A 46682-nucleotide genomic window follows, 5' to 3' on the forward strand; every position below is an offset into this window, starting at 1 on the left:
GTTCAGACGGCTGCTGCGGCCACCACCACACCGACGCCGGCCAGCACACCCACCATGCCCGGTCCGGCGACCGCCGGTCTCACGGCGCCCGCGTCGACCGTGCCGGTTTCCGGTGGGTCGGGGTCGACGGTGTCGGTTTCCGGTGGGTCGGGGTCGACGGTGTCGGTTCCCGGTGGGTCGGGGTCGACCGTGCCGGTGTCCGGGGGGTCCGCGTCGAGCGTGCCGGTTCCCGCCGCGTCCGCGTCCGTGGTGCCTGGTTCGGCTGCGGGTGCTTTGGCGTCCGCGTCCGCGGTGCCCGGTTCGGCGGCGCCGGGTCCTGTGGCGCCCGCGTCCGCGGCTTCCGGTCCCGCGCCGGTCGGCACCACGACCTCCGCGTCCACCACACCTGGATCCACGGCAACCGGCGCCGTCACCTCAGGGTCGGCCTCCGCAGCTTCGACAGCGGCAGGCGCCACACCCGGTGGGCCCACCAGACCCACCCCCGCCCCTGTCAGCGCGGTCGATGGCAGCGGCGCTCCATCCGTTCCCGGGTCGCGCGGCCCGAGTACGGCGGACGCTGCGAACGTTACGGGGGTCACTGCCGGTTCTCCCGCCGCCACTTTGTCGACTGTCCCGCCGATGTCGCCGTCGGTGGTGCAGGCGACTGGTGTCCGTGCCGACGTCGAAGGCGCGCCGGCCACCGGTACGAGGGCGTCGGCTGACCGGGCCGTGCCTACCGGCACGGCCGTGACGGGGACCGCGACCGCGGGGCCGTCGGATCCGGTGAGTGGCGACACGGCGTCAACGGCTCCCGAGCCTGCCACTGTGGACGTCGTTCCAGGGGCATCGGTGCCGGTCGTCGAGAACCCGGTCGTGGTCGCGGACGGTCCGGTTCGGGCCGCGATGAACCTGGACGGGGTCGTTGCGGGGGTAGGGGCCGCCAGAGCACCCCGCAACCGCCGTGCCGTCGTCGACTCCGAGGGCCAGGCGGGCGATGGACGTACGGAGGGGGCGACCGCCGGGCCGGAGGCGGCGCACGATGCCGCACCATCGCGGGAAACCCTCAGCGGGGCGCAGGCGCAAGCCCGGAGCTTCCCGCCCCTGCCGGGCCCTGATTCGGCGGGCAGCTTGCAGTCGAGAGGCGTCGAGTCCGAGGGGCGGATCGGTCTTCCTGAGGCGGGGCCGGCTCGGTCGGCGCACCAGCAGGAGACCGAGGTGGCGGTGGAGTCTCCGTCCGCGCTCACCGAGGCTGAACTCGCAGACAGCGTCCAGGTGCTGCGGGCCGGTGGGTCGCTCGGTCCGGGTGGTCCGCCAGCGTGGGCCGAGCTGACCGGCGAGTTGTATCGCGTGTTGGGTTTCGGCGTCGGCGTCGGCGTCGGCCGGCGCTCGCGCGGCGTCGGGTCGGGCCGACCCGTGCCGCTGGTGGCATGGGAGCACGCCGCGTCCCGGCTGGCGGTGGAGTCCGCTGTCCGCCTGGCCGGGCCCGGCAGCGCCGCCTTCGTGCGATTCGGGGCGGTGTCGGATGTCGGCGCGCTGGCTGTCGCGTACCACGGTTCGGACGGGGTGCTGCGGTGGATCGAATTCGATTCGGACGGAGGGCCGCGGCTGCGGGAGTCGGGCGAGCGGTCCCCGCTGGACGATCGATGGCCGGTGGGGCAGCGGCCTGGCGGTCCATCGGTGGTCGAGGTCGCGGGAGTTCTGGTCGATGCTCACGGTCGGGCGGTGCCCTCGGCGTTGAGCGGGGACGGGACACCCGCCTTTACGGCACCGGACCGGCAGGCCGGGAACATCGGGGACGTCAGCGACGCCCCGGTACTGCGGCTGCGTGGTGGCGCTGGCCAGTCCTCGGCCCCCGGGGAGGGGCAGAGCGCGCGACTGGCGGGTGTGCTCCGCCGTACGGCCCAGGCCCTGCTCCGGAATCACCTGCACGGCGGTCGGGCGAACCCCGAGCTGGGTGCGGTCGCCGAGGCGGCGGCCGCGTTGGGGTCGGGCGGGGCCGCGATGGTCGCGTACGCCGCCTCCACGCCCGGCGGGTCCACCACGCCCGTCCCCAACCCCGCCAGCGTGCCCAACCCGGCCGATCCTGTTCCGTCCTCCGGCGAACAGCTGACCCAGGCCGAAGCGGCCTCGTCGTCGACGGTGGGGGTCGCTGCCACCGGAAGCACGGCCCAGGCGGGAATGTGGCAACCCGACCTTCGGAGTCTGCCCAACGGCGTGCGGCTGCTCCCGCTGCCGGCAGCCGACCGACGGGCGGCGCGGTTCGCCCGGGCCGCTGGGGAACTACGGCCTCCGAGGGACACCGTCGTGTTTGCGGCCACCCTGTCGCGCGATCCGGGGTGGCGGCAACTGCTGTCGCGACCGACGTGGCGGAACGAGCTGTGGCTGGTCTCGGCGGATGAGGGACGTGTGCCGCTCGTCGACCTGGTCGAGCAGTTCGCCGGGGTGTCGGACCCGGCGCCGACCCTGGTGCTGTATCTCCACGACGCGCCCCGCGAGCTGACCCGCCTGTTCGGCTACCGCGCTCAGGAGATCATCGACCACCTGCAGTCGCGGGGTGCGGCGGCGCCGCGCGGAGTCGTCGTCTCGGCGTCGTCCAGGCGGCGGGTGTGGCACGGTCTCCTGCACCGCCAGTCGGTCGACTGGTTCTCCGTCCGGCCGGGCGATCGGGAAATGACGCAGCATGCCGACCTTCGCGACGCGGTGATGCAGTCGCAGGCTGCGGCGCTTCCCCCGCTCGACCTGGCGCGGGAGGTCCGGACTCGACTCGAGGGCGGGACCGGGCGTTACGCCGAATCGGACCTGGCTGCTCGCATTGTCCAGGACATCTTTCACCAGAACGTGGCCGCGATTGGGAACCGCGAGCTGGATATCGCGGCACCGCCGCCATACCAGGAGCAGGAGGCCGTACCGTACCCCGAAGGGCCACTCGGCGACGTTGTCACCGTGCCCGTCGGCGGGTCCAGCACGCCGGCCGGCCAGCTGTCCTCGGTGCGGACCTGGCTGCGGACGGGTACCGTTCGTCGCGTCCCCAACGCCGGCGAGCCGACCGTTGAGGTGTTGCTGCCGGCTGGAGTGACCGGTGGAGTTCTCCGTCTTCCCGCCAGCGACGACGCCCCGTCGGTGGACGTCCTCGCCCTGCCCAGGGCGGCACCGAAGGGCGTCGAGGTGCAGCTGTGGGTCAACCGCTACCGCGACGGTCTCGCCGCCGTGTGGATGGAGAGCCCTCTGCATTCCCAGCTGATGGGCGCCATTCCGCAGGACGCGCTCGACTGGGTGCAGGTCGAAGGGGGCGACCTCAACCCGACCAGCATCGCCGGCTACCCGGCGTCCGCGCTGCTCCGCTCGCCGATCGGCGGCACGTGGTTGACTCCCGAGGAATACGTCGACCAGTTCCTGTCGAGCTCCGACGTCGGGGTGCCGATCGTGCTCCTCCTGTCCGGCGGGCGGGACCTCGGCGAGTCCGGCTTCTACCGGGGGCTGGCTGACCGTGTGGTGGTCGTGACCCAGGTCATGGCGGAGACCAGGCGTGGCGACAGTCTGCGGTGGAGGCGGTACTGGCGTGCGATCCACAAGGTCCGTGCCGACGGCCCGCCGGAGATGTACGCGGAGGACTCGAACCTCGGCGCGTTGTTGTACCGGCTCACCGGCGGTGAGCCCCCCGGCCGACGCCCTGGTGGCTGGAGGTATGTGCCGAGGAGCGGGCCGCCACTGCGGTCCCTGCCCAACGGTGTGCGGATGCTTCCGCTGCCCGCGTCCGATCCGCGCGCGGCGCGGTTTGCCCAGGTCGCGCAGGAACTTCGGCCTCCGGCGAACACCGTCGTGGTTGCGGCCACCCCCGTTGCGTCGAGTTCGACGGTTGGGAACGACGACCTCTGGTTAATCTCGGCGGACGATCCGGACCGTGGCGCTGTGCTGCTCCGCGACGTGGTCGAGCAATTCGTCGACGTACCCAGGTCGGCGCCGACGCTCGTGCTGCTGCTCAACGACGCGACCGACGAGCAGGTCCTCCGGCATGGACGCGATGCCCAGCGGTTCATCGACGACCTGTGGCGGCGGGGGGGCACACCGCCCCTGGGAGTCGTCGTCTCGACAACGGCCCAGCCGCGCGGGCCGGGCTCCGCGCCGCGCCCGACCAGATGGTTCTCGGCACGCCCGAACCAGGCCGGATTGACGGCGCATGATGACCTGGGTGCGGCCGTGGCCACGGCGCGCGTGCTGGCGCTTCCCCGACTCGATGCGGGTGACATCGGCGGGGCGTCTGTCGCTGACCTCGCCCAGGAGGTCCGGATCCGGCTGGCCGACGACGTTGGTGGGGTCACCGACCCCAGGTTGGCCGCTCGGGTGCTGGCGGAAGTTCCGGAGGTGCAGCTCTACGATCCGTCGCGATCGGCGGAGTTGGCTGCCGGCCGCGTCGGTAGGTGGCTCGACGTCCCCGTCGGGGAAGCCAACTCGGCCGCCGAGACGCTCCGCCAGGCGCGAAGCTGGCTGCGTCTGGGCGCCCTGCGCCGGATGCCCGCGGCCGGTGAGCCGACGGTCCGGGTGGGGCTGCCGTACTGGCTGACCGACGTGGAGAATACGGCGAACCGCCCGGTTCCGGGTGTCCTGCGCCTGCCAGCCACCGAGGAAGCTCCAGCGGTGGACGTGCTCGCTCTGCCCGAGGTGAATGAGAATGGCAGGCGGCAGCAGCTGTGGGTCAACCGCTACGGCGACGGCACCCTCTCCGCCTTCGGCATCGACGGCGCTCTGCATGCCCAGCTGACCGACGCCATCCCGCAGGACGCGCTCGAACGGGTGCAGGTCGAACAGGTCGACGTCTACCCGGGGGAGCGCGAAGGCCATCCGCCGTACTCGCTGTTCCGTACGCGGCTTCGCAACCGGTGGATGACCTCGGATGAGTACGTCGACGAGTTCCTGCCGAGCCCCGGAGCACAGCTGCCGATCGTGGTCCTGCTACCGAGCGGCACGACACCAATCACCGAGACGGTGCTCTATCAGCGGCTGGCTCGGCGCGTCGTGGTCGTCACTCCGGCGACCGTCGAGAGCGCGAACGGCGCCGTCGATCCGGTTCGCGTCCCGTGGCAGGCGGCCCATCGGCCGCAGACCGATCCTGGCCGTCCGGCGGTGACCGGGCCGCTGGCCACGTTGTTGTCCGACCTCACCGGAGAACGCCCCGGCGGCGGAATTCGGTCGGATGGGGAGCCCGGCTCTGGTGAGGTGACCCACGGCAGGGCCCGACGGTCGCCCGCTCTGAGCGAGGACCAGTTGCGGGTGAGGCTCGATGGGTTGGCCGGCCGGCGCCACGATGCCGACAGCTCGGCAGGCAGGTTGTCCCTGTTCGGGGAGTTGTATCGAGGGCTGCTGACGGGCGAGGCGGGCAGCGGCGATGTCGACGCTGTCCGCCCGACCGGCGGCGCGTTCAACCTGTTGATGCTGCTGGCGACGTGGGAGCATGCCGCGTCGCGGTCGGCGGTCGAGTCGGCGGTGCTCGCGGCGGAGCCGGGTAGTGCTGCCCTCGTTCGGTTCGGTCGGGCGTCGCAACTGATCGGGTTGGGAGTCGCCTACCACACGGCCGAGGGTGTGGTGCGGTGGATCGAGCTGGAGCCGGGTGGTGGGTTGCGGCTGCGGGCGGTGGGCGAGTGGTCCCGCCTGGATGATCACTGGGCGGTGCGGAACCCGTCCGGCCGCCCGGTGGTCGATGCTCGGGCGATCGTGGTGGGACCCGATGGTTGGGCCGTGCCCGACGCGACGACCTCCGGTGGGACATCCGCCCCCGAACGTCGCGTCTCCCAGCCACCCCCGTTCAAGGACCTGGCGGCGACGGGGCTCGTCCTGCACACGGTCGACTTCGACGAGGCCAGCTCCACGCTCTGGGCCGCGCAGCGCAACGACCTCGACGCGCTGGCGAAGAAGATCGCGGCTGACGCGGTGCGCCGTTGGCGGGCTGGTATGCCGCAGGTGCGGTACCACCTCGAGGGCGGCGGCAACGGCAATCGCGTCAGCCGGCTCCTGGGCGGGAGCACGCTTGGCCACCAGGCCGGCATGCGCCGCGCCGAGGCGGTCCGGGCCGAGCTGGTGAAGTCGCTCGGCAGACACCTGCACGAGCTGGTCGGTGGCCAGCCGACGCTGGACGTCAGCGGCATCTTGGCGCCACCGTCCTCACGCGGGCGCGGCCCCTCCTCGGCGCCGTTGGGAGTGCTGGGAGCGCCAGACGACGCAACGCGACGACGGGCCCTGATCTGGGGCGTCGTGGACAGCACGGCGGACCTGGGGCTCGGCCCCGTTACCTCGGTCGGTGACGTGTCCGCCAGGGTGGACAGCGGTGCGGCAGCGCCGATCGACCAGCCAGCCGACCCGGACCCCGGGCCGGCCTCGCAGGCAGAACCCGCCCCGGTCAGCCCGGTGGCAGAGGTGGACCGTGCCGATGAGCAGGCATGGCCCCAGCCGGATCCCGACGCGGCTGAGGCGGGCCCCGAGCTCGTTGAGTCCGCCGCGGAGGCCGTCGAGGCGGGCCCCGAGCTCGTTGAGTCCGCCACGGAGGCCGTCGAGGCTGGCCCCGACGCCGCCCGGGTGCTGGGCAAGCTTCCCGAGGACCGGGCCGCCGAGCTGGTTCGCACCGCCGAGGGGCTCGTGGATGCCGCGGGCCATGAGGCCCCGCGCACCGTCGAGCAGCTCCACCAGGTCCGTACGCTGGTCGAGCGGGTGGCGGTGGCGTTGCACCGGCAGGGGTGGGACGCGGCCCGAGCCCTGGCCCAGCAGCGGCCGGACGCCGAGCGGGCCGGCACCGAGGTGCCGCGGGCAACCGTCGTCCCCGGCGATGCCGCCCGCTGGCCCAGCGAGATGCCCGAGCATGGCTGGCGGATCAGCCTGGAGGGTGTCTGGCACGACCGTGACGGCGTGTTGCTGACCCGCGACAACGAACTCGTCGAGCTGCTTCCGGACATGCCGCGGCCGGAGGATGGACCGGAGGTGTTGCTGGTCCGGGAGGACCTGTTCAACTGGTACTTCCAGCTCGACGACGAACCCATCGTGCGGGTCCCCAGGCCGTCGTCGTTGGATCCGAGGACGGCCGCGGCAGTCGAGGTTGTCGCCTCCGCGGAGGCCGTCGAGGCGGGCCCCGAGCTCGTTGAGTCCGCCACGGAGGCCGTCGAGGCTGGCCCCGACGCCGCCCGGGTGCTGGGCAAGCTTCCCGAGGACCGGGCCGCCGAGCTGGTTCGCACCGCCGAGGGGCTCGTGGATGCCGCGGGCCATGAGGCCCCGCGCACCGTCGAGCAGCTCCACCAGGTCCGTACGCTGGTCGAGCGGGTGGCGGTGGCGTTGCACCGGCAGGGGTGGGACGCGGCCCGAGCCCTGGCCCAGCAGCGGCCGGACGCCGAGCGGGCCGGCACCGAGGTGCCGCGGGCAACCGTCGTCCCCGGCGATGCCGCCCGCTGGCCCAGCGAGATGCCCGAGCATGGCTGGCGGATCAGCCTGGAGGGTGTCTGGCACGACCGTGACGGCGTGTTGCTGACCCGCGACAACGAACTCGTCGAGCTGCTTCCGGACATGCCGCGGCCGGAGGATGGACCGGAGGTGTTGCTGGTCCGGGAGGACCTGTTCAACTGGTACTTCCAGCTCGACGACGAACCCATCGTGCGGGTCCCCAGGCCGTCGTCGTTGGATCCGAGGACGGCCGCGGCAGTCGAGGTTGTCGCCTCCGTGGCCGTACCGGAGGGAGTTGTCCTCCGGCCGAGCCCGGCCGGCTACCGTCTGCACCGCACGGACCGGCCGTTCGGGGAGGACCCGAACGCGTCCCTGGCGCGGTCCGGCGGACGGCCTGTGCTCGCGGTCGACCCGCGTACCGTCGGGCCGGACGTCATCCGGCAGGTTCTGGATGCGATGCCCCTCGATGGTGCCGAGCGACTCGTCGTCCGGGTCACCACCGAGACACCGCTCACCGTCGATGAACTGGGTGAGCTGGCCGCGCAGATCCAACGCGACGGTAGGCCCGCCCGTCCCCTCGTCGTGGCGGCAGGGTCGCTGGCGTCGATGCCCACCGAGCCGCCGCCCGGGTTGGTGCCGATCGACGCCGAAGGTGAGGTCACCTTCCCCGAGCTCGCCGAGGACTACGAGGTGCACCCGCCCGGCCGGGACACCGCGGCGGCCCGGATACCGTACGGGCTGGCGGAGGGCCCTCGGCCCGGTGCGTACCGCTTGCCGGACGGCTGGTTGGCCGAGCAGAACCCCGACGGCCTCTGGTTCCGCCCGGAGTCGCTGCCGACCCGCACCTCCGCTGCCGGTGCCGGCCGCGCCCGGCCGGATGACCGACCCCGCATCACCGTGGGGGTACGAGGTGCGGAGCCACCGCCCGTGGTGGTCAATCGCATCGCCGACATCCTGGCGACGCTGCCCGAGGGGCGTCGGCCCCACCTTGTGGCGCAGGGCGTACCGGAGTGGCGGCTGTGGCTCACGGATCCGTTGCCGCAGCCGGTCGCCGGCGGCCGGCTGGTGAGCATTCCGGCGGGTCTCATCCTGACCGCGGACGGGCACCTGCCCCAGAATCTTCCGGCAGCCGCCGCTGCGGCGCCGGCCGCACAGCGGACGCTGCGGCTGATGCCCGACGTTGGTTTCGCCGATCCACAGCAGCTTGCCACGGTTCTCGACGCGCTCTCCCCGCAGCTGCGCGACCGGCTGGTACTCGATCTCGGACTGGCTCGTCCCAGGCTGTCCCTGTCGGAGGCCACCGAACTCGCCCGCGGCCTCCAGGTGGCGGTCCGGCTGCCCGCGACAACGCAACTCGGCACCGGAGCCGACGGTGTCCTGGTGTCGCCGGTGGATGCGGACGGCCGGCTGACCCGTGCGGAGTCTGCCGAGGCGCTCCACCTGCTGCCGCAGCCCGACCCGGGGCAGATGCCGTTCATCCCCGCCGACCTGCCCGCCTCCGACGGCGTGGACACGGTCCCGCTGCCCGACGGGTGGCAGCTGCAGATCCTCCCGGCCGGCCTGTGGGCCCGCCCGGCGGACGTGTCCGATTCGCTCGTCAGAGAGATGCTCGGCCGGTCGCCAACGACGAACGAACCGCGACTGTTCGTCGGAGTGCCCGGGGTGGCCGTGCCGCCGGCTGTCCTCGCCGCGCTCCCGGACGTTCTTGCCGACAGCCTGCCGGGGGAGCTTCAGGCACAGCTCACGGTGGAGACACTCGACCCGGGCCGGCCGTCGGAGCCGATCGCGACCATCCTGACGACGTCGACGCCCACCAGCGACGGCGAGCTCGTGGTCGCGCGGCGGCTCGGGCCCGAGCGGGTGCCTGCGGGGTCCCGTCCGATGCCGGGTTCCCAGCGAATCCGTCCCAACCGGCAGGTGCTTCGGCTCGGGCCCGAGCGGGTGCCTGCGGGGTCCCGTCCGATGCCGGGTTCCCAGCGAATCCGTCCCATCCGGCAGGTGCTCCGGCTCGACCCCGCCACCGGCGCCGTCTCCCTCGTCACGCTTGCCGAGCGGTACAACCCGCCAGCGAACGCCGAGCCCCAGGGGCCGGCAGTCCGGACCGCGGTGCCGGCGGCCTTCTTCACCATCGATCCGCAGAGCAACTCCATGGTGCCCGCCACCGTGGAACCCGACGAGGTGGTGCTCGACCTCCAGCCTGCCGTCTCCGTGGCAGACGCCGCGTCGGACTGGGAGCGCGTGCTCGACTACGACTGGACCAGCCGGCGTTGGAGCGTCGTTGAGGTGCCGCGGCAGGAGGCAGCGGACCCGCCCGTCGACCGGCCGTACCAGGTGGTGCGCCGCGACCAGGACGGGAACCTGGACCTGCTGACCTATCCGGCGCCGCCGGTCGGCCCCGCCCGGCCGCCGCAGGACGGGACCATGCTCTATCGGCTCGACGACCAGGGCGGCCGGTGGGAGCCCGGTGAGCTGCCCGGGGAGCCCGAGGTACGCCGGCTCGCCACCGTCCCCGCCGGTGTGGACGTGGACGGTGGCGAGGGCGCGACGATCCGGTTGGCCCGGGACCCGGCCACCGGCCGGTGGAACCTTCTCGCGGAGCCGCCGGAGCCCAACGAGCCGTCGTCGATCCGGCACGCCCCGTCCGGGGACGGGTCCGGCCTCGTGGCCCGCGTGTCGGCGCCCCGCAGCGGCCACTCGTACTTCCGGTTGGGCCCGGACCAGCAACTGGTCGCGCTGCCGGTGCGCGACGAGGGGACCGACGTCGTGGAGATCGACGCCGGTCGGTGGCCGGCCGACGTGCGGCGACGCCAGCTCGCGGAGGAGGCACAGGTCAGTCCGGGCGCCCGGATGACGCCCGCGCAGCGCCAGGACAGGGTCAACGAGGCGCTCGCCCAGTCGCCGCCCGACGCCGTGGTGACCACCTGGCCCGGCGTGGACGAGTGGCAGCGGCTGGATGTTGCGGTGCGCCGCCTGCGGACGGCCCTGCGCCAGCCGTCGGCCTGGGGTCAGCGGCAGGAGTCCGTCAACGTGCTGCTCGAGGGACGCGGACTGGCCCGGGTCCGGTTGACCGATGAGCAGCACTGGGCGGCCGACGACGAGATTCGCGCCGAGCTGGCCCGATTGGTGTCGCTGGCCGAGGAGCTGGCCACGGGCCGCGATCACCCGCTCGACGCCGCGGAGCAGCAGGCGGTAGCGGCGAGCTGGCGGAATCTCGCGCTGCCCCGACAGCTCGTCCTGACCGACGAGCAGCACGCCGAGGCGGCGGCGGCGGAGGTTGCCGCCCGGGACGACCTGCTCGGCGAACTGTCCCGGGAAATCACCGACCTGTCCGAGCCCGACACCGACGCGCTGCCACCCGAATCCGTACTGCAACAGGTCCGCGACGCCGTGAACACGTTCCACGGCTTCCTGCTGGCCGAGCGTGGGGTGCCGGTGGACGCACTGCTGCAGGTCAGCGGCGTCCTCGACCGACTTCGGGGCGATCTGACCGGCGCCCGGCGCTCGGCGGCCGCGTCGCTCCGCCCCGCCGGGACGTCGTCGATCCCGGCCGGCGCGGTGCCTGCCGGTTCGACGGTGCCGCCGCAACTGCGGGCTGTGCCGCCCCAGTTCGTCTGGCGCCCCGAGCAGGACGGGGAGCCACTGTCCGGGGCAGTGCAGGACGCGCTGCGCCGGCACGGGCTCTACGCCGTCGCCGATCCGCTAGGTCCGATCATGGCCATCGTCGGCGCCGGGATCCACCACGGGATGACCGGTCTGATCCGCCCGGCGCTGATGTCAGGTCGCGACTGGGTCGCGGCGGTCGCCGGCATGATCTTGGCTGACCGGGCGCAGAGCCGCACCGACTGGCCCCTGCTCGGGCTGGAGCGACCGACACCGGAGACGGTGCGTCGGGTGATGCGATGGCTCGACACGGGCCTGGCGCCCGAGCAGATGCCGGCCGAGGTGCTCGGTGACGGGCGCAGCGTCACGGCGGAGCTGGTGCGGCTGGTCGCGGTCCTCCTCGGCCGTCCGGTACGGCTGATCGGGCCGGACGGCTCCGAGCTGGTCGTCGGTCCGCAGGCCGACGGGCCGACGGTGACCGTCGTCGACCACGGCGGGGGCCTTCTGCTCGCGACGGTGCCCCGTACCGCGGTCCCGGCCGCGCTCCGCCCGCTCGACGCGGACACCCTGCTCAGGGTCAGCATCCGCACCCCGGACGAGTCCGATGGCGTGCCGCCGGACGCGATCGCCCTCGCCGACCTGAACACCTTCCTGACCGAGGTGGTCGGCGTCCCGGTCGTGGGTCTGCCCACCGCCGAGGAGCTGACGACACCCACCTCGGCAGGCCGGGCACCGCACGAGCCGCCGCCGTCCGCCGCCCGGACGACCAGCACGCCGCCCGCCCCGGGTGTGGCTGCTCTGTTGCGGAGCGCACGGGCGGGCGGGGTCGTCCGGGACCCGGTCGCGACGAGCGTCGATCGGCCCATCGAGACGCTCGTGCCCGGCGACGCCGAGCTGTTGACCGACCATCAGCGGCAGGCGCTGGAGGCGGCGGGGCTCGACGCGGTACACGTGCCTGGCGCGTCCGACACCTTCTTCACCGCATTGCGGATCGCCGGCGACCATCACGCCCGTCTCCGCCCGGTAGCCGGGTGGCGGACCAGTGAGCTGCGAACCATCTTCGCCACGCTGCTGCTGGCCGACCGGGCCCAGGCGGTCACCGCCTGGCCGATGCTCGGCATCGACACCGACGCCCTCGCCGCGCGCGGTCCGGAACTCGCCCGCTGGCTGGCGCAGCTGGCCGCCAACGGTCTGCCGGCTCCGGACGGAGTCCCGCAGCGGCTGGCGCCCGCGGTGGCGGAGGTCTTCGGCGTTGGGGTGGTGCTCGTCGGACCGGATTCGACGACCCGGGTGACACCCGAGGGCACCGACGCGTCCGGACTGCCGGAGCTGTACCTGACGTTCACCGGGGACGGCCGGGTCATGGCGGCGGTGCCCGCGACCGGTGACCGGGGCGGGCACGTGGTGCAGGTACGTGAGCCGGTGTCGGACGACCGCGTCGAGCCGGGGGAGCCGACACCGCGGAACACGACGCCGGCGGGCGGCACCGTCAAGCAGATGCCACCTCGGGTAGCGCTCAGCACCGCCATCCCCAAGGCGGAGTTGCCGTACCTGCCTGAGCTGCTGGCGGCGATCCGGAAGGAGGCCGAGGAGCTCGGCGTTTCCCTCCCTGAGGAGATGCTGACCGACCTGCCGCAGGTGGTGACCGCCAACGCCAGGTACGTGATGGGCGATGAGCTGGTGCGGCCGCTGGGCGAGGTCGAGGTGTCGATCCGGCTCGATCCCACCGACCCGCAGGTGGTGCGGAACCCGGCCGGGTCCTACGATCGGGCCGCTCCCCGCTCGCCGGTGGATGAGCAGGAGGGTGGGGCGGCCGTCGCCGAAGGCCGGTTCCGCAGCAACAAGACGATCCGCGGGGCTTTCCAGACCGGAGTTCACGGTCAGACCCGGAGCGATCAGGCCAGCGCGTTCCGAATCGCCGCCAGCCTGGCGTTCGGGGCCAACCTCGACCCGACCGACTTCGTCAGCGCCGCGTCGGTGAGCCTTACCGTGAGCGGCGCTGCGAACGTGACGAGCCGCACGCACGGTCACATCAATGACACCGAGGAGGGGCGCGTCCAACTCGGTGAGAAGGCGACCCTGTTCGCATACCGCCCGAACTGGTCCTTCTCGCTGCGCAGCAACTCTCAGCCTCAGTGGACGGAGCGGAAGCACCTGGAGGAGCCGGACGACGCCGCCGAGCGGAGGGATCTGCTGCTCTGGGTGGAGGACCACTACCTCGGTCCGGCCGGTGAGCAGGTGCGCGCGGTCGAGCCTGCCGACGGTGACGCCGCCAAGGACTTCGCGCTCAGCCGGCGGCTTGTTCCGCCGACCAACTTCGTCTCCGGCCTCACCGGGCGCTCCGAGCTTGTCGACGAGATCCTGGCGACGCTGCGCGGCGGCGGCCTCGACTACAAGATCGGCCACCCTACCCGCGATGAGCTGCGGCAGAAGGTGGAAAATCTCGAAGTCCACCTGCGTCGGTCGACGAGCGCCAAGGGTTACCGGATCGTGCTGCACGACGAGGGCCGGGCCGTCGCCGAGGTGGTGATCTACTCGGAGCGCGGCGACGCGAGCCGGGTCGGCACTACCAGCACCCACGCCCCTATCGAGCGGGTGCGGACCGCGATCGTCGGAAACAGTGGGGGCCAGGGCCTCGGCAACGCCACCACGGTACGCGCCAACGTTGATCTCAACCTGCTCCCCGTCCCCGGTTTGCATCTCGGACCCGGTGCTTCCCTGGGATGGACGTGGCTGAACAACGACGGCCACCGCGCTGGCCGCGCGAGCCTGCGAGTGATGGTTTCCCGCTACACCGGGCCAACCTCGCGATATGAGGTCGACCTGACATTCCGTGCGCGAGTCAGCATGGTGACCCGGCCGGCCGCCCTGGCCGTCGAGATCAAGCCGGTTCACGGTCAGGCGTTGCTGAGTCTGACCGAGCAGGAAGCGTTCGGGCACGGTTTTCCGGTCGATCTCGACGCGCTCAACCCCGATCTCGTCGCGCAGATCCAGCTCAACGGCACCGAGCGGGTCGTGCCCTACGTCGCCGACGGGTTGCGCCACACCGGGCGTCGCGGCCGTCATCCGGATTCTCCGATGCCCGACGGCAAGACGGACCCGACCGCCCTACCACTGCCTCGTCACGTGCTCGAAGGTCGGGGCATCGGCCAGGGGCTGGTGGATGTCGAGGAGGCCGTGGTCGAGGAGTTGTTCGAGGTCGCCAATGAGGTGCTGGCTGAGGAAGGCTACGTGCCGGTCGACCCGAAGCGGCCGTTCCTTCCGGGGCAGCAGGAGAGGGTGCGGTGGGGGAGGAAACAGGGACGCGACAGCCGGATCGAGAACTACGATCAGCTGCGAGAGGCGATATCGCAGTACGCCTTCGACGCGAACTACGACGATATCCACCGGGCCGAGTACAGCCGCACGCTGCGGCTGCGGGACCGGCGGGGCGAAGTCGGTAGCGTCCGGATCAGCATCGCCGCCGTGCAGAACCTCGCCGACCGCGTCGACGCCGACGGCAACTCCCTGGACTACGTCCGTCGGGTCGGTGACTGGACGCAGACGTACCTGCTGATGGGCATGGACACCAGCGGCCAGAGCGCTGGTGGAGGTTCTGAATTCGTACCCCTTGCCGGCCGGCTCAAGTTCGCCTCGGTCATCCCGAGCCTCCGCTTCTGGGTCCGCTCAGGTGTGGAGTTCAAGCGGAGCGTGGGCGTGACCGAGAATGTCGGCCGTCTCACCAACCGTCCGGAGCTTCTGGAGTACGCCGGCGACCTCGACGAATTCCGGTTACCCAGTCGGTACCGCCTCGCCATCGAGTTTCCCGACGGGAGGGTCGTCGAGCACTGGACCGGCGAATCTTGGGCGACCGTCCGGCTGGCGACGATGTTCAACTCGCCCGCGAGCGCCCCCGGCCCCGCGCAGCCGACGGTGCCGGCGGCACTGAACCGCGCGGTCATCGGCTACCTGGACACCACCGGGGTGTCGGCCGCGACCAAGGCGGTGCTGCCCAACTTCGTTGGACCCGGAGGCCGCGGCGACGAGGAGGTCGCGAACTTCGCCAGCACCATCGCCCTCTCCTCGCATGCCAAGGAGCTCGCGGCCGGCACTTACGTCATGGAGCTCTCCGGTGCGCAACTTCTAAGTGACGACCGCGCTGATGTCTCGATCAGGAGCACGCTGCGCGAGTCCCGGCACGTCGGCACCACGGACGACCCGTACGTCCTGGGTCTGATCTCGCTCATGCTCACCGAGGCCGGAACCGCAACGATCAGAGGCAGTAGCTGGGCCTGGGAGAAGCTCGGCTTCGGGTTCGGCGCTGACCCCGACGGTGCCACCGTGAACAACGTCGGTCTCGAGGCCAACGCCTCCCGGGGGTGGGGAAACAGCCTCCAGCACAGCCGGAACCTGGTAGGCGGCATCGAACATCTCGACCTCAGCTTCGACCGCGCGTACGCGTTCGCCACCGAAGTCGACTTCGAGATCACCGCAGCGCGGGAGCGGCACTCCAAGATGTGGCCGACCACACGGACGGTCCAGACACGCCACGTGCGCGGCCGGGAAATGCTGTTCCTGCTCGCCGAGCCGGACGCCCTCGCCGCGTACGGCGAGGGCCTGGTGTCGCTGAGCGACGAGCAGTTGTTCGAGGCACTGCGCCGCTGGCGCCGTGGCGAGCTGACGCTGCCCGGCTCGGTGGCGGCCCGGGTCCTCACCCGCTGGGAGGGTGACGCCGTCGCCGCACCCGCTCTGCCGGGTTCCCCCGGGACCCACGGCGCCTGGGATGCCTGGCGGCGCGACCTGGCACGGTACCTCGCCCGGCGGCATGTGGACGCCGAGCTTCCCGTCAGCGATGCGGACGTCCGAACCACCTTCGCCAACGCGTTCGAGCACCTGCACCCGGCCGAGCGCCGCGCACTGATCGAAGAGAAGATCAACCCGTACGCCGATCTGCGCCTGCCGGGATACCTCAGCGGTCCCGGTCCCCGCGCCCTCGGTCACGCCGCGGTCCGGAACCTGGTGCTCGACGACGACACGACGGTGCTGTCGATGATCCGCACGGCGGTGGAGCGTGCGGTGTCCGGCCTGCTCAGCGGTTCGAAGGTCGGCAGGCTGCCGGGTGGCCTGGATGGCCTCGCGGGGATCTTCGACCACAACCGGATCCATGCCGCGCTGGTGGACATGCTGCACACGGACGGCCTCACCATCCACCTCGTCAACCCTGAGTACTGGCTGCTCGCCCACGGTGTGCGGGTCACGGTGCGGTTGGACCTCCACGGCCAGCCGGAAATCACCGGCGTGGTGCGCAACAGTGGCGTGGAGAACTACGGCCATGCGTACAGCTTGAAGAGCGTGACCAGGTCGGCGTGGGGAAGCCGGAGCTTCGGTCTGCCGCTGCCCAGCCTCGGCCTGAGCACCGGCACCGCCGGCACCGGGGCCGGGGCGAGGGCCCAGTTGTCGGAGGGCAACCACCGGTCGACGCGGCGGGGCGACGTCAGCGTTCGCGAGCAGACCATCTACGACTGGAAGGAGCTGTTCGAGGCCCTGGTCCACGCCAGGGTGGTGGTGACCGTCGAGCGCGAGGACATGGTCAACCGGCCGCTGAACAACCTGTTCGTCCGGCTGACGCACTGGCTGACGGGACGCGAGAGATCGGTCGCTGAGGTACGCGACGGTCAACTGACCCTGCGGCTGCCCCGTGGGCTGGCCGAAGCCGGCGATCGCGGGGACAACCCCGCGACCAGGCCGTCTTACGCGCCGGTGCCGCACCTGCCGGGCGACGCGTACGTCATCGCGGCGATGCTGGACGACGCGTTGCCGGTCGCTCGTCGGCTCCTCGGCCACATGTTCGGTCCGCATGCGGACGACCCCGAGTTCCGGTCCAGCATCTCGTTGGACGCCCTGCTGACTCGGACCCAGCTGGACAACCACGTCCCGGACATGCTGACTGATCAGGGGTACCAGCTGGCCCAGAACCTCTTCGTGCCGGGACACTCCGGCGACCGGGCGGATCTGTGGCTGCGGGGAGAGCTGTTCGACGTCCGGATCGCTGCGACGATCCTCGACTCGACCGGCACGGGCCGGTATGCCAAGGACCAGAGCGGCACCACGAGCACCAGTGCCACCACGGAACGTTACCTGACCCTGACGCCCGGGATCAGCGAGGGGGGCGCGGTCCACGACCCAACGAGTCAGCCGGATCTCCTTCTGACGGGGGCCCTGAGCTCCCTGCGCGAGGCGCCCCACAAGCAGGGCAGCGGCGACACGGACAACTACCGACGGGAGGACCACGTCCAGCAACAGGGCGCGGTCCACCTCGTCCGAATGCGGTTCCGTGGCGCGTTCCAGGCCGAGCGGCACAGCGACGGCCAGCTCGGACGCCGGGTGGTGGGGTACTACCGCAGCGCCGATTTCACCGGCGAGGTCTGGGCCGCCATCTACACCGCGGAGTTGCGGCAGTTGCTGGACGGGATGAATCGGCGGGATGCCGCCGAGGACCCCGCGGCCTGGCCGCGCCCGACGCAGGACACCATCCGGTTCAACCTGGACCGGCTGTTGGCAGAAGCGCCCAGGTCGGGCGCGGACGCGTTCTCCGTCGGTGACGCCATCGCCGGGCGGATCCGCGCCGGCCGCGAGGTCGGCCAGCTGATCGTGCTGCAGACCGACGAGATGCGCCGCGTGCTGAGGAGCTACCGGGCGATCCTGGACTGGGCCGAGGAACACCTTGGTGAGCACGATCCGGACGGCAGGGACCTGGCGACGGTGCGGCGTTGGCGCTCGGAGCTGGAGACGTCCGCGGGGCTGCCCGCTGACCGCCGGGCTCTGCACCAGACGTACCAGGCCCGCATCGCAGGGCTGATCGCCACGGTCAACGAGCTGCCGGCCAAGGACGGCACCACGGGTGGTCCCCGTCCGCTGCCGGACACCGTCGCGCTGCTCGCGACGGACCCGATCGCCGTCGCCCGGGCCGTCGCCGCCGGGATCAAGAGGTTCGTCCAGGTCGAGGTGCACCCGGTGGACGGTCCCCGGACCGAGCACCTGATCAGCCCGGTCGGGCTGGAAGCCGCCACCATCGATGCTGCCCGGGCTCGGAGGGCCCATGCTTCGGCCGCTCGGCAGTTTGGCCCCATGCCCGTACGCCTCGAGTCGCCCAGACAGCTCGACGTGCGGGAGCTCCAGGGCGTCGTGGCTGAGGTCCGTGCCTCGGTGGGGGGCGGTCTCGACAACTGTGTGGCGTTGGTGGCGCAGATGCGTCAGGTGCTCTACCCCGGTTGGCACTGGGGCGGGGTCACGCGGGACGACTCGGTGGTGGGTTCTTCTCGGGCCGCCGATCGGCTGCTGCCCGGTGCGACCTGGACGCGGGTGGATCCACGCTCTCTCATCGAGACGGTTCAGAAGCTGGGCATCGGCGCTACCGCCCTGGTCCTGGTGGGCCGGCCCGGTGGCTCGATGGGTCATGCGGTGCTCCTGCACCACACCCGCGACCGCGGTGTGCAGCTCGTCGAGCTGCAGGCCGCGGGATCGGAGCTGAGGTCGGCTGACCCGCAGGCGCTGCGAGAGCTGCTCGATTCCCCGTCACTGCGCCGAGGCGTGAACCTGCGGGCGGTCGTGTTGGACGCCCGGGGTATGGAGAGTCGTGCGGATCTCACCCCCGAGTCCGCGTCCCTGGCCGCAGCCGTGGTCGACCCGTCGGCCAATCCGAGGTACGGGACGCTGGGTGCATCGACCACCTCGACGGCGGTGCCTCCGAGTGTGGACGGTTCGCAGAGCGATGCGGTGGTTACCGGTCAGGGCGTTGCCGCCACGTCGGCCAGCGGGTCCTCCGCATCCGCGTCGGCGTCAACCTCGGCGGAGGGCGGCACCTCCTCGGCGGCACCGGCGGACCAGGGGCCGGCCGGCACGCCGTCGATCGTCAGGACCTGGACGGACTGGGGACGGCGGTATGTGGAGTCGCTCTGGCCGGCCGGCTCCGGCCAGCCGCTCGCATCCGCCGCCGATCCGACTGGCGCGCCGCGCACCGACGCAGACTCCGAGAGCACCGCCCTGCAGGAGAAGTCGCACCGGCCGTACCGGATCCTGCCCAACGGGGTGCGGTTCCTGCCCCTGGAGGCATCGGATCCGCGGGCGGAGCGGTTCAGGCAGGCCGCGCAGGACTTCCGACCTCCGGCGGGCACCGTCGTGGTCGCGGCGACCCTTCCGCAGAGTCCGACGCAGCAGTGGCCGTTGTTCTCGGCGGACCAGCCGGGCAAGCGCGTCTGGCTCAGCGATTTGATCGCCGACTTCGCCGAACCGCCGAACCCTGCGCCGACCTTGCTCTTCTACTTCTACGGCGCGACCTATCAGCAGGCCAACCCGTACGGGGTCGAGGTCCAGCGGATAATCGACGAGCGGGCTCAGCGGGGTTTGCCGGCGCTCAGGGGAGTGGTCTTCTCGGCTATGGCCGAGCCGCAGGTGTGGAACCTCCTCAGCGGTCCCGACCCACGTCCCGCCAGGTGGTACTCCGCCCGGGCGGCGGACGGCAAGCTGTGGCCGTGGGATGACGTGACCGACGCGGTGGCGTACGCGGTCGGCACGGCTGTCCGGCCACTCGAGGGCCTCGTGCCGGAGGTCCGTGCCCGACTCGCCGGTGAAATCGGTGGGCACCCGATCAGCGATGCGAACCTGGCCGCCCGCATGTTGGAGGCGGGCTCGATCGAGGTGGGACCCGTCCGCATCGAGTCCAGTGTCGCCGTGCCCCTCGGCGACTCCGGCACGCTCGAGGAACAGCTGTACGCGGTGCGACGCTGGCTGCGCCTGGGCGCCCTGCGCCGCGTGCCCGCCCCGGGCGAGCGGACGGTTCAGGTGCGGCTGCCGGAAACCGCGCTTGCCGGCATCCTGCGCCTGCCGGCGGCCGGCGATGCCCCGGCGGTGGATGTGCTCGCCGTGCCAGATGTTCGGACGGCAGACACAGCTCAGCAGTTGTGGATCGCCCGCTATCGCGTCGGCGCCCTGGTGGGCTTCGTGATGAGCAGCGACCGGCACGCCCTGCTGATGGACGCCATCCCGTTGGACGCGCTGCACCGGGTGCAGGTCGAACAGCCCACCCTCAACACCGCGGACGTCAGAGGGCACCCAGAGCACTCGCTGATGCGTTCACCGCACGATGGCGAATGGGTGACCCCGAGTCAGTACGTCGAGGAGCTCCTACCGGACACCGGTGCCGAGGTGCCCATCGTGGTCCTGGTGCCAGCCGGCACGCTGGATCTCGCGGCGGCTCCATTTGTCACGAAGTTGGCTGAGCTCGTCGTGGTCGTCAGGCAGGAAGACAGCCCGACCAGGGACGGAGGCAGCTCCGGCTGGGTGGCCCACTACACGCCCCGTGAGAACGACGGGACGTCACCGCTGAACGAACGCGGGTCCGATCTCGCCGAGTTGCTGTACCGGCTCACCGGCGGTGATCGACCCGGAGAGGTTCCTCTCGCCCGCCCCGTTGTCGCGGAGCTGCTGGCGGACAACCCCCACCATCTGCCGCGGGTGCGCACCGCAGCCCGCCGGATCTTCGAGGATGCGCCGAGGCCCTCCTCTGCGGCGCCGGTGTCGGTGTCGCTGCCGCGTACCGTCACCGACACGCAAGCCAATGTCGAGGCGTGGTTGACCGGCAGCGAGCTGCGGGTGGTGAGGTGGTCGCAGCGGACCCGCCCGGGCTCGCCCCTCCTCGTTCCGGCCAGGTACGTGCGCCGGGTGACGTTCGGTGGGATGACCTATCACATGGTGGACACGGGGGCGATGGCTCGCGGCGGCTTCGCCGTGCGGAAGTCCGCGGGGAACTGGACGGTCCACGTCAACGCCGTCCCCGACCCGGAGGCCGGCTCGGCTGTGCTGGCCGACCCGCTGCCGTCGTACAGCCAGCTCACGCTCCCTCCGTACGAAGAGCAAGCGACGCCGACCGGAGCGGTTGATCCCTCTCTGGTCGGGCTGGGTGACAACGTTCATCCGGAGGCTGTGCTGTCGCCGTCGTTGATCGCAGAATTCGGTTTGGAGTACGAAATTGACAATGTCACCACTCCCATTCAGGATGCGGGTCGGGTCCTGGTGGCGGGTGCCGGGTGGACGTTGACGGTCGATGACACTCATGTAGCTGCCACCGGCCAGGGCAATATCGAGTACAAGATCTCTCCGGAACTGGATCTGGCCGCCGTCGTTGCCGCCGCCTGGGACATCGTCGCGTTGACCCAGAAGATGCGGGAGTTGGCGCTGCGCGAGCCGGCCCGGCAGGTCCCGTTGTCGGATCTGGTGGCTCACTTCCCGGGAAGGTTCACCCTCCAGCAGGACACGACCCTCACCGTGCGGGACACGCATTTCCGGGGCGCGGTGCAGTCGACCTGGGGGGTCGGCCTGACGGACATCCGGCGAGTCATCGATGAGTTGCTCCCCCCGGACCAGGCGACCGCGATCCATGAGCGCACGCGCAAGGTCGTCGACTTCTATCGCGAGAGACATGCCAGCTCCTTGTCCGAGGATGCGGAGGGATTCGTCGAGCTGATCAACATGTACCTGGTGCGAGCCGGGTGGACGAACCCTCCGACGGACCACGACGTCAAGGCCATGTTCCGGATGATGGCGCGGAGTGATTTCGCCTCCAGCTACGAGAAGCTGCTCAACGATCTCGACCGTCGCCAGGTCGCCCAGCTGCTGTTGCCTGGCCCCGGTCAGGACGTTCCCGCTCTCATGGAGGCGTTGTCGTTGAACGCCACCCACACCATCTTCACGAAGCCGTACACCATTGACCCTTCGAAGAAGACGCTTGTGGCACAGGTGCCGAGGACGGTGGAGTGGCTGGCCTCGATCATCAACGGGCGAGGCGAAGGCGGGGTCAAGAAGGATCTCCTGTCACCACCTCCGGGCTACCCGCTGCACACAGGGATCGCGGGTGCCGACGTCGGCATGGGCGCGATGGGGGTGGACGAGGTGAACAAGCGTGTCTTGTTCGAGATCCGAGGCAACCCGCTCCGCCAGGACAACATCCCCACCAACGGGCGACTTGTGCGCGCCATTTCCACCGAATACGTGCAAGCGGCCCGCTACAACAGCTCGATGCGGTCGACCATCGAGCCCGACGTGTCACGCGCCGCGGACACCTACGCCCTGCTGGAGCACCTCGAGCCGGTCCTCTTCCTGCTGGAAAGATTGGCGCTGTCGCTTGGCCGGGATGGGTTGCCCACCAGGTGGAAGGTCCTGCTCAGACTCCGGGTATCGCCACTTCTGCGGGACATCGGGAAACTCAAGGGCAATCCGTTGCTTGAGGCGCACCCGACGCTGCGCGAGCAGCTCGCGGATCTGGGAAGCTTGCTCGCGCAGTTGCGAGAGATGCCGGCACCCGTCACGGATTTCGGCCCGGAGTCGCCGATCCTGTCTGGATACCGGCAGGCGGTTGAGCGGTTTGGGCGTGAACTGTGGCGGTTGGGCAGCCAGCCACTGGTCGATGTCTACCTCACCGCCTTCGTGAACGCGGAGCTTCGCCGGACCAACCATCCTGCGGTGAGCGCCAGCGAGGTCGCCACGGCACTACAGTCCCGCTCTCGCGACGGGGTGACCGTCAGCGACCCACTACCGGCGCTCGCCCAGGCGGTCGCTGATCAGATTCGAGACCCCGGCCCACGAGTGCCCGGGACCGCCCATCCCGACCCTTCGCAAACAGCGTCGTCGGTTTCGTCGGTGGTGGTGGATGGTGCGGGGGTGCGGCGGGATTTCGTCGCGTTGGCGCATGGTTTGGTGGGTGGGAGGTTCCCGCTTGGTGGGGTGAGGTTGCCTGCGCCGGTGTCCCTTGATGGGGCGGGGTTGGCGGATGTTGTGGGCCGGGTTCGGCAGATGGTGGGGGTTGGTCCGGCCAATTGTGTGGCGTTGGTGGCGGGGATGCGTCAGGTGCTCTATCCGTTCGGGGTGCGGGTGGGGGTGGTGCGTGATGACGCGGTGGTGGGGTCTGTTCGGGCGGTTGATCGGTTGTTGCCGGGTGGGGACTGGGCGCGGGTGCCGCGGTGGCGGGATCTGGTGGCGGCGGTTGACGGGTTGGGGGTGGGTGCCAGCGCTCTGGTGCTGGTAGACCGGCTTGGTTGGCTGGGTCACGCGGTGTTGGTGCATCACACCAGCGACCTGGGTGTGCAGGTGGTGGATCTGCAGGCGCGGGGGTCGGGGTTGTTGCCGGCGGGTCCGGAGGTGTTGGGGGAGCTGCTCGACGTGCCGTCGACCCGTTTCGGGGTGGGTCTGCGGGCGGTGGTGTTGGACGCGCAGGGCCGGGAGGTGCGGGGAGAGTTCCAGACCGCTGCGGCGTCGACGTCCCAGGCCGCGGCCCTGGTCGACCCACCGCGCACCAATGCGTACGGCATGCTGGATGAGGAGGATTCCGACGCGACGGATGATTCCGATGATTCCGACGCGGAATCGTGGCTGGTCTCGTCGGATACGGACTCCACCGCTGATGCGGATTCGCTTTCGGAAGGGTCGGATCCTGCCTCCCCTCTTGAGGGGCGTTGGGAATGGCCTGCGTCTTGGGACAGCACGGTTGGCCCGGATCCGCTCGAAGGCACTGATGAACCGGCGGGTTCGGGTTCTCTCGCCTCTGACGAGTCGCTGGACTGGAGGCCTGACGATCAATTCCCTGGCCTGCCGGACGGTGGCATGGCGGTGCAGCAGGGGGATGCGACGGTCGCTGAGGTCGAGGTGCCTGCTGCGGCGTCCACCTCGAAAGCGCTGCCGCCGATCGAGGTGCTGGGCAACAATGCGTGGCTGCTTTCGTTGCCGCCTGCTGATCCGCGTGCGGAGCGTTATCGGTCAGATGTTGCAAGCTTCGTTGTCCCGGCGGGTGCGGTGGTCGTGGCGGCCACCTTGCCGTCGGAGTTGGAGCGGCAGAATGAGAGTCTCCGGCTTGTTTCGGCGGGGCATCCGAGTGGCTTCGTTTCGCTGCGCGAGGTGGTGAGGAGTGTCGCGGCAACCGCCCGTGACCAGGCGAGTGTCCTGGTGCTGCTCCTCTACGGCGCGGAGACCGGCCCGAGCTGGCGCTACACCCTCGCTGCTCAGAGGGCGGTCCAGGAGCTGCTGCGGGAGGGTGTGTGGGCGCCCCAGGGAGTGGTGGTGTCGGCGGGGGCTCCCGAGGGTCCGGCTGACGGGGGGTGGTTCTCGGTCGATGAGGTGAGTGACAATTCGGACAGCCTGCAGAGGTGGCATTGGGAGTTGGAGGACGCGATAGCGCAGGCGCGGGAGCTGGCACTGCCTCCGCCGGATCTGAGAAACCAGATCCGTATTCGGCTCGCTGGTGAGTTCGATCGCTACGGGTTCACCGACGCGCAGTTGGCCGCGTGGGCTCTTCGGGAAATTCCAGAGGTGCCGCCTTATGATCCGTTCGGGTCGACCACGTTGCGGGACGGCCGGGTCGGGCGGGATGTGGCGGTGCCCGTCGGCGATTCTGATTGGCTTGACGTGCAGTTGAACGCGGCGCGTCGTTGGCTGCGGCTGGGTGCGCTGCGTCGTATTCCCCCGGCGGGGGAGCAGACCGTCCAGGTGCGGTTGCCGGAACAGGTGGAGGCTGCTGCTCTTCGCTGGCCGGCCACCGCTGACAGGGCGGCGGTCGAGGTCCTGGCTCTGGCTCCACTTGCGCGGTGGGGCGTGGAGGAGCAACTGTGGGTCACTCGTTACGGTGATGGCAGCTTCGTCGCCTATACGTTTGACAGTGACATGGTGGCGGTGTTGACGGATGCCATTCCACGGGATTTGGCGGACATGGTGGTGGTCGAGGGTAGTCCGTTCAATGCCACAGCGATGCACGTGGGCGAGCACGACTACCCGCCGAACTCGCTGATCCGCTCACCCCGGGACGACAACCAGTGGCTGACCGCGGAGGAGTACGTCGCCTCGTATCTGCCGGGCTTGGGGGGCGAAAACCTCGATGACGAGTCGCTGGCGGCGATCGTTATTCTCCTGGGCGACGTTGACCGCTCCGATGGGGTCCTCCGCCGGACGGTCGTCGTCGAGGACACCGCCTTCTACGACGCGTTGGTTCAGCACGTCACGGTCATTACCTATGACGGTGACTTCCTGACTGGTCGCCCGGGATTTTGGAGGGTCCATCACGACCCGCCGGAGCCAACCGACAGGATTTCCCAGGTGACCGGGTATCTGAACCTGCTGATGAGTTGGCTCCTGCCTGGCAGCGGTCAGACGACGGGGCGCCAGTCGTCGGAGGCTGACGACAACGATCTCGTCGTGGGTCCCGTTGGTAGCGGAGTTCCGCTGCGAAGTGTTCCCCCGGACTACGTGGATACCTTCATGACGCCTCCGATGTATCCGGTGGACGTCGATGTGGAGTCGACGCTGGACCCGGCTGACCTGCTGGACCCGGTGTCTGTCGGTTCGGTCGACGGCGACGGGGAGGGTTCGGCGCCAGCACCCGTGCTCACCGAGGATGAGCTGCGGGCGTTGGTGGGCGGGTTGGCCAACGGGCCGACAGATGTCGGCACGACGGCGGGTCGGTTGGCGCTGTTTGACGAGTTGTATCGAGGGTTGCTCGCCGATGGGGTGCCTGACAGCGCCGTCGATGATGGGCGACCGCGGCAGATCGTGCTGGGCGGGCTGATTCCGTCGACGGCGTGGGAGCGTGCCGGATCCCGGTCGGTGGTCCACTCGGCGGTGAGCGCGGTTGGGCCGGGCGGCGCGGCTTTCATCTCGTTCGTGCGTCCTCCGGACGTCGGGTCCGGCCGGCCGATGTCGCAGCTGATCGGGTTGGCCGCCGCCTATCACACCGCCGATGGTGTGGTGCGGTGGGTGGAGCTTGAGCGCGGTGAGGGGCCGCGACTGCTGGGGGTGGGTGAGCGGTCCCGACAGGATGATCACTGGTCGGTGGCGGAGCTGTCCGGTCACCGGACGGTGGAGGTGCGGGCGGTCGTGATCGGCCGTGATGGTCGGGCGGTGCCCGGTGCCGTGGGTGTGAATACGCCGTCGGTTTCGTCGGTGGTGGTGGATGGTGCGGGGGTGCGGCGGGATTTCGTCGCGTTGGCGCATGGTTTGGTGGGTGGGAGGTTCCCGCTTGGTGGGGTGAGGTTGCCTGCGCCGGTGTCCCTTGATGGGGCGGGGTTGGCGGATGTTGTGGGCCGGGTTCGGCAGATGGTGGGGGTTGGTCCGGCCAATTGTGTGGCGTTGGTGGCGGGGATGCGTCAGGTGCTCTATCCGTTCGGGGTGCGGGTGGGGGTGGTGCGTGATGACGCGGTGGTGGGGTCTGTTCGGGCGGTTGATCGGTTGTTGCCGGGTGGGGACTGGGCGCGGGTGCCGCGGTGGCGGGATCTGGTGGCGGCGGTTGACGGGTTGGGGGTGGGTGCCAGCGCTCTGGTGCTGGTAGACCGGCTTGGTTGGCTGGGTCACGCGGTGTTGGTGCATCACACCAGCGACCTGGGTGTGCAGGTGGTGGATCTGCAGGCGCGGGGGTCGGGGTTGTTGCCGGCGGGTCCGGAGGTGTTGGGGGAGCTGCTCGACGTGCCGTCGACCCGTTTCGGGGTGGGTCTGCGGGCGGTGGTGTTGGATGCCCAGGGCCGGGAGGTGCGGGGTGAGTTCCAGACCGCTGCGGCGTCGACGTCCCAGGCCGCGGCCCTGGTCGACCCACCCCTCACCACGCAGTACGGGGCGCTCGGCCTCGAGTTGGAGCTGGACTTCGTGCTCAGCCCACCCGAAGGGCGCCAGCTTCATTACAGCGCCGAGATCGTACGGGGGGCGGGGGTCAGCCTGACCATTGACCACCGGCCGTACTACGAGGACGAGCAGGGCCGGGTCTACCCGGGCCCGTACTACCCGGCGCAAGTCCGTGAGCTGCTACCCGACAAGAAGCTGAAAGAAACTGAGTGGGCGATCATCGAGCTGGTGCTCAAGGAGTCCGCGATTGTGGACGGCGATGCAGGGCGACCCGCATTGAGAGACAGCATGGCCCGGTTCGCCGACGTCTTCCAGCGGCTCTCCCGCGCGCCGATGCTGACACCGGGCCGACCGGCGCTCGGGCTGACTCTCGCTGAACTCTTCCCCGAGGAGGCGGGTTACCAGGTCAAGCGAGGGTACCAGCATGTCCATGTTCTGACGCCGCACGCTCCGGTAGCCGAAAACATTCATGCGCAGTACACAGTCGGGGTGCCCATTGTTGCACTGCATTCGTTTCTGACCTGGTTGGGCAGGGCGGAGCGTACGCACCGGCCCGATTCCCTGCAACTGCTCGAGAACGGTCTGCGATTCGGCGATGAGCTCGCCGTCCGATACCTGGCGCAGCATCAGGCGCGGGTAACGGTGGAGGATCTGCCCCTGCTCGGGGCCTTCGCTGACGTCATGGCATTGCGGGGCTATGGGGCCGTCGTCTTCACCCAGGTTGCGGCGGTGATGTGGGATATGCACCCGAGTCCTTTGAGTGCGAAGAACCTGGTGGCAGCGGCACTGCGCAATCCGTTCACCGCTGTGCGGGCCGCGCTGCCAGCTGCTGTAAGGGACTTTCTCGCTGCACACGCTAGCGTTTTCAAGGATCTCTTCGTCGCCTTCTCTCAACGGGATATGCCGCCGTTTGACGACAGGAAGCTCGAATACATGCCGGACCGGAGCGCGGGCCTTCTAGCGTTGTTTCTCGGTCCGTCAAAGGGTAAGCCGTGGACCCTGAATGACTACCTTGACAATGCTCTATTCGAGCGGCCAGCGATCCCCCTCGACCCGAAGGAGGCAGTTGGCGTCAACCCAGATTTTGGCATGTATTCGGCCCTCGACGATAATGGGGGCCAGATCCAATTGCCGCTGGCCCTGCTCGAGATTCGGGCCCTGCGTTCGGAGCTCACCTCACCCGTGGAGGTGTCCAGGCGGGCGAGGGAGGTGGCCGACGCCACGCATCTGATGTTCAACGAGGTGAAGCGGCGACCGCTGCAAGCGTCGCTCGTCGGTGAGGTCGCCATCCCTGCGGTTCTCAACGACACAGAGGCCCGGCGGATCAGGCAGCTGGTCGACACGGCGATGCGACTGCTGGACGGGGTGCGGCGACCGCCGTCGCACGACTTGACCTACGAACTGCTGATGCGGCAGGTCGGAACCTACGCCGCAAGTAGGGGGCAGACGCGGTCACTCCTGTGGGAGACGCTGGCCACGACGCTGGCCACATTCGCCTCGGAGCTGCGGTCGGCGGCGCGCCACCTGTCGGTGACGGAGCGGACACGGCTCGCCCAGGCCGCTGGCGAACTCGCGGCTATTGCTTCGCGCCAGCTCGACGTGCCGGCGTCGCTGCCCGCCACGGGTCGCCTCGTCGGTGCCCGGCCGGTCGGTGCCTGGGGAGCCGCCAGTGGACCCGCTCGTTGACCAAGCGGTGCGCCAGTTGCCAGTGTGGGCGCCGGGCATCCCCGACTGCCTCCTCCGGGTGGACACCGTGTTGACCAAGCTCAGGGTGCGGGACGGGCGGGGATCCCATGAGTTGCCGACGGCGGGGTCGATTGCTGGGCGGCTCGGCGGCGAGTTTCGTCGCGCCGCGGTCGGCGACCTGGCCGGACTGGGCGCCGGGACGTTGACCGTCGCGTGGGTGCAGCACCCGAATGACCCGCAACATGTGGTGTTGGTGCACCGGCGCTCGGGCGGGCGGGCTTTGGTGGTGGTGGAAACCCAGGCCGGTCCGGGCGCGTACCCGGACGGTGAGGGCGTGCGACGGTACACCAGGTTCGACCCCGCGCGCCGGCCCGGAGGCCTACCCGACGTGCCGGCGGTACTGCGCGGCCCGCTCCTGCTGCCCGTCGACGCCCATGGGCGACTGCTGCAGGTCAGAACCGGCCCCGGGTGAGACCCCCGTGGGGGCAGTCACCGTGGGTGCTGTCGTCACGGGCGCCGGGGCGGGCGGGGTCCTGCTGGACCCGGGCACCACCATCAGGGCCGGGATGCAGCCCGGGGGCTACCGGATGGTCACGCCTGGAACGGCGCCGTCCCTCCCGCCTGCCCCCCAACCGGGCGCCGCCGCGCCCTGGGCGTCGCCCTCCGCAGCGTCTGTCGCGGCAGCACGCGAGCTTGTGGGCGTGGGTGGCTCGGGTCGGTCGTCTGGGCCGGGGCGACAGCAGTCGTTGGAGGCTCAACTGGCGGCGGTTCTTCCTGCCGGTGGTGATACGCCCGCTGCCCGCGGAAGACTTGAGGACTGCCTCGTTCGGTTGGAGCTGGTTCATCGTTGGCGTTACCGCCAACGGGTCCCGTCGTCGTGCGTGATGACGCCGGTTTGCACACGGGGCGGTTGCAGGATGACCTGGCGGCGAAACTCGGTGGCGACTGGCGGCCGGTAGAGCATTCCCTGGCTCCGGTGGTGATGCGGTTGCTCGAGCTGGACGACGGGGCCGCGGCGTTTGCGCTGCTGTCGTCGCCCCACGGCCGACACGGAGTTGTGTTGCTCAAGGACGGCGGCGAGGTCTACTTTGTCGAGACGCAGAACCCCGTTGGACAGCGGGTGTGGGCCGCGGTCGGCGCCGACGGGCGTCCGGTCATGCCGCCGTGGCTACGAGGGGCTGGCGCGCGCGTCATCGTGGTCAACGCCGCCGGTAAGGTAGTGCCGCTTGTCGACAACGCTGGTGAACCGTTGGCTACCGGGTCGACAACAGCAGATGCGTTGATCGACGACTCGCCGACCCGGCGTTACATGGGATCAGGCACGGAGAATGAGTTCAGCAATGTAATTGACCTCGGAACCGTGCGCGATATATCCGAGCAAGAGCCAGCCGGCAAACCATCCGCGGACCTCCGCGGATGGTTCCCCCGCGGTCGGCGGCTGGATCGCTTGCTATTTCTCGGCTCCTGGGCGACTTAACACCATGCGGCTTCAGCAAGACGAGATCCAAGCAGGCCAATTGTCGGCGCTCGTCAATTTGGGTCACTCGCCCAGTTGAGGGGCGCCGGACGACGGCTGGCCCGGGTGCTCGCCCACCCGGCCGCTGCCGTCGGGGGCCCGGGTCCGGCCCGCACGCCAGCCGCGCTCGGGCCTGCGGTGGGCCGCCAGCGGGTCCGATTGAACCCATGACGCGATCGGGACGTCGGGAGGGCATGACTGATGCTGTCGTCGCTCCGGTCGATCGGCTCGCCGTGCTGCACGAGATGCTGCTCCGCTTCGCCGGTCGGTTCTCCGACGAATTGATCTGCCAGGCCCGTAGTTGGCTGGCCGCCGGTGAACTGGTGGACCTGGCGCAGGCGGTGGTCTTCGCCGCGCTCACCCACCGTGTTCCGATGACTGACCAGGACGCCACGACGCTGGCCGCGGTCCTCACCGAAGCTGGCGAGGACGTCGAGGTCCTGGCCAGCGTCGAACGGTCCGCCACCGACCCGTACCCGATGCACGGCTTCGCCCCGGTCGCTCCCGAGGTGCTGACGGAGCACGGTGAGGACGTGCCGTACAGCATCGATCTGACCGTCGCGTACGACGGGCCGGGCGGCGCGGACCCCATCGATGAGGCGGTCGTCGCCGCGGTGCGGGAGCTCGCCGACGGCGAGGCCGTGACGGCGGTGTGGCGGGCGTGGCGCTACCCCCCGGCCGACATCAGGTGGCCGCAGCCGCGTCGGGTCTACCTGATGCAGGCCGAGCAGCCCGCCCGGCTGCCCGCACTGGGTGTCGCACTGCAAGGGGCACTGGAGGCGGCCGGTGAGGTGGATCCGCAGGTGGAGGCCTTCACCGAGCCCGCCGACCTGCCGGCGTACCAGCGGACGGCGCTCGGCTTCTCGGCCCTGCTGTGGGCCGCGGCACCGGCGATCCCGGTGAACGTCGCCGCGGCATACGACCGTGTCGACGAGCAAGGGCAGCCCGCCTTCGACCCGTTCCACCCGCTGCTCGCCGACGACGAGCGGGAGCGGGTGGCCGACTACCTGGACCTCGGCGTGCCGCTGCTGATCACGGCCGACCTCGCCGAGGACGTCGTCGACCGCACCCGAGGGACCGTGGTGCCCACCGCCTTCCGCACCGATGGAGCCTGGATCTGGACGGGCGCCACCTGCTACTACGTGCGCGAGCACGGCCTCGCTCCGGACCCGGGGCTCCTCGCGGCCATCCGGGCCGCCGACTACCGCGTGCCGGACGTCGACGAGGTCGCCGTGCACCGCGCACTTGCCGCGCTGTTCGCGCCGGTCGACGACGGGGAACCGGAGCCGGGCAGCCCGACCGATCAACTGGCCGCCGGGCAGGAAGGGCGCGATCTGCGCGACGCCGCGGAACCAGTCGTGGCTGGAAATTGAACCCGGACACTCCGACACGCGTCGTGTGTCCGACGTATCCATAAGGAGGCTGGTCGGTGGTCAGATCACCCGGCGGTCGTATGAAACCCCGGCACCTGCGGGGAGATGCGGGCCGCGGCGGCACCGTGTTGTCCGCGGTCCGGCGTGTGGTGAACACCCCGCTACGCCGGGGCGCGGCGACCGCGCTGCTCCTGGGGCTGCTCCTGCTGGTCGGTGTGCAGGCGGGAACGGTGCTCGGCACCGCGACGGCCGAGGACCGTCCGCTTGCCGGTCGTCCGGTGCCGGCGAGTCTCGTACCGGTGATCGCCTCGGCGGCGCTTGCCTGCCCGGAGTTGAGCGCGGCGAGGCTCTCGGGTCAGCTCATGGCGGCCTCGGGATTCGACGCTGCCGCGTCCACGGAGAACGGCGGCAGCGGGTTGGCCGGTCTCACCGACGAGGCCTGGGAGCAGTGGAAGCCCACCCCGCAGGCCCGCCGCGGTGATCCGGCAGCGAACGTGACCGCCCTCGCCCACCAGACCTGCGACGCGATCGGGCAGGTCCGCCAGGCCGGAGTCGCCGGCGACCGTTGGCGCCTGGGGCTGGGCGCGCTGCACTCCGGCGTCCCTGCGGTACGTGCGGAAGGGGGCGTGCCCGCCGCCGCCCGCGAGCACGTCGACACGGTCGCCGCCTACGCCGACTGGTATGCCCGGCAGGAGCCGGCGGCCACCGGCGTGAGCGCCGCCCCGACGCCGGCGGGTGCCCCGGACCACCAGCGGCTCGCCGCTCCGAAGCCGGTGCCCGACGAGTACGTGCCGATGGTGATCGCCGCGGGAGAGATCTGTTCCCAGGTACCGCCGGCCCGGGTCGCCGCCCAGTTGATGGCTTCCTCCGCGTTCAACCCCCAGCTGCTCGGACCGCGCGGGGAGCAGGGGATCGCCCAGTTCACGCCCGCCGTTTGGAACCGGTACGTGCCCGCGGCGGCGACCACCTCTCCCTGGGATCCCCGCGCCGCCATCCCGGCGCTGGGACGGGTGATGTGCACCCTGGTCAGGGAGATGCCGACTAAGCGGGACGATGCGTATCGGATGGCGGTGGCCGCGTTCGCGGTGGGCGCCGAGCGGGTGAAGCAGGCTGGCGGGGTGCCGGACGTGCCGGGTCTGACCGAACGGCTGAGCCGGATCGAGAGCTACCTCTCCTATTACACGGAGGACGGGCGGCTCGGCGGCACAACCGGACCCGGCGCGTCGAAGCCTCCGTCGACGAAGCCCGCAACGATCAGCCCGTCGCCCAGTTCGCGGCCCACCCTCGGCGCCAGCCCCGGGCCGACCCTCGGCGCCAGCCCCCGCCCGAAACAAGCGTGGCAGGCCCGCGTCATCGAGGGCACCCAGGTGCTGCAGCGCGGTCAGGCATGGACGACGAACCGGCTCGCGTTGAAGTTCACCAATGACGGGGAACTCCTCCTCAGCGACCAGGGCCGGGAGCGGTGGCGCGCCGGATCCGGCGGCAAGGGGGCGGAGCGGGTGGTCTTCCAGGACGACGGCAACCTGGTCGTCTACACCTCGGCCTGGGCGACGGTCTGGAGCTCCAACAGCGCCGGAAACGACGGGGCGATCCTGACCCTGAAGGCGGACGGCAACGTGACGATCTCGATCCGGGACCGGCTGCTCTGGCAGACCGTGACGGGGGACTGAGCGAGCGGTGGGCGGATCCCAGGCATCGGGCCGGAGTTGGTGACGGGGAGGTGAACGGGTGAACGGGCCGGTGCCGGTGTCGACCGTCGCACCGGACGCGCGGGCGGAATTCGTCGGTGACGTGTTGGTGCTGCGTACCGACGCCGAGGGACGGGAGCCCTCGGCGACCCTCGCCGCGAGCGTGCCGGACGACGCGGACCTGACGACCGTGGTGGTGACGCCCTCGGTGGCCGCCCGACCGGACTTCGCCGAGTTGCTGACGGCGGCGGCGATCGAGCATCTCGGCGGCAGTTCCGGAGCGCTGCATCTGGTGACCTTCGGCCATCAGGAGGTGGCGGACCGGCTCCGGGACGCCGGTCACCTCCTCGGTGGCGAGATCGGCCAGGAGGTATACGTCCGGCTGGCCGAGCCGCCGCCGGCGCATTCGCCGGCACCGGCTGCCGTGCCGGCCGAACTGCCGGCGGTACCAGCGGCGCCGAGCGTTCCCGGCTACCCGGCCGTGCCGGACGTGGTGGTGCAGTCGGCCGCGCGGCCGGAGCTGGCCGCGCCGGCCCAAGCGGGCTCGCAGCCGGTAGCCAGGGCGACCGCGCCGGACAGGGCTCGGCAGCGGACGTCGCCGCAGCCCCCGGCGGTGCCAGGTGTGGCCCCCGGCGGCCTTCGGCCGGTGGCCGGCGGTCACGCACCGGCTCCTCCGCCCCGGCCGCCGCTGATCTGGCGACCCCGGGTGCCGGCGCACGTCCCCCCGCCTCCGCCAAAGAGGTCGCCTGCCGACGCCGACCCCGTTGCCCGGCCCGGCCGGGCCACCCGCGCCGGCTGGTCCTTCACCGAGGGACCGATGATCGGTGACGGGCTCGTGCTGGCCGGCTTCGTGGTGGAGGTGCGGCTGCACAGCGCGGGCTTCCTGATCGAAGGCAGGCCAGCTGCCCCGCGCACCGTCGCCCCGATCATCGCGGCTGTCGCGCCCGTGCCGCCCGTGCCGATCATCCTGGCGGTCATCGGCGCGCCCCTGACCGGCCCCGCCGCCGGCCTCCTTCTCGGTGGACTCGCCGATGCCCTGGGCGCTCCGGTCGTCGCCGCCGACGCCCCGGTCGCGCGGCTCGTCACCGGCGTGCTGCAGACCGCGGGTGCCTTCCGGCGCTGGTATCCCCGGGTCCGGTCCACCGGACCGGCCGGCAGGCCTCGTCGGGTGGAGCTGCTCGGGCCGCTGCTGCCGGCCCGCCCGTACCGCCGGACCACGGCGCCGGTGCGCGGCCCGCGACCGGCCGCCGGCGGCTCCTTGGTGGCCATGCCCGCGACGGCGATGCCGGGTGCTCCCGGGGCGTCCCCGCTTGCGGAGGTTTCCACGGACAGTCCGAGACTGACTGCGGCAGCGCGACCGATCGTGCCCGCGGGGGACTCGTCGGTGGTAGTCGGATCGTTGGACGCGTCGGCGGACGTCGGCGTCGTCGGGCACGAGCCGGGTGCGACCGTGGACCGCGGCCTTGCTGATGACGCCTCGCCGCTCGTCGCCGCCGAGTGGTGGCGGGTGGCACCTGAGGTGGCTGCCCTGTTGGACCCGCAACGGTGGCGAGCTGTCGCCGCCCGGCAGCTGGCCGACGTTCCGGCCCCACCACCGGCGGCGCCCGCGCCGGCGGCAACGCTGACCGCGCTCGACGGACTGTCGGACGAGCCGACGCGAATCGACGAGCAGAGCCGACTGTCCGGTGCTGCCGGGGTGGTCGGTGTGGCGGGCACCAGGCGCGAGGACCCGGTTGCCGTGCCCGCGCCGCCGGTGTCCGGCGCGGAGCCTCCGTCCGCCGACCCGGGCGGGCCGGTGGCCGCGGCGCAGCCCGCCGAGGGGCCCGTCCCGGGGCCGTACTGGATCGAGTTGGAACCGGTCGCGGATGTCGACCGGGCCGGGTTGCGTTCCGCGCTCTCCGGCAGCTACGACGCGCACGCCCGGGTGGTGACCCGGACGCTGTCCGAGGAGCCCGGTCTTCGCGCTGGAGGCAAGGCCGCCGCCGAGCTCATCCCGGGTCTCGTCGCGGTGCGGGCGTACTGCCTGCAGGAGCGGCACGCCGTCAACGCGTACCTGCGCGGTGGCGCGACGGCCGACGTCGGCGGGACCGCGCTGCTGGCCGGCCACGTCGCCCTCGGGCTGCGCCGCTTGCCGGCGGTGCTCGGCCCGGTCTTCCTGGCCGGACCGGCTGGGGTCGACCCCGCGCTCGCGTACCGGCCGGGAGACGAACTGGTCGAACCCGGCTTCGTCGACGTCCGCCTGCGTCCCGGCCCGCTACCGGAGTCCGGCTTCGAGTACGTGATCTGGTCCGTCAACGGCCGGCGGCTGAACGGCCTTGGCGCGACCGCGGGCGCGGGTCTGTTTCCGCCGGCCAGCCGATTCCGCGTCCTTGCCGTCGACCGACCCGAGTCCGGTGACGCTCCGGTCCGGGTGCTGCTGCACGACGTCGCGGTCAGTGTGCGCAGTCCGTCAGCCGGGCCGACGGGCAACGAGCGCATCCTCAGTCGCCTCCGGGCCGCCGCGGCCGGGCCGCGCACGCCGGTCGACGGTGGAACGCCCACTCATTTCCTGGGGCTCGACGGCGCCGGCCAACGTTACCGGCTACGAACGGCGGAGATCGGGTCCCTCCCGCCAGCCAGAATTGGACGAGTATGACGATCAGCGTGGTGTCGGTCTCGCCGACCGATCCCGGATGTGTGTCGACCATTGGGGCGGCGCTTGCCACGGTACCGGCCGGCGCAACCGTCATGGTGTTGCCCGGCACCTATCGGGAGCAGTTGCGGATCACCAGTGACGTGTCGGTGATCGCGGAGGAGGGCGCTGGCTCGGTCATCGTGGACGGCGGCGAAGGGGTCGCGCTCTTCCTCGCCGCCGGCACCGCGCAGCTCACCGGACTGACCTTCACCGGCGGCGGACCGGAACTGCCGGCGGTACAGGTCAGCGGCGGGTGCCTGGTGGCGTCCGGCTGCCGGATCGAGGGCACCGGTGTGGTCGCCGTGCACGCCCCGGGCGGGAAACTCGCCATGACCGACTGTCAGGTGAGCAACAGCGCCGGCGCGGGTTTTCTGGTGGAGAAGGGCGGATCCGGAACGGTCACCGGCACCACGGTCGGTGACGTCGGCGCGAGCGCCATTGTGATCACCGGCGGCACCGACCCGCTCTTCCGCGACTGCACGGTGAGTGATGTCCGTGGCGCTGGCGTGCTGGTCAGCCGGGGCGGCCTGGGGACCATCGAGGGCTGCGACATCAGTGCCGTCGACGGCTCGGCCATCGTGATCGAGGACGGCGGCGGCGTCCGGATCGTCGGCACCACAGTGCACGACACCCCTGGCGCTGGCGTGCTCGTCCTCGACAGCGCACCGCGCATCGAGTCGTGTGAGCTGCGCGACGTCGGCGGTCACGGCTTCGTCTTCGCCGGTAAGGCCGCCCCGACGGTGTCCGAATGCCGGGTGACCGCCGTCGGCGGCCACGGCCTGCTGGCCCTCGATGAGGCCGCTGGCGAGTTTGTGGCGGGAGAGATCGCACAGACCGCCGTCGCCGCGGTGGCCGTCGGTGGGTCGGCCCGGCCTCTGATCAAGGCGGGCCGGATCACCGCGACGGGCGGCACCGGCCTGCTCATGGAAGGCCGGTCGGCCTGCGTGGTGAGCGGTCTGGTCCTGCACGGTGGAGAACACGGCGTGTTCGCCCGGGGCGAGGCGCGACCGCTGCTGGAGGACGTGACCATCGAGGAGTGCACCGGATACGGGGTGCGTCTGACCGAGGCTGCCGAGGGCGTGGTGCGTCGAGCTCGGATCACCTCGTGCGCCTCCGGTGGCCTGCTCGCCGAGTCCGGCACGGCGCTTACCGCGACGGAGGTCGCCGTCGTCGGCGGCGGGTCCGGGGTCGTGGTGGGCTCGGGCGGCCGGGCCACCGTCAGCTCCTGCGAGATCACCTCGGCCCGGGCGGCTGGGCTGCTGGCCGAGCAGCGCGGCGAGCTCGAGGTCGTGGACAGCCGCGTACGGGGCTGCGGCGGTCCGGGGATCCGGTTCGCGCCGGGCTCGTCGGGCCGGGTGAGCGGCTGCGAGGTGATCGAGAACGCCGGTGACGGGGTGCTGACGGAGACCGCCGAGCCGGTCGAGGTCGTCGCCACGTCCATGATCCGTAACGGTCGCGCGACCGGCTGGGTGCCGCAGGACGACCGGGTCGATTCGGCGCCGTCGTACGGCAGCCAGGTCGAGTCGTCGGCTGCGGTGGCGGCGTCACCGACCGTGGGGACCGTCCAGGGCGGCGTGCCGGCCGACCAGTCCCAGCAGCCGACGGATCCGGTGCAGCCTCTCCTGGCCGAACTGGACGCCCTGGTCGGCCTGGCCGGGGTCAAACGCGAGGTGGCGACGCTGGTCGGTCTGCACCGCATCAGCCAGCGTCGGGCCGCGGCCGGACTTCCCGTGCCCCCGATGTCCCGGCACATGGTCTTCGCCGGCGCACCCGGTACGGGTAAGACGACCGTGGCGCGGCTCTACGGCAGCATCCTGGCCGCCCTCGGGGTGCTCCACACCGGTCAGCTCGTCGAGGTGTCCCGCGCCGACCTCGTCGCCGAGCACATCGGCGGCACGGCGGTGAAGACCACCGAGAAGTTCCAGCAGGCCGTCGGCGGCGTGTTGTTCATCGACGAGGCGTACGCCCTCTCGGCGGAGGGGAGCTCGGGTCAGGACTTCGGCCGGGAGGCCATCGACACGCTGGTCAAGTTGATGGAGGACCACCGCGACGAGATCGTGGTGATCGTGGCCGGATACTCGGCGCAGATGCGCGCCTTCCTCGACTCCAACCCGGGGCTGGCCTCCCGGTTCTCCAAGACCGTCGAGTTCGAGAGCTACTCGACCGACGAGCTTGTCCTGATCGTCGAGCGGCTGTGCCGCACGCACCACTACGCGCTGGAGTACGACACCCGCCAAGCGCTCTCCGACCTCTTCGACGGCATGGCCCGCGACGCGAACTTCGGCAACGCCCGGGTCGCGCGGAAGGTGTTCGAGGAGATGATCGGACGGCAGGCATTCCGGCTCGCCCAGGCCGACTCGTCCTCCGGCGTGGAGCTGGCCCGGTTGTTGCCGCAGGACCTCGGCGAGGCGCAGGGTGGGGCCGTCCGGGCGGGCGACCAGCGCGCTGGCGAGGTCGACCAGCTACTCGCCCGCCTCAACGCGATGATCGGCCTAGCCGCGGTCAAGCGCGAGGTCGCCGAGCTGATCGACCTGCTGGCCAGCATCAGGGCGCGGGCCGCGGCCGGGCTGCCGGCCCCGCCACTCTCCCGGCACCTCGTCTTCTCAGGGCCGCCCGGCACCGGCAAGACCACGGTCGCGCGGCTGTACGGCCAACTGCTGACCGCGCTGGGCATCCTCGCCGGCGGTCAACTCGTCGAGGTCGCCCGCGCCGACCTGGTGGGCGAGTACATCGGACACACCGCCCAACGCACCCGGGAGGCGTTCGAGCGAGCCAGGGGAGGGGTGCTGTTCATCGACGAGGCGTACACGTTGGCGCCGCCCGACGCCCGGCAGGACTTCGGTCGGGAGGCTATCGACACTCTGGTGAAGCTGATGGAGGACCATCGGGACGAGGTGGTGGTGATCGCCGCCGGTTACGAGGATGAGATGGAGGCGTTCCTAGCCGCCAACGCCGGCCTCGCCTCGCGCTTCTCCCGGCGGGTGCAGTTCGAGAACTACAACGCGGACGAGCTGGTCGCGATCTTCCAGGGGTTGGCCTCGGCCAGTGGCTACGAGTGCGCCGGGGAGAGCCTCACCGCGCTGCGCGAGCACTTCGAGCAGGTGCCGAGGGGACGGGCGTTCGGCAACGGCAGATACGCGCGCCAGGTGCTCGACGTGGCGGTGACCAGGCAGGCGGGACGGTTGCGTTCACTGGCCAACCCCACGGTTGAGCAGCTCAGGGCGTTGCTGGTCCATGATGTCGTCGCCCCGCGGGTGCCCGCGTGACCCGCCGTTGGGCGTCCGTCGCGGCGACCGCGGGGGACGCATCCCCCTCGGGTGTTCACCGCGTCTCGTGGCGTCGCAGATCAGTCCGGTCCGGAGCCGTAGCGTCCCGGCCTTCCGCAAGTTCCTCGCTGGTAACGATTGCGCGTTTCTCCTGTGGCCGTATGCTCCACCCTGGTGTGCGAATGGTGGGACCGATCGCTGTCCACGTGACAGCGACACACCAGAACGACTCGGGAGGCTCCTCGGTGGTGACGGTGTCCGGGAGTGGGGACCGGGACCGGTCGGCCATGGCGGCTACGACAGCGCGGTCGGAGTCCTGGCGGGACGAGCGCATGCGTCACCTGCATGCTGAGCACGCCGAGGCGCTCTACCGCTTCCTGCACCGGCTCAGCCTCGGCGAGCAGGATCTCGCCGAGGATCTGCTGCAGGACACGATGCTGCGGGCCTGGCGCCACCTCGATGACCTGCCGACAGATCCGGAGTCGCAGCGCCGGTGGTTGTTCACGGTGGCGAGACGCATCGCCATCGACGCCGCACGGGCCCGGCGGGCCCGCCCGAGTGAAGTGACGGCGCTGGATCTGACGCGGCTGCCGGAGGAGGGCGACCGCGTCGATCAAGTGATCGCCGCGGAGGTCATCCGCCGGGCACTTCCCAAGCTCACCGCCCCGCACCGGGCGGTGCTGATCGAGGTCTACCTGCTGGGCCGCAGCACCGAGGAGGCCGCAGCGCGACTGGGCATCCCGGAGGGCACGGTCAAGTCCCGGGCGCACTACGCACTCCGGGCGCTTCGATTCGCCGTGGGTACGTTCGGATGACGTGCCTCTCGCCTTCCTCGAAGAGCCGTGTTATAGGGTCGTCTCGGCGGTGCGACCGGGTACCGTCCTGGGGCATGTCCATCGATCCCGGCCCAGGCATGTCGCCATCATCGACCGGTGTTCCTGTTTCAGTCGGAGCTGACCGCCCATGAGCACCGCTGGCCGCGAGGATGGCATCCACTCCTCCGCTGCGCTCTATCTGCTGGGCGCCTTGGACGAAGAAGCGGAGACGGCCTTCGAGCGGCACCTGGCACACTGCGCACGGTGTCAGCAGGACTGCGCGGACCTGGGACCGGTCGTGGTGGGACTCAGTCAGATCCCGGACGACGATCTCCTGCCGCTGTTGGCCGAACGGCAGGCGGAGGCCGCCGGCGGTGTGCCCCATCAGGGCGCCGGGCGCCGGACCGGGTCGGTGTGCCCCGGCGGACCACGGAGTCGACCTGACGCCGGGCCGCCCCAGCGGCGCCACGTGCTGCGTAGCCGCCCGCTTCGGCTGGCCCTGCTGGGCGTGAGCGCCATGGTGGCCCTCTCGGTGGGAGTGGCGATCGGGGTGTGGCGGCAGGGTGGGTCCGTGCCGGGTGAACCGATCACGACGGTGGGCGTGGCCGCGACCGCCGAGGGTGTGCAGGACGCGACCCGGCTGGCGGTCACGGTCATCGGGCGCGGCGAGGACAGCAGCGTGCTCGTCACGATCGTCGGTCTCGACGTCGGCGTCCGCTACCGGCTCTACGCGGTGACCACCGCCGGCGTCAGTCTGCCGGTGGCCGAGTGGTCGGGTGCCGAGGGCGTCCAGGAGCTGACCGGCGAGGTGCGGGTACCCCCCGACGAAATGGCCTTTTTCTCGGTAACCAGGGATGATGGCACGGCCGTCGTCCGGGCCCGGCTCGCCGGAGGTGAGGCCACGCCCGCGCGACGATGACCGGGCGCGGAATCGACCGTGGCACCGGTCGGCTGCGGGCCAGCGGGCCGTGCCGGTCCCCGCGTACCCGTGCGGACCGCGGCGTCCGACGGCTCGCCCGGATGAGCGGACCATCGGGGGTAGGAGCGGGATGAGCCAGCGACACGACCAGCCGCGGGCGTACGGCTACGACCGGACTACGGTCATCGTCCGCAACAGCGTCCCCCCACCCGTCGAGGCGATTGCCGGGATCACCCGCGAGTCGGACCGGCACATCGTGATCGTGGCCGCCGAGCCGGCGTTCACCCTCCCGGAGCTGGCCGCGCTGCTGGCCGAACACGTACCGGTGCGTTGCCGGTCGGTCCGCCTGGTGCTCTCCGAGGCGGGCCGACCGGAGATCGCCCGAGCCCTGGCCGACCGACTCGGGTTGGAGGTGGTCGCGCCCTCCGGCCCGGTGCTCCTGCTGCCCGATGGCAACCTCTTCGTCACCCAGGGCGAGTGGTGCGGTTACCGGCCCGGCGGTCCGGCGGAGCGGTACGGCGCCCGGCATCCGGCGCCGGCCTGGCAGCGGCTGTTGCCGCAAGCAGCGCGCCCGGTGCCGGCCGGGGTGCGCTGCACGGCGATTCCCGCCGGACTCTGGCTGCACGATGCCGATTCCGTGACCGTCGACGGTGTTCCCCTGAACCTCGCCGTCAATGACGGGCTGCCCATGGTCCTGGTCGGTCGGCCGGGTGGGAAGCTCTCCCCGGATCGTGCTCGTGCCGCCCTCGAGGCACTGCCGCGCCCCCTGCGTCGACGGATGGCGCTGGTGCCCTACGGCATCGATGACCAGGTGCTCGCTGCTGCGGTGGAGAAGCTGGTCGCGCGGGCGGGCGGGGTGATCGAAATGGTCCCCCTGCTGGAGGACGCGATGGCGGTGCACACCGAGCGGGCCGCCCCCGGCGGTCCCGGCTTCCGCAGTGTCCGGCCGTTCGCGCGGCGACTCACGTTTCAGGCGGGCATGGCGCCGCAGGTGCTGTCCTGGTATCGGCCGTTGGGAGACGCCCCGGTACGCGACGGCCGCCAGTACCTCGACGACGACTGGTCCGTGGAGGTGGTGCGGGCCGGCCTGTGGCTACGTCACGGTGACGACGACGCCGAGCAGGATCTGGTCCGCCGCCTGGTGCCGCCGCCTGAGCACCTGCTGCTGGTGCTCGGTGCACCGGCGATCCAGGCCGTCGCCATGCTACCCACGCTGCTCGATCGACTGGTGGGTCAGCTGCCGTCGGATGCCCGGGAGGTGCTCCGGTTGACGGTGACCCGGCCGCCGGCCGACCTGGGCGCCCCGGCCTGGGCCGCCCTCGTCACCCGGTATGGCCCACTGCTCACCCCGCTCGACCCGGCGAGCCTGGTCGAGCTGTCGCCCCCGACGACGACTGACCGATCCGGACCGGCGCCCGAGCCCGCGCCGGAGCCCGCGCCAAATCCCGAACCCCAGCCTGAGTTCGCCGCCGTGGCGGTACCTGAGGTCGGGGCAGTGCCCGCGGCGGTGCGCGAGGATGAGGCCGCACCCGAACCGGTGCCCGACTTCGCAGCCGTGGCCGTGCCGGGGTCGTCGGCGAGAGCGATGGTCGCGGCCCAGGCCGGACCGGCTGCTGGCGGCGCCCCCGTCGCCGCGCGTGGGCATGTGCCGGCGGCGCCCGCCCGCGTACACCTGGCGCCTCGTCGCACCGTGCCCCGGGCGGGAGCACGGCGACCGCTGCGGCTCGAACCTGCGGACGGCGTCGCGCCGCTGACCTCCGTACCGCCGGTGAGCACCGCCGATGATCGGTGGAGACTGCGTGAGCTGTTGGGCGACCGGTACGCCCACTACGGCGGCCAGATGGCGGACGTCGGGCTCGGCCTCGACGCGTTGGAAGCCGCCGCCCTCGAACTCGTGGCGGTCGAGGCGTACCTCGCCGCCGACCCGGTCTTCACCGCCGATCCGGTGCCGCCGTCAGCGCTCGGCTGTCTGGTCGCCGGTCTCCAGCGGTTGCCCAAACACCGTGGCGGGTTGCTTGTCGCCGGGCAGGTGCCGTCGGGCGTCTCCGAGCCCGGTCGGGAGGTGATGACCGTGGACGTGGTCGGCGCGGCCTGGCCGCTGGTCGAGCCGTACCCTCGGGAGCCGCTGCTGGCGGTCTGGGTGAGCGACGGTCGGCGGCCAGCCCAACGCGGCGACGGGCCGGTCCTCTTCCGACCGGGCACCCGCTTCCGGGTGCTCGGCGCCGAACCCGCCGACGCCGACCACCCGCTCGTCACTCTGCTGCGTGAGCTGCCCGCCGAGCTCTACGACCACCGGCAGGGGGCACCGGAGGCGGCCGGTTCGGTGCACGACCGGCGGGCGCGGACGTCGTTGCGGCGGCTCGTCGCCGCGGTGCGTCGCGCGCCCGCGCCGGTTCAGCCCTGATCCCGCAGAGCGAGTGAGTCGATGATCGACGTGCAGGCCAGCAACGAGGCCCGCCGGGTCTCCACCGTCAGCATGTCGTACTGGATCCGCCCGCCGCTGCGGATCAGATCGTCATACGGGATCAGCGCGACGTCCCGGACGACGGCCCGGTACCGCTCGGTGATCTCGGCCAGGAGCGTGGGGTCCGTCTTCGGATCCGCGCACGAGATGATGGCGACCGCGTTGGCTGCCAGTTCCGCCCGGCCGGTCTGGATGAGGTGCTCGAGCATCCACAGGCCACTCTCGGCGACGTCCCGTTGCACCGTGGTCGGCACCACCAGGCAGTCCGCCCGGTCCACCGCCGCCTGCCAGTTCGCCGCCCGGACGTTGTTGCCGGAGTCGAGCAGGATCACCCGGTAGAACCGGCTGAGTGCGGACCACAGCTTGCTGAACGCGCGGTCGTCGATGATCTCCATCCGGCCGGGCGTCTCGTCGGAGGCGAGGATGTCGAAGCGGGCGCTCTGCGGCCGCAGGTAGCCCGCGAGCGTTCCGACGCTGGACGTCTTCGCGAGGAACTCGTCGATCCGGTGCAGGAGATCGACGACGGTCTGCTGATGCGTGGCCGCCTCACCGCGCAGACCCAGGGTGCCCCGGGTTTCGTTGTTGTCCCAGGCCAGGGTGTAACCGCCCCGGTGATGGCCGAAGCTCGCGGCGGTGAGCAGCGTGGTCGGCGTCTTCGCCGCGCCACCCTTGGGGTTGGCCACGAGCACCGTCATGGTCCGATTGAACGGTCGGAGCATCCGTCGCCGGGCGGCCCGGTGCATGAGCTCGTCCTGGGTGGGAACGAAGGTCAACGCCCCACCGGTCAACCGGTTGGCCCGGCCGCGCCAGCCCCACTCGGCCGGCGGAATGCTCGCTGCCGGCGATGCTTGAGTCGGGGCCGTCTCGGCCGGGTCCGCCTCCCACGATGGCTGACGGGGAGCCTGCCAGTGCGCCGCCGCCGGCCCGGAGCCGGGCCGCCCCGCGGTCGCCGGAACCGACACCACGACCTCGGGCCGCTCGGGCGCGCCCGGTTCGCCGGGCCGTCCGGCCGCGGCCGGCTCCTGGGCGCGAGGAGAGCCGCTGCCGGGCTCCGGCTCGGCGTGCGGGTGGTCGGCAGCCCGAACCTGGTTGACCGGGCTGGTTCGGTTGCCGTGCTGGGTGGTCATGATGCTCGTCCCTCCGCGGTGCGGCGCTCGGATGCTGCTGAACTGACCCGACGAGCGACTGTCGACCGAGTCGCGGGATCCCCGCCGGGCTCCCGCGACTCGACGGTCCCGAGCGGCATCCGGTTCAGGCGGGACCGCAAAGAGACCGGTTCGGCGACGACCTCGGGATGAGGGTTCAGGTCGTGGCCCGCTCGGAGGCGCAACGCAGTGCGCGGTCCAGGACAGCCAGCAGGGCGTCGCGTACCGAGAGCCGGTCGCGGGCGTCGAAGCGCAGCAAGGGTACGTCCTCGCCGATGGCCAGGGCCCACCGGATCGCGCCGAGGTCATGTGCGAGTTGCCCGTTGAAGGCGTTGACCGCGACGACGAAGGGCAGCCCGGACTGTTCGAAGTAGTCGATGGCGGGGTGGCAGTCGTCGAGGCGGGTGCTGTCGACCACGACGAGTGCGCCGAGCGCCCCGCGGGCGAGGTCGTCCCACATGAAGCCGAACCGGGACTGCCCGGGGGTGCCGAACAGGTAGAGCTTCAGGCCCTGGTCGATGGTGATGCAGCCGAAGTCCATCGCGACGGTGGTGGTGGTCTTCGTGGTGTGTGCGCCGGGGTCGTCCACGCCCATCGCCGCGGTGGTCATGACCGCCTCGGTGGTCAGGGGGGTGATCTCGGAGATCGCGCTGACCGTGGTGGTCTTGCCGACTCCGAAGCCGCCGGCGATCACGATCTTGACCGGAATCGGTACCGGGGTGGGTGCTCGGCTCGGCCGGTGGGCGCTGGTGGGAACACTGTCGGCGGCAATGGTGGCGGCCTCGTTCGGCGGGTCGGGCGGGCGTTCAGCAGATCGCACGGAGTCCATCAATCACTCGCAGGATGAGGTCGGGGTCGTGGGCGTCGGCGTCGTCGACGTGCACCTCCAGGTGGCCGGCGGCCCGCAGGTCACCGACCAACACTCGGGTCACGCCGAAGTGCATCCGCGTCTGTGCGGAGATCTCCGCCACCGAGATGGGCTCGGCGCAGAGCGCGACGATCGCCCGGAGCTCAGGGGCGAGGCCGGCGAGGGCCCACCGGTCGCCTTCTGGCAAGGCGGTCACCTGGGTCTCCAGCCCGATTGCCGGATCGGCGCCAGCGACCCGTCCGGCGGTGAGCACGAAGGGTCGCGGCGCCGGCGGCTCGGGCACCTGAGGCGTGGCGGGAAGGAAAGCCAGGCTCCACTCACCACCGGGAGGCGGTGAGCGCAGGAAGGGCCGGATCCGTGGTGCCTGCGGATCCGGCTCCGCGTCCGCGGTGTGGCGGGTGGTCACTGCTGGACGGCGCTCTTGAGCTCGGCGATGAGCCGGGGGGTGAGGGCACCGCCGGCCCGCCCGGTGAAGAGGGTCATCTCGTACGCCACGGTGCCGAGGTTGGCCGACCGTTCGGCGACCACTCCGAGCACGGAGCCGCTGCTGATCGAACTGATCAACAGGTAGCCCTCGGCCATGTCCACGATCACCCGGTTCAGTCCGCCGAGGGCGTACCAACTGGCGGCACCGCCGGCCAGGCTCGTCATGCCCGAGACCACCGCGGCGAGCCGCTCGGCGTTGGATCGGTCCTTGATCGCCGACATCGCCATCAACAGGCCGTCGGAGGAGACCGCGATCGCCTCCAGCACCCCGGCGGTGCTGGAGGTGAAGGAGTCCAGCAGCCAGTTGAAGGTGCGAGCCTCCGGGCTCAGGTCACCGCCCGGGCCGGCGTGCTGGCTCTCGAGGTTGTCGTGCAGAAAGGAGCTGCTCACCGGGATGTTTCCTCCTCGTTGCGACTGGTGGGACTGACTTCTCGCAAGGCGCGGGCGATGCCCGCCTCGAACTCGCTGAGGCGGTTGCGGACCTCGGCCGGATCATCGGGCTGGCGGCTGACAGTCGGGCGGGGCGGGGGAACCGCGAGGGTCGCCCCCGGCACCCGCCGGCTCAGCGGAGCCTGCCCCGGGGCGTGCTGCGAGCGGGCCGGATCGGTGGCAGGAGGGCCTGGCTCCGCCCGGCGTACGCCGGGTTCGAGTGTCCCCACCGGCGCGGGGGCGGTGGCCCGGTAGGTCGCAGGCGCACCACTGTCGGGCAGCTGCGGGTTGATGTTGACGCGTCCCGTGGTTCCTGCGGGACGGCCATTCCGGTCGGTCACGAAGGCGTTCCACGACTCGCCGTCCCCCAGCACGTCGATGATTCGTCGGAGCAGGGTGCTGTCGAGTTCGGGTACCCGGTCGCCGGCCGCTGGAGCCGGGATGGCTCGGTCGATGGGGCGTTGGCTGCCGACGGCCGCCCCGGCGGTGGCACCGAGGGATGCCGTCGGGCCCGGACCGCCCACCTGGAAAAGACTCTCCAAGGGGGGATTGGCCGGAGTGTCCATCAGCGCGGTGGCCGGGATCTGCAGGTGGGCGGTGACTCCGCCGCCGAGGGTCGGGGTGAGGCGCACCGTCCAGCCGTGGCGGCGGGCCAGCCGGCCCACCACGAAGAGCCCGAGGACCTCGGTCGGGGCCAGGTCCAGCCGTTCCCGTCGGGTCAGCCG

15 protein-coding genes and 1 pseudogene are annotated in these 46682 nt (G+C 71.3%); 10 read left to right on the forward strand and 6 right to left on the reverse strand.

Annotated features, from left to right (window positions below; translation table 11 throughout):
* Positions 1–2 precede the first annotated feature (2 nt).
* Complete coding sequence (locus AC5L3Z_RS29250; RefSeq protein WP_494846570.1) at positions 3–680, reverse strand: hypothetical protein; 678 nt, start codon at positions 678–680, stop codon at positions 3–5.
* Between the two features lie 124 nt (positions 681–804).
* Here AC5L3Z_RS29250 and AC5L3Z_RS29255 point away from each other — a divergent pair, with 124 nt between their 5' ends.
* The 10 genes from AC5L3Z_RS29255 to AC5L3Z_RS29300 all read left to right on the forward strand — a co-directional run bounded on the left by AC5L3Z_RS29255 (position 805) and on the right by AC5L3Z_RS29300 (position 42969).
* Entirely contained in the window at positions 805–28314 is a 27510-nt protein-coding gene (locus tag AC5L3Z_RS29255) for a hypothetical protein (RefSeq protein WP_494846572.1), read from the forward strand.
* Positions 28298–28786 (forward strand): hypothetical protein, encoded by a 489-nt coding sequence (locus tag AC5L3Z_RS29260; protein ID WP_494846574.1) that lies wholly within the window; start codon positions 28298–28300, stop codon positions 28784–28786. Before AC5L3Z_RS29255 ends, AC5L3Z_RS29260 begins: the two co-directional genes overlap by 17 nt.
* 405 nt (positions 28787–29191) lie before the next feature.
* Positions 29192–29791 carry a hypothetical protein gene (locus AC5L3Z_RS29265; RefSeq protein WP_494846576.1) on the forward strand — a complete coding sequence of 200 codons (600 nt, stop codon included), beginning with the start codon at positions 29192–29194 and terminating at the stop codon, positions 29789–29791.
* Positions 29792–30024: 233 nt separating this feature from the next.
* Entirely contained in the window at positions 30025–31203 is a 1179-nt protein-coding gene (locus tag AC5L3Z_RS29270) for a hypothetical protein (RefSeq protein ID WP_494846578.1), read from the forward strand.
* A gap of 146 nt (positions 31204–31349) precedes the next feature.
* Positions 31350–32873: a ricin-type beta-trefoil lectin domain protein gene (locus AC5L3Z_RS29275; RefSeq protein ID WP_494846580.1), complete on the forward strand. Its 1524-nt coding sequence runs from the start codon at positions 31350–31352 to the stop codon at positions 32871–32873.
* A gap of 58 nt (positions 32874–32931) precedes the next feature.
* Complete coding sequence (locus AC5L3Z_RS29280) at positions 32932–35526, forward strand: hypothetical protein (protein WP_494846582.1); 2595 nt, start codon at positions 32932–32934, stop codon at positions 35524–35526.
* A 98-nt stretch (positions 35527–35624) separates the two neighbouring features.
* Positions 35625–38831, forward strand: a complete 3207-nt coding sequence (locus AC5L3Z_RS29285) for a right-handed parallel beta-helix repeat-containing protein (protein ID WP_494846584.1) — start codon at positions 35625–35627, stop codon at positions 38829–38831.
* Positions 38832–39163: 332 nt separating this feature from the next.
* Positions 39164–39646 carry a sigma-70 family RNA polymerase sigma factor gene (locus AC5L3Z_RS29290; protein WP_494846586.1) on the forward strand — a complete coding sequence of 161 codons (483 nt, stop codon included), beginning with the start codon at positions 39164–39166 and terminating at the stop codon, positions 39644–39646.
* 148 nt (positions 39647–39794) lie between these two features.
* On the forward strand, positions 39795–40565 hold the full coding sequence (locus tag AC5L3Z_RS29295; RefSeq protein ID WP_494846588.1) for a zf-HC2 domain-containing protein: 771 nt from the start codon (positions 39795–39797) through the stop codon (positions 40563–40565).
* Positions 40566–40695: 130 nt separating this feature from the next.
* Positions 40696–42969 carry a hypothetical protein gene (locus tag AC5L3Z_RS29300; RefSeq protein WP_494846590.1) on the forward strand — a complete coding sequence of 758 codons (2274 nt, stop codon included), beginning with the start codon at positions 40696–40698 and terminating at the stop codon, positions 42967–42969.
* Here AC5L3Z_RS29300 and AC5L3Z_RS29305 read toward each other — a convergent pair.
* The 5 genes and pseudogenes from AC5L3Z_RS29305 to AC5L3Z_RS29325 all read right to left on the reverse strand — a co-directional run.
* Positions 42960–44156, reverse strand: coding sequence for a MinD/ParA family ATP-binding protein (locus AC5L3Z_RS29305; protein WP_494846592.1), 1197 nt, complete (start codon positions 44154–44156; stop codon positions 42960–42962). The two genes, AC5L3Z_RS29300 and AC5L3Z_RS29305, sit on opposite strands and share 10 nt — an antisense overlap.
* A 175-nt stretch (positions 44157–44331) precedes the next feature.
* A complete protein-coding gene (locus tag AC5L3Z_RS29310) occupies positions 44332–44994 on the reverse strand; it encodes a GTP-binding protein (RefSeq protein ID WP_494846594.1) in 663 nt (220 codons plus the stop codon).
* Entirely contained in the window at positions 44981–45448 is a 468-nt protein-coding gene (locus AC5L3Z_RS29315; RefSeq protein WP_494846596.1) for a DUF742 domain-containing protein, read from the reverse strand. The genes AC5L3Z_RS29310 and AC5L3Z_RS29315 overlap by 14 nt, the downstream gene beginning before the upstream one ends.
* The gene (locus AC5L3Z_RS29320) at positions 45445–45918 is read right to left on the reverse strand and encodes a roadblock/LC7 domain-containing protein (RefSeq protein ID WP_494846598.1); all 474 of its coding nucleotides are present in this window, start codon (positions 45916–45918) and stop codon (positions 45445–45447) included. The genes AC5L3Z_RS29315 and AC5L3Z_RS29320 overlap by 4 nt, the downstream gene beginning before the upstream one ends.
* A pseudogene (locus tag AC5L3Z_RS29325) lies at positions 45915–46682 on the reverse strand (histidine kinase); the annotation flags it as partial. The pseudogene AC5L3Z_RS29325 and the gene AC5L3Z_RS29320, both read right to left, overlap by 4 nt.

This window comes from Micromonospora sp. LZ37 (assembly GCF_059359015.1).

What these genes read in the sequence shown, in the direction of transcription:
- AC5L3Z_RS29300 (WP_494846590.1), top strand. Translation starts at nt 40,696, where the DNA reads ATGAGCCAGCGACACGACCAGCCGCGGGCGTACGGCTACGACCGGACT.
- AC5L3Z_RS29290 (WP_494846586.1), top strand. Translation starts at nt 39,164, where the DNA reads ATGCGTCACCTGCATGCTGAGCACGCCGAGGCGCTCTACCGCTTCCTG.
- AC5L3Z_RS29305 (WP_494846592.1), bottom strand. Translation starts at nt 44,156, where the DNA reads ATGACCACCCAGCACGGCAACCGAACCAGCCCGGTCAACCAGGTTCGG.
- AC5L3Z_RS29270 (WP_494846578.1), top strand. Translation starts at nt 30,025, where the DNA reads ATGACTGATGCTGTCGTCGCTCCGGTCGATCGGCTCGCCGTGCTGCAC.
- AC5L3Z_RS29295 (WP_494846588.1), top strand. Translation starts at nt 39,795, where the DNA reads ATGAGCACCGCTGGCCGCGAGGATGGCATCCACTCCTCCGCTGCGCTC.